This window comes from Streptococcus sp. 27098_8_91, assembly GCF_041432385.1.
Taxonomy (GTDB): domain Bacteria; phylum Bacillota; class Bacilli; order Lactobacillales; family Streptococcaceae; genus Streptococcus.
The window spans coordinates 1-52,045 of the sequence record NZ_JAPVZN010000011.1 but is presented as its reverse complement, the minus strand read 5'-3'; the positions used below and the strand labels follow the sequence as shown (position 1 = coordinate 52,045).

Sequence of the window (52,045 nt, the reverse complement as noted above, 5' to 3'; positions counted from 1 at the left end):
TTAAAAAGTAAGAACACTAGTTGTTCTTTTTTTAGTGCTCTTTTCTACCATTTGTCAAGTATATCAAGGGCCTTAAGTAAAAAAAGAGATAAGACAGTAGCTATTCTGAGGTTACTGTCTTATTTTTACCACTTATTGATCCATAAAAGGGCACGCTAAAAAACACCTCATCTGGTATTTTTTGAAACAAGGTGTTATAATAATACGGCATAGATGACCTTATCGATTTTGGGTCAAAGAGTAATCGTAAAGTTTGTTATGCGTAATGAGGTAATACATTGTTCGAATGAGACGATGTATAGAGGCAATCGCATGTGGCTTGGTTGAAGCTATTGTCGATTGTCTTTTTCGTTTCTCATAAAAGTCGGCGATATGGCAGGGATTGGTATGACTAGCTGAAGCGATGTTATGAATGCACTTGAACAAGATTTTTCTGGCATAGGGATTACCTCGTTTAGTAATGCGTTCCTTGGCGAGAAAGTTCCCAGATTCATAGTGTCTCAGGTCAATGCCAATAAAAGCGTTGATTTGATTGGTAGACTGAAAACGACGAATATCTCCCAATTCGCCAATGATAGATGTCGCTGTGGTTTCTGCGATGCCAGGAATTGATCGTAAGATGTCATACTCTGCTAAAGGCTGAGCTAGAGCTACCATGTCGTCTAAGACAATTTGTCTGTGCTCAGAAAGACGAAGCAATTCTTGAGCATAGTAACGAACCTCTTCAAGCATTGGGGAGATTTTCTTGACCGCACAAAAAGATTGTTTAGCGAGTTTTATAAGTTTATCAGTCAGGTAAGCAATACGCTTTTCAGAGATTCGTTTGGAGGTGGATTGACGGATAATCTTACACAATTCATTTTGAGATAGGTTTAATACAAACTCTTTGCATGGAAAAGCCATCACTAAATTCCAATATTGCTCTCCAGTTGGTGTGGATAAGAGATTTTCCAATTCAGGAAAGGTGACTTGTAAGACCTTGTGTAGACGGTTTTTAGCTCTAACAATGTCTTCTGTAAGATTTTGATAGAAACGGCTTAAATCACGCAGGTGTTGATAAACTTCTTCCTGCGCATAAGTTGGTTTACGATTGAGTATAAACTGAGAATGAGCCAACTTTTCAGCGTCAATTTTGTCTGTTTTACGAACTCGCAGACTGTCCAGTTGCTTCTTAGCTTCCAGAGGATTCAGCTGTGTATAAGCGTAGCCGTATTCTTCAAGAAAGGCTCGAAGACGCCGAGAATAGACACCAGTAGCTTCAAATATAATCTCAGGGTTATGAACAGTTTTCAAGTCATTCAAAAGACGATTGAAGCCAATGGCGTCATTGAGCATAGTGTATCCATGAATCTTTTCACCGTTGACTAAAATTGCCACCTCAGAACTTGCCTTACTCACATCAATCCCAAATACTGTACGCATGATATTACCTCTTTTGTCTTGAATAATTCCGTATTTTAGTGATTTTATTTTCAATACGCGACGTCTAGCGCCAAAGAGCCCTACGACTTTACAAGACACCTCTACTTTAACATAAAGAAAAAGTAGTGAGTACTCTCTCCCGTCGGAGATTTTCTCACTACTAATCTTAGTATGTTTGTCAACTGTAGTGAGTTGATGAAAAGCTAGAGTTCCACAACTGGGAATATCTAGCTTTTTTGTGGCTGAGAATTATTTTGTCGCAGACTCTTTTTAATTTTATAGGTAGAACTATCGGGCTATACAGAAAAAGCTTGATAAGTTTTATGAAACTAAGTATACTAGAAGGTAACAAGCGCTTTCAGCTAGTTGCTTTGGAGTTTATTTAGAAATTGAGAGGGAGTTATGGGGACTAGAAAATTTCGACTATTGATGTCCAAGTATGGTTTTAGCATTGCGATTATTCTGATAGAATTATTTGTAGTTTTTGCAGTCATTCTTTACATGAGCCAGATTGCTCCACTTGTTTGGGTTGCTCTTGTATTTCTTGTCAGCGTGGCGACTGTTTTAGCCATTGTCAATCGTTCTATGTCTCCTGAAAGCAAGGTGACGTGGTTGATTGTCACTTTTGTCCCTGTTTTTGGCCCCTTGCTTTATATCATGTTTGGTGAGCGTCGGTTATCAAAAAAGGAATTTAAACAATTACAGGAACTTCGTTCTATCACATCTCATGAAAAGCGCGAACATAGTCTTCATCAAGACATACAGAAAACTGATAAATCTGCCTACGGGATTATCAATGCCTTATTGCATATGGACAGTAATGCAGAAGTTTATGATCAGACAGACTCACAATTCTTTTCAAATGGTAAGGAAATGTGGCAGCAGATGCTGGAGGATTTGAAGAGGGCTGAAAAATTTATTTTTCTAGAATACTACATTGTCGAAGAAGGCTTGATGTGGGATAGTATGCTCGAAGTTCTAGAAGAAAAAGCTGCTCAGGGTGTTGAAGTTAAGATGCTCTACGACGATATCGGCTGTATGGTGACCCTGCCAGGTGATTATACAGTGCATCTCCGATCTCGAGGAATTGAGGCTCATAAGTTTAATAAGGTAATTCCTCGTATGACAGTGGCCTATAATAACCGAGATCACCGCAAAATTTTGGTCATTGATGGGCAGATTGCCTATACTGGTGGCGTCAATCTTGCGGATGAGTATATAAATCAGATTGAACGTTTTGGACATTGGAAAGATAGTGGGATTCGGATCGATGGTCCGGCGACTCAAGCCTTTACAAGACTATTTCTCATGAACTGGTACATCAACCGTGGAGAAATCAGTGATTTTGATCAGTATCATTTGGAAAATCAGACACGACTAGGTGGCGGGCTATGTATCCCATATGGAAGTGGACCAAAGCCTATCTATAGAATGAAGGTGGGTAAAATTGTCTATCAAAACCTGATTAATCAAGCGGAAGATTTTGTCTATATCACCACGCCTTATCTCATTATTGATTATGATTTGACAGAGGATATCAAAAATGCGGCTATGCGAGGCGTAGATGTGAGAATTATAACTCCATTTATCCCAGATAAAAAGCTCATACAGTTAGTAACTCGAGGTTCTTATCCTGATCTTTTGTCTGCTGGTGTACGTATCTACGAGTATACTCCTGGTTTTATCCATAGTAAGCAAATGATTGTTGATGATCGATTTGCGGTTGTTGGAACCATAAATCTTGATTATCGCAGCTTGGTTCACCACTATGAAAATGCAGTTTTATTATATGAAACACCATCGATTGTAGATATTCGTAAGGACTTTGAAGAAATTTTTGAAGAGTCGCAAGAAATTTTTCCTGGAACAATCAAGCCTACCTGGTATCAAACATTAATCAAAGAAGTAGTTCAATTATTCGCCCCTATGCTTTAATTGGAAGAATTAACTGAGAATAAATGATTAGAGGGAGAGGTGGAGAACCGCCTCTTTTTCTGTAAGCAGTTTCCTTGACATCTTGTTTATTTTGCGTTATCATATGTCCATATAATATATGGGAGTCTGTGTACAGTCTGAGAGGAAGTGTTAAACTTCGACCGCACCTGATCTGGGTAATGCCAGCGTAGGGAACGAATACTTGGCCTAATTTTGCACCTTTTTCATATATGAAAGAGGTTTTTCTTTTTTTACAAAGAAAAACTGTAACTTAGAAGGAGGTTTTTATGAAAGCAAGCATTGCTTTACAAGTCTTGCCCCTGTCACAAGGGATTGACCGCATAGCCCTTATTGATCAAGTTATTGCTTATCTGCAGGCTCAAGGAGTGTCCATGGTGGTGACACCTTTTGAAACAGTCCTAGAAGGAAACTTTGAGGAACTGATGCGTATTCTCAAAGAAGCTTTAGAAGTGGCAGGTCAAGGGGCAGATAATGTTTTTGCCAATGTCAAAATAAATGTAGGAGAGATTTTAAGTATTGATGAGAAACTTGAAAAGTATCATGAGACGGCATATTAGTCTGCTAGGATTTTTGGGTGTCTTATCTCTTTGGCAGGTGGCAGGTTTCTTAAAACTCCTACCAAAGTTTATCTTGCCGACACCACTTGAAATCCTCAAGTCTTTTGTTCGTGACAGAGAATTTCTTTGGTACCATAGTTGGGCAACCTTGAAAGTAGCCTTGTTAGGTCTAGTGTTAGGTGTCTTGATAGCCTGTATCATGGCCGTCCTTATGGATAGTCTGGGCTGGCTCAATGATCTGATTTATCCTATGATGGTGGTTGTCCAGACCATACCGACCATTGCCATAGCCCCTATCCTGGTTTTATGGTTAGGTTATGGAATCTTGCCCAAGATTGTCTTGATTATCTTGACGACAACCTTCCCTATTATCGTCAGTATTCTAGATGGATTTAGGCATTGTGACAAGGATATGCTGACCTTGTTTAGTCTGATGCGAGCCAATCCTTGGCAAATTCTCTGGCATTTTAAAATCCCTGTCAGCCTGCCTTACTTTTATGCAGGACTGAGGGTGAGTGTCTCCTACGCCTTTATCACAACAGTGGTATCTGAGTGGTTGGGAGGCTTTGAAGGACTAGGTGTCTACATGATTCAGTCTAAAAAACTGTTTCAGTATGATACCATGTTTGCGATTATTATTCTGGTATCGCTTATCAGCCTTCTGGGTATGAAGCTGGTCGATGTCAGTGAAAAATATGTGATTAAATGGAAACGTTCATAGAACAATAACGTTTGAGAAAAAGAAAAGAGGAAATAAAAATGAAGAAAACATGGAAAGTGTTTTTAACGATTGTAACAGCTCTTGTAGCTGTCGTGCTTGTGGCTTGTGGTCAAGGAACTGCTTCTAAGGACAATAAAGAAGCAGAACTCAAAAAAATTGATTTTATCCTAGACTGGACACCAAATACCAACCATACAGGGCTTTATGTAGCTAAAGAAAAAGGTTATTTCAAGGAAGCTGGAGTGGATGTTGATTTGAAATTGCCACCTGAAGAAAGCTCGTCAGACTTAGTTATCAATGGCAAGGCGCCATTTGCTATCTATTTCCAAGATTACATGGCTAAGAAATTGGAAAAAGGGGCAGGAATCACTGCCGTTGCCGCTATAGTTGAACACAATACATCAGGAATCATCTCTCGTAAGTCTGACAATGTTAGCAGTCCAAAAGACTTAGTTGGTAAGAAATACGGAACCTGGAATGACCCGACTGAGCTTGCTATGTTGAAAACCTTGGTAGAATCTCAAGGTGGAGACTTCGAGAAGGTTGAAAAAGTACCAAACAATGACTCAAACTCGATCACACCGATTGCCAACGGCGTTTTTGACTCTGCTTGGATTTATTATGGTTGGGATGGAATTCTTGCCAAATCTCAAGGTGTAGATGCCAACTTCATGTACTTAAAAGACTATGTAAAAGAGTTTGACTACTACTCACCAGTTATCATCGCTAACAACGATTATCTGAAAGACAATAAAGAAGAAGCTCGTAAAGTTATCCAAGCCATCAAAAAAGGCTACCAATATGCCATGGAGCACCCAGAAGAAGCTGCAGATATCCTCATCAAGAATGCACCTGAACTCAAGGATAAACGTGACTTTGTCATCGAATCTCAGAAATACTTGTCAAAAGAATACGCAAGCGACAAGGACAAATGGGGACAATTTGATGCTGACCGCTGGAATGCCTTCTACAAATGGGATAAAGAAAATGGTATCCTTAAAGAAGACTTGACAGACAAAGGCTTCACTAATGAATTTGTGAAATAATGACAGAAATTAGACTAGAACACGTCAGTTATGCCTATGGTCAGGAGAGGATTTTAGAGGATATCAATCTGAAAGTCACTTCAGGTGAAGTGGTTTCTATCCTAGGCCCAAGTGGTGTAGGAAAGACCACCCTCTTTAATCTGATCGCTGGGATTTTAGAAGTTCAGTCAGGGCGAATTGTCCTTGATGGTGAAGAAAATCCTAAGGGGCGCGTGAGTTATATGCTACAAAAGGATCTGCTCCTGGAGCACAAGACTGTGCTAGGAAATATCATCTTGCCCCTCTTGATCCAAAAGGTGGATAAGGCAGAAGCCATTGCCCGTGCAGATGAAATCCTTGCTACCTTTCAGTTGACGGCTGTACGGGACAAGTATCCTCATGAGCTTAGCGGCGGGATGCGCCAGCGTGTGGCCTTACTTCGCACTTACCTATTTGGGCATAAACTCTTTCTTCTCGACGAGGCCTTTAGTGCCTTGGATGAGATGACTAAGATGGAGCTTCATGACTGGTATCTTGATATTCATAAACAGCTAGGCCTGACGACACTCATCATTACGCATAGTATCGAGGAGGCCCTTAACCTTAGCGATCGTATCTATATCTTGAAAAATCGCCCTGGGCAGATTGTTTCAGAAATTAAACTAGATTGGTCTGAAGACGAGGACAAGGAAGTCCAAAAAATTGCTTATAAACGTCAAATCTTTGCAGAATTAGGCTTAGATAAGTAGAAAAATAGGGAGTTGGTGATGTTGAACTTTGCCAGCTCTTTTTTCTTTTAAAAATGAGAAAATTTCGGTATAATAGTCAAAGATAGTCAAGGTTTAAAGAGAGGTGGGTTTGTTATGAGACTTAAAAATACATCAGATCATATTGAGGCCTACATCAAGGCAATTTTAGATCAATCTGGTATTGTGGAGTTGCAACGGAGTCAGTTGGCAGATACTTTCCAGGTTGTTCCTAGTCAGATTAACTATGTGATTAAGACTCGTTTTACAGAAAGCAGGGGATACTTGGTTGAAAGTAAGCGTGGTGGTGGTGGCTACATTCGTATAGGACGGATCGAATTCTCCAACCACCATGAAATGCTCCGCGATTTACTGTATTCGGTGGGCGAAGAAGTCAGCCTAGTTATCTTTGAAGATGTTTTAAGACTCTTGTTTGAACAGGATTTAGTGACTCGTCAGGAGATGAATCTATTACTAGCGATGGCGACAGACCGGGTTTTAGGTGAGGATGCCAATCTTATCCGTGCCAATATGCTCCGACAGTTATTACAAGAGGTAGATAGAAAAGGAAAATAGAACTAAATGAAATATTCAAAAGCATTGAAAGAATGTATAGACAGTGCCTTTCTGGTCGCAAGTCATTTTGGAGCAGAATACCTAGAGTCTTGGCACCTATTGATTGCTATGGCCAATCATAGTTATAGTGTAGCTGGGGCAACTTTAAACGAATTTCCATATGAGATTGATCGTCTGGAGGAAGTTGCCGTAGAGCTGACTGAAACAAAGTATAGCGATAAGGAAAATTATCAGGAGTTGCCTTTTTCACACCGTTTGAAGGTATTGTTGTTGGAAGCAGAGCATGTAGCTTCTGTTGTGCATGCCAAGGTTTTAGGAACAGAGCACGTGCTTTATGCTATCTTACATGATGGCAATGCCTTGGCTACTCGTATTCTAGAAAAAGCGGGATTTTCTTACGAAGATCAGAAGGATCAGGTCAAGATTGCTGGACTTCGTCGTAGTCTTGAAGCGCGTGCTGGTTGGACTAGAGATGATTTGAAGGCCCTTCGTCAACGCCATCGTACGGTAGCGGACAAGCAAAATTCTATGGCTAATATGATGGGCATGCCTCAGACACCAAGTGGAGGTTTGGAAGATTATACGCATGATCTTACAGAGCAAGCTCGCTCAGGTAAATTGGAACCAGTCATCGGGCGTGACCAAGAAATCTCTCGTATGATTCAAATCTTGAGCCGTAAGACAAAAAATAATCCAGTCCTAGTTGGAGATGCAGGTGTCGGTAAAACAGCTCTAGCACTTGGTCTTGCGCAACGTATTGCCAACGGGGATGTACCTGATGAAATGGCTAAGATGCGAGTTTTAGAGCTTGATTTGATGAATGTGGTTGCGGGAACTCGTTTCCGTGGAGACTTTGAAGAACGTATGAACAATATCATCAAAGATATCGAGGAAGATGGCAAGGTCATCCTCTTTATCGATGAGCTTCATACCATTATGGGTTCAGGAAGTGGGATTGATTCGACCTTGGATGCAGCCAATATCCTGAAACCTGCCTTGGCACGTGGAACTCTGAGAACTGTCGGTGCGACTACTCAGGAAGAGTATCAAAAGCACATCGAAAAAGACGCAGCCCTTTCTCGTCGTTTTGCTAAAGTGATGATTGAGGAGCCAAGTTTAGCAGATAGTATGGCTATTTTGCAGGGCTTGAAAGCAACTTATGAGAAACACCACCATGTCCAAATTACAGACGATGCAGTCGAAACAGCTGTCAAAATGGCACATCGTTATTTGACGAGTCGTCATTTGCCAGACTCAGCAATCGATCTTTTGGATGAAGCGGCAGCAACAGTGCAAAATAAATCGAAACACGCTAAACAAGAAGAGTCAGGTTTAACACCAGCTGATAAGGCCTTGATGGATGGAAAATGGAAGCAAGCAGCTCAGCTCATTGCAAAAGAGCAGGAAGTACCTGTTTATAAAGATGTAGTAGAAGAATCTGATATTTTGACCACCTTGAGTCGCTTATCAGGAATTCCTGTGCAAAAATTAACCCAAACGGATGCCAAGAAGTATCTCAACCTTGAAGCTGAACTGCATAAACGTGTGATTGGACAGGAACAGGCTGTATCTAGTATCAGTCGTGCCATTCGCCGAAATCAATCAGGTATTCGCAATAACAAACGTCCAATTGGTTCCTTTATGTTCTTAGGGCCAACTGGTGTTGGTAAAACTGAATTGGCCAAGGCCTTGGCAGAAGTCCTCTTTGATGACGAATCTGCCCTTATTCGCTTTGATATGAGTGAGTACATGGAGAAATTTGCAGCTAGCCGTCTCAACGGAGCTCCTCCAGGTTATGTAGGTTACGAAGAAGGTGGAGAGTTGACCGAGAAGGTTCGCAATAAACCGTACTCAGTACTTCTCTTTGACGAGGTAGAAAAGGCGCACCCAGACATCTTTAATGTCCTCTTACAGGTTTTGGATGATGGTGTCTTGACGGACAGTAAAGGCCGTAAGGTTGATTTTTCAAATACCATTATCATCATGACGTCAAACCTTGGTGCGACAGCCCTTCGTGACGATAAGACAGTCGGCTTTGGAGCTAAGGACATTCGTTTTGACCAGGAAAATATGGAAAAACGTATGTTTGAAGAGCTGAAAAAGGCTTATCGTCCAGAGTTTATCAACCGTATTGATGAGAAGGTAGTCTTCCATAGCTTGTCAAGTCAAGATATGCAGGAAGTAGTTAAGATTATGGTCAAACCATTGATTGCAAGCCTGGCAGAAAAAGGAATTGACTTGAAACTCCAAGCATCTGCCCTTAAACTTCTAGCTCAGCAAGGCTATGATCCAGAGATGGGGGCTCGTCCACTTCGTAGAACCCTACAAACTGAAGTGGAAGACAAACTTGCAGAGCTTCTCCTTAAAGGTGAATTGGAAGCTGGTAAGACCCTGAAGATTGGTGTTAAAGCTGGTCAATTAAAATTTGAAATTGTTTAAAAATGTAAGGTTGGAACAGATTGTTTCAGCCTCTTTTTTTGGAAAGTTGTTACTCAAATAAGGATTTGGATTTTGCATTTAGTTTAAGGATTTCAAAACAGAATTCTCCTGATCAGGTTTTGCATATCAAGTAAAAAAATCTTATCATGTATCAACGTTTTTATAAAAAATAATAAAAAAGTGTTGACAAACAGAACAAGACATAGTATAATGCAAAATATAAAAAGTTATAAAAAGGTTGAAAAGACATGAAAAAAAAGATAGCGGTGGTTTTTGGAACCTTTGCTCCCTTGCATCAGGGGCATATTGATTTAATCCAAAGAGCAAAACGACAATGCGATGCTGTATGGGTGGTAGTTTCAGGCTATAAGGGAGATCGTGGTGAACAGGTTGGACTGACACTACAAAAGAGGTTTCGCTATATTCGTGAAGCATTTCGAGATGATGAGTTGACCTCTGTTTGTAAACTTGACGAAACTAATATCCCTCGCTATCCAATGGGCTGGCAGGAGTGGTTGGATCAGATGTTGCAGGCCATTTCCTATGACCAGACTAGTCAGGAGCTCATCTTTTTTGTAGGAGAGTCCGAATACCAACAAGAATTGTCAGAACGTGGTTTCGAGACTGTTTTGCAGGAAAGAAAATTTGGAATTTCGGCTAGCATGATTCGTGAAAATCCAAGCAAATATTGGAAATATATCGCTCAACCTTTCCGCCGTCAGTTTACGAAAAAAGTGTTGATTATGGGAAGTGCTAGTAATGGTAAAACAACTCTAGCCAAGGATTTAGCTCGCTTTTATGACGCGCCAGTCAGTCTGGAGTATGCTCGTGAGTATCAGATAAAAAATAATGTTCGAGATGATGAGCTTACTCCAAAAGACTATTATTACCTCCTTTTGGGCCAATATGACCAAACTTCCAAGTTAATCGATAGCAATGCCAATCGAGGCTTGGTCATTGCAGACACCAACTCATTGGTAACCAAGGGCTACTACGATTACTACATGGAAACTGAAGAGCAGGGGGACTTGTCCGTAGAAACATTTGATAATCTATTCGTTTCCATCTTAGCCAAGGAAAAGTGGGATTTAATCCTCTTTGTGCAACCTGTTGGCTCTTATGTTAATGATGGTTTTCGAGACATGACCATGGCAGAAGACCATATCCGTCATAGTTTTTCTCAGCATTTGGATATGATGAGGGAGCAATATCTGGCTACTATCCCTCATGTTTATCTAGCTGATGACTATCTAGGAAATTATGAAGCAGCAAAAGTAGCTATCGATGCCATTTACCAAGCAGATTAGGAGAAGAAAATGAAAAAAATAACTGAAAAAATCACTCGATTTATCGCAAACTTTAAAAATGTTCACGCAGAAGCTCGTAAAATTGGTTTTGAAGGAGTTATGCGTTTGCTTTGGAATGACCTCTTTGTGGGACGCAGTCTTTTCCAGTGGCTCTATTTGATTGCTTTATCAAGTGTCCCTCTTATTCTGGAGTTTACACAAAACACAGAAAGTCATGACTGGATTGGTCTCTTGGCCTCTTGGACAGGGATTGTCTGCGTTATCTTGGTAGCTGAAGGTCGGGCTAGCAACTATCTTTTTGGAGCTATTAACTCTGCAATCTATTTGGTCCTAGCTATGAATGCTACTTTCTACGGAGAAGTATTGACCACAGTTTATTTCTTTGTCATGCAGCCTATTGGTCTCTATACTTGGTTGTCTAATCGGATCAATGAGCAAGGAAGACCAGAGGAGTCTCACTTTGAAGCTAAGAAACTCGGTCTGATTGATTGGCTCAAGTACTTGGCCTTGACTGCTATCATCTGGATTGGCATGGGATTAGCCTACCAAAGTATCAGCAGTGCTCGTCCTTTCCGTGACAGTGTTACCGATGCGACCAATGGTGTTGGTCAGCTCTTGATGACACGTCTTTACCGTGAGCAATGGATTTTCTGGATTGCAACCAATCTCTTTAGTATTTACCTCTGGTGGGGTGAAAATATCCACATCCAAGGTATGTACTGGGTTTACACCATCAATAGTTTAGTCGGTTGGTACCAATGGACAAAAGCTGTCAGGGAGGGATAAGATGACTGAAACGATAATCTCGGCTGGAATGACAGAAAGAGAATATTTTGAGATTCATGCGACGGAGAAGGAATTTTTAGACTGGTACTGCAAACAGGATCTTCCTCAGTATGAAAAACCAAGCGTGACGGTGGATATGGTAGCTTATTGCTTTGTGGAAGGGAAAATCAAACTCTTGCTGATTCGTCGCAAGGCCCATCCTTATCAAAACTGTTTGGCTTTGGTCGGTGGTTTTATGGATAAGAGTGAAGATGCAAGGCATGCTTGCCAGCGTGAGGTGCGAGAGGAGGTTAACCTCGACCTTCCGTTGGAAAAAATCGAACAGTTGATGACAGTGTCTACCCCAGGTCGTGATCCGCGGGGCTGGACGGTTACTATCGCCCACTTGGTGTATCTACCTAGTCGAGCACTCGAACTCGTTCAAGCTGGAGATGATGCCAAGGATGTGGTTTTTGTCGATGTTGATTTTCAGACGGGCAAGTGTTTCCTAGAGGGACTAGAGTTGGAGGAGCATGCCTTCGCCTTTGACCATTATGCCATTATCCAAGAGTCTATTAAACGAATCCAAGGGCGTCTTGACTGGAATCCGACCTTCCTCTATCTACTAGAGGAGGAGTTCACTGTCTATGAAGGAACCGAATTAGTCAATCTCATCAACCCAGGACGACCAATCGTCAGCAATAACTTTCTCGTAAAATACGGTGAGTATGTAGAAGAAGTTGGGCTCAAACGAGTTCCTAAAAAGAAACCAAGAAAAACCTATCGATTGAAATAAAAAGCTTTAGGATAGAAATCGATAGACCAAGTCTCGATTTCCTAGTCTCAGTCCTGAGAAGTCTCAACAAATCCGATGGCTGGTTCATGTTTGAGAATAGAGAAAATAAAGTTTGTGTCAAAAGTCAATTCAACTATCGTGTCAAAGGTTTATTATTCATAAAAAATCGAGGTCGGGATTTTTCCCGGCCTCTTTTTGTTGTTATTTTTTGTTTAAGGATGTTTATCTTTTTTAGGATTACTCATAAAACGAATGAATAAATCTTTGTATTTATATTTTAAATAATGTTCATGTAAGTACAGTAGAGCTACGTAGACAATCATGAAAATGGCAGTTAGGTAGAACAAATCAAATGTTGTTTGAGCGTAATGAGTAGCTGCCCCATAAGAAACGAAAGCATCTAAAATCACCCAAGGAAGATACTTGTAATATTTGCTTAACATAAGTCTACACCTCCAATATCTATTTCAATTTTATTATAGCACTTTAAGAAAGAAATGCAAACGATTACAATTACAAAATATAGTATTCTCGTAGGAAAATTTTCCTTTTTTTTTAAATTCTTTGCGAATAAAAGATATAGGAGGAGTAAGAAAATAAATGTACTAAAAAATTTTAGATAAATAGTTGACAGATTTAGAAACAAATATTACAATTATGTTACAGATATATTTCTTAACATTTCAAAAACGTTACAAAAGGAGCATAACATGAAAACTAAAACTTCTATCAAATTAATGACCGCGACTGTACTCGCTTCAACATTACTATTGGGAGCTTGTGGTAATAAGAAAGAAAATACGACAAGTGATAGTTCTAGCAAGACAACACAAGCATCCTCTAGTTCTAAGACAAGTTCTTCAAGTAAAGAGAACAAGACTCAGAAATCCTCAAGTTCAACTTCATCAGAAAAAACTAAGGCAGCTTCTTCTGACCAGTCAGCAACCACTGCTAATCAATTGCAAGCAACACCAGCACAAGAAACAAGACAGAGCCAAGAAGCTTCTAACCAACAGGTATCTTCGCAAACTCCCTCAAATCAACAAGGTTCTCAAGTACAGACTAGCCAGTCAACTTATGATCCAACTACTGACCGCAAACTTCAAGATAAGCAAGCAGAACACAACAAACGTTACAAGGGTGTTCTAACCATGGTTGATGGAGATTTCTCTGCCGTAGCTGGCAACTGGAAGGGGGCTAATGGCGAGACTATCACGGTTTCATCAGGTGGTCAATTTACAGTAGAATCTGCTGATGGTAAGAAAGAAAACTACTCTATCCAAGGCTATGCCTATACTCTTGATGATGGTAAATATAATGCCAAAATTGGTGGTGGAAAAATCATCCAAATTACAACAGGTGCGGATGGCACTGTTTCAAGTGTTACTTTGATTAAGCCATAGACTTCAGTACAGAAATAATTTGTTTAAAAATAGTTCAGTTGATGAGTACCTACAGCATTTGAAGTTGATAAGACGTCATAAATGAACTTCAGAGATGAGACGAACTTAGGAGTATATGTAATCATATCTACCTGAACTGACCGTTTTTCACTTAGTTTCTTTCAGAGAAAGTGGTATAATGAAAAAATCAAAGGGAAACGAGTGATGAATCAATGCCAGATAAATTAATTTTACCTCAAAACACACGACTCATGGGAGTGTTCCTTGGCTTTATCGGTGGTTCTTTGGATGTGTTCTGTCATATCCAGTACCATAGTTTGGTGGCGACACAGACAGGGAACATTCTCCTACTGATATCAGATTGGCACGATTCACATGTCATCAATACTATGTTGAGATTCTGCTCGATTATATTCTTTTCCCTAGGCTTTCTTTTTGCCTTACACATGAAAGAATATCGCAAAACAGCCTATTGGCGAATTAAGATGCTACTTCCCTTATTTATCGGGACCCTTGTTCTTCCCTTCTTTTCTCGCTTTCCTTTATTAGAAGTTCCTTTTATTGCTTTTGGAACTGGAATGATGATGCTAACATTTACGGGTAGTTTGATTGAAGATCATCCCTATGTCATTTTTATGACCTCTGGAAATTACCGAAAAATGTTGACTGCTTTGTATCGTATCGTTAGAGGAGAAGGAGATGTTCAAGAATATCGTCGTCAAGCCTTGAACTATGGCATTGTTGTAGGCAGTTTCGTAGTGGGGGCCATTAGCTTGGCTGTATCTATGCATTTTCTCCATGAATGGTCTATCTGGATTGTCAGCTTCAATTTATTTTTGATCATGTCCTACTATATTGCTAGAGTGAAGCAGCTCGATTTGCAAGATGAAAATATATAAAAAGGCAAATCTCAATTTGAGGGATTTGCCGTTTTTGGTACGATGGACATGTCGTACATCTGAGGTGGAAGTCCTCTGTGGGACACTTACTACCAGTGAACTTTTGAGCAACTGAATTTGTCCATTAGGGGATGGATAAACTATTTCTCATTGGGAAATATGAAGCGCATAGTCACCAGCATAGATGAGCGCTTGCGTACTCGTCTACGAGTGATTATATGGAAGCAATGGAAGAAGAAATCTAAACGACTGTCGGGCCTACTTAAGTTAGGAATTCCTAAAAGGATAGCAGATAAGAATCTGGCTGGGATGACCACTATCAATTAGGGCTCAGAGGTCGGTACTTAAACGTGATATATCAAAACCAGTCCTCGAAAACGTGGACTGGTTTCGTGTTTGGATTAATACCTTGAACGACATGCGTTAAAAGTTAGTTGAACCGCCGTATGCCGAACGGCAGGTACCGTGGTGCGAGAGGGGTTAGTCTTAGCCACTACTCGATTTTATTTCACCAACTTCTTCATCTCATCAATACGTGCTACGGTCGCGTCGTATTTCGCTTGGTAGTCGGCTTGTTTGTCGCGTTCTTTTTGAACGACTTCTGGTTTGGCATTGGCTACGAAGCGTTCGTTAGAGAGCTTCTTGCCGACCATATCCAGTTCTTTTTGCCATTTAGCGAGTTCCTTGTCGAGACGAGCTAGTTCTTCTTCGACATTGAGGAGGTCTGCCAGTGGCAAGTAGATTTCTGCTCCTGTGATGACGCTTGACATAGCGAGTTCAGGTGCAGGGATGTTTGATGCGATTTCCAAGTGTTCTGGATTTGTGAAGCGTTTGATGTAGTTGACATTGCTGTTAAAGAAGGCTTCCAAATCGCTATCACTTGTCTTAACAAGAATCGTGATTGGCTTACTTGGTGCAACGTTTACTTCCGCACGCGCATTACGAACAGAACGGATCAAGTCTTTGAGGCTTTCGACACCAGTGTGGGCAGCAAGGTCTTCAAAGGCTGGGTTGACAGTTGGGTATTCCGCTGTAACGATAGAACCTTCTGAGATTTGACCAAAGATTTCCTCTGTCACGAACGGCATGATTGGGTGAAGGAGACGAAGGATCTTGTCCAAAGTGTAAAGGAGAACAGAACGTGTGATGACTTTCTCTTCTTCGTTATCGCTATAAAGGACTTCCTTGGTCAACTCGACGTACCAGTCCGCAAACTCGTCCCAGATGAAGTTGTAGAGGATGTGGCCAGCAACACCAAACTCAAACTTGTCAAAGTTTTCAGTAACTTTTCCGATGGTTTCATTGAGGTTGTGGAGAATCCAGCGGTCAGTAACGTTTCCAGCTTCCTTGTTAACAACTTTTTCCACATTAGTAGTTGCTTGCTCAAGGGTAAAACCTTCATTGTTCATGAGGATGTAGCGAGAGATGTTCCAAATCTTGTTAATGAAGTTCCAAGAAGCATCCATTTTCTCGTAAGAGAAGCGGACGTCTTGACCTGGTGCAGAACCGTTTGAAAGGAACCAACGAAGGGCATCGGCACCGTATTTCTCGATAACATCCATTGGGTCAATCCCGTTACCGAGAGATTTAGACATCTTGCGTCCTTGCTCATCACGAATGAGACCGTGGATAAGGACATTTTGGAATGGCTGACGGCCAGTGAATTCCAAAGATTGGAAGATCATACGAGATACCCAGAAGAAGATGATGTCGTAACCTGTTACCAAGGTTGACGTTGGGAAGTAACGTTTGAAGTCTTCTGAGTCGACATCAGGCCAGCCCATGGTTGAGAATGGCCAAAGGGCAGAACTGAACCAAGTATCTAAGACGTCTTCGTCCTGAGTCCATCCGTCACCTTCAGGAGCTTCTTCACCGACGTACATTTCACCCTCAGCATTGTACCAAGCAGGGATTTGGTGACCCCACCAGAGCTGACGAGAGATTACCCAGTCATGGACATTTTCCATCCATTGGAGGAAGGTATCGTTGAAACGTGGCGGGTAGAATTCTACCTTGTCTTCTGTGTCTTGGTTGGCAATAGCATTTTTGGCCAATTGATCCATCTTGACGAACCATTGCGTAGACAAGCGTGGCTCAACCACAACACCAGTACGCTCTGAGTGACCAACACTGTGGACACGTTTTTCGATTTTAACAAGGGCACCGATTTCTTCCAACTTGGCAACGACTGCCTTACGAGCTTCAAAACGGTCCATGCCTGCAAATTCAAAGGCCAAGTCATTCATAGTTCCGTCATCGTTCATAACATTGACTTGTGGCAAGTTGTGGCGTTGACCAACCAAGAAGTCGTTTGGATCGTGGGCAGGAGTGATTTTCACGACACCAGTACCAAACTCAGGATCAGCGTGCTCGTCTCCAACGATTGGAATTAATTTATTAGCGATTGGAAGTATGACGTTTTTACCGATCAAGTCCTTGTAGCGTGGGTCTTCTGGATTGACCGCAACGGCTACGTCCCCAAACATGGTCTCAGGACGAGTTGTCGCAACTTCAAGGGCGCGTGAGCCATCTTCCAGCATGTAGTTCATGTGGTAGAAGGCACCTTCGACATCCTTGTGGATAACTTCGATATCCGAAAGTGCAGTGCGAGCCGCTGGGTCCCAGTTGATGATAAATTCACCACGGTAGATCCAGCCTTTCTTGTAAAGGTCCACAAAGACCTTGCGAACGGCTTTTGACAAACCTTCGTCAAGCGTGAAACGCTCGCGAGAGTAGTCTACAGAGAGACCCATCTTGCCCCATTGTTCCTTGATAGTAGTGGCATATTCGTCTTTCCATTCCCAGACTTTCTCAAGGAATTTCTCACGACCGAGGTCATAACGGCTGATGCCTTCACCACGTAAGCGCTCCTCAACCTTAGCCTGAGTCGCAATCCCAGCGTGGTCCATACCAGGAAGCCAAAGCGTATCAAAGCCTTGCATGCGTTTTTGACGGATGATGATATCTTGAAGAGTTGTATCCCAAGCGTGACCAAGGTGGAGTTTCCCAGTTACGTTTGGTGGTGGAATGACGATAGAGTATGGCTTAGCCTTTTTATCGCCTGAAGGCTTGAAAACATCTTCGTCAAGCCATTTTTGGTAACGACCAGCCTCAACCTCGGCTGGATTGTATTTAGGTGAAAGTTCTTTAGACATGTGTGTGTCCTTTCTCTATTGTTTTCATTTTTTCTTGAATCTGCTTAGCAGCTTCTTCTGCAGATAGATTCGTATTATTTATCCTAAAGTAGTGGTGCAACTCATTCGGTTGATGTTGGGAATTTAATTGAAGTGTTTCAGCAGTCTCTAAAATCTCTCTTTCAGATACCTCAAAATACCGTTTCAAGGGTTTATACTTCAACCGATTCTCCGTCTGATTTCGACGTAAGCGCTCTTCAAGGCTTGTTTCCAATTCAACAAAAAGAATCTCTTGATGATAGTCATTCAACAAATCTTGAATGTCCTTCAAATACATCAGATGGTATTGATTTGAAAAATCAGTTACACCTGTTAAAATCACCGACCGATGATGCCTGGCGCTTGTTCCAAGAAAAGAAAAGTTAACGCTACGAACAAATTCCCACATTTCTTCCGTAAAGTCCTGATAGATTTCGAGTGCGAAATCAATTGGTTGATGGTTGAAAAAGAGAGTCGCACCGGTGAGTTTTGAAAGTTCCTGACCAATGGTCATTTTCCCTGAGGCTGGAGCTCCAATGATGAAAACATGCATCAATCCGCCTCCCACTCACTTCTCAGCAAACCGTATCTCAAATCATCACAGCGATTCCCTTGGGCATCTTTGCGGTCTCGGATTCTAGCTTCAAGGGTAAAGCCAAGCTTCTCAGCGACACGTTGACTTTGGATATTGTAGCCAAAGCAAGACAATTCTACCTTATGAAGCCCCAGTTCTTTAAAAGCTAAATCAATCAAGGCACGCGCTGCTTCAGGAACATAACCTCGGCCCCAATAATCTGGGTGCAAGGTATAGCCAATCTCCAAAACATCGTCTTCGTGGCGATGATTGAAATCAACAGATCCGATGATTGTATCAGTCCCTTTGACCACAATTCCATAGCCTGCTGGGAGATTGTCCTTTTGATTACGCTCGGGAAGGATATGTTCTAGGTAATAAATCTCATCTTCCAAGGTCTTGACAGGTGGAAAACCTGCTGGGTAAGAGACTTCTGGACGACTGGCATAGTCAAAGATATCCTCTGCATCCGCCACTGTTCGGACTCGCAGGACCAGTCGCTCTGTTTCGATTCGTTCTGGCAGTTCAGCTCTTGTCATTCTTCTTCCTCGCTTTCTTGATGAAGATTCCCATGGGATCGACTCGGTCATCTAGATAACGGTAAACGCGCTGATGGCCGTCCCCCATAAAGTAAGTCGGCGCAAAACGGTCATTTTTAAAATGGCCCTTGTCATCTAAGAGCTCTGGATCAGCCAGTCGCTCGAGAATCTTGGCAAAGATATGGCAGATGCCATCTTCCTCGATAATTCGATCTACCTGGCAATCCAAAACGACTGGACAAGCCTCTAAAATCGGTGCCTGAGTTCGTTCAGAAATCTCATAGTCAAGCCCCAGGTGTTTCAATTTCTCCCGATGACTGATAAAGCCAGCCTGCTCCATCTCAAGCATGAGGTTTTCGTCAGGGATGTTCACAGTGAACTTCTGGTAATGCTTAATCTGGTCTGCCGCATTTTCCTCAGCACCAACCCCGATGACTAGCCAATCGCCTAGACTATAGGAGGAACTGCAGGTCGTGATATTGTGCTCAAAGTTCTGGTCCTGATACCCCAAAATGAAGATTGGAAAACCAAAGTAGAGCTTACTTGTTTTAAAAGATTGTTTCATGACAACCTCCTTTTACTAGGTCGCAACAAAAAAATCGCCCCTGTCATTAATCTGACAGGGACGAATGTGTTAATCCGCGGTACCACCCAATTTCGGGCAGATGCCCGCATCTCTCGTCTTTTAAACAAAAAGACATTTATATTTCATTTTTTAATTTCATCCATTAGCAACCAGTTTTGACACATTTGTGGACTTCTCAGCACCGCCACTTTCTGTAAAATGTGGGACTCAAAACACCTCTAATGGCTATATTTTAACAAGTTTTTGACGGAAAAGCAAGGAACAAGAAAGATTACTTGAACTTAATGCCGTTTTCTTTTAATTTCTTGATAGTTGCTGGACCGATTCCTTTCAAGGCAAGGAGTTCTTTTTCTGTCCAGTTTTTGAAGTCAGCAGCAGACTTAATACCTTCATCGTAGAAAGTCTTAGCGCGGTCAACTGAAAGTCCACCTAGGTTTGTAGCGAAATCTTCCACAGAAGTAGCAACTTTTTGAGCTTGCTCTTTGGTTGCTTCTACAGTTTTTTCAACCTTTTTAGAGACAACTTTACCTGCATCGCTTGCTGCTTTTTCAGCATGTTTCACAACTTTTTTTGTTTCTTCGACAACCTTGTTTACAGTGTTTGAAAATGCACCTGAGCGACGTAGGCTGTTTCTCAATTGTTTTTTACGTTGGAGTGTCTTTGACATGATAAAATCCTTTCAATAAAAAATCCCTGTGGCTGAACAAGGATCGAATCTCTATGGTTTTATTGTATCAACTTTCTTTAGGAATTGCAAGGCTTGATATACTGGAAATATAGGAGATATATGGGAAATTTCGCCGTAGAATGATAGGCAATAATAGAAGAAAAGTGAAAAATATGGTATAATGAAACGATAGATTTTTGAATAGGAATACAATCATGTTTGGATTTTTAAAAAAAGATAAAGCAATAGAAACCCCTACAATGGTGCCAGATCACATCGGTGTGATCATGGATGGGAATGGCCGTTGGGCTAAAAAACGGATGCAGCCACGAGTCTTTGGCCATAAGGCTGGGATGGATGCTTTGAGAAAGGTAGCTATTGCTGCTAGTGATATGGGCGTCAAAGCCTTGACAGTCTATGCCTTTTCAACTGAAAACTGGACTCGTCCAGATCAGGAAGTCAAATTTATTATGAACCTGCCAGTTGAATTCTATGATAAGTTTGTTCCTGAATTGCATCAGAAGAACATGAAAATTCAAATGATTGGGGAGACTGATCGTTTGCCGAAGCAGACTTTTGATGCCTTGAAAAAGGCAGAGGAGCTGACTAAGTTAAATACAGGATTGATTCTCAATTTTGCCCTTAATTATGGTGGACGAGCTGAGATTACACAAGCGGTCAAGTTGATTGCACAGGATGTTTTAGATGCAAAGATCAATCCTGGTGATATCACAGAGGAATTGATTGGGGAATACCTCTTTACGGGTCATTTGCCAAAAGTCTTGCGTGATCCTGACTTGATTATTCGGACTAGTGGAGAACTTCGTTTGAGTAATTTCTTGCCATGGCAGGCTGCTTATAGCGAGCTCTATTTCACGGATGTCTTGTGGCCTGACTTTGATGAGGAAGCCTTGAAAGAAGCTATCATCGAGTACAATCGTCGCAACCGTCGTTTTGGAGGAGTTTAGGAGATATTATGATACAGGATTTACAAAAGAGAACCCTTTTTGCTATCTTGGCCTTGGCTATCTTTATCCCAATCTTGGCGATTGGTGGCTTATGGCTCCAGATTGCCATGGGGATTGTGGCTATGTTGGGAGTACATGAGTTGCTTCGCATGAAGGGGTTAAATACCATGACGCCTGAAGGTCTCTTGACTTTACTAGCGACTTTTGCTCTGACCGTACCTTTGGAAAACTACTGGAAGTTTTTACCTGTAGATGGGAATGTTGTAGCTTATAGTGTCGTGATACTGATTTTACTAGGGGCAACAGTCTTCAGCAAGAACTATACTATTGAGGATGCTGTTTTTCCGATTGCCATGAGTTTTTATGTTGGCTTTGGTTTTAATGCTTTGGTCGATGCTCGTATTGCAGGTTTGGATAAGGCGCTTTTGGGACTGTGTATGGTCTGGGCAACCGATAGTGGTGCTTATCTGGTAGGAATGAAGTTTGGTAAGAGAAAGCTAGCTCCGAGAGTTTCCCCTAACAAGACCATAGAGGGTGCTATGGGGGGTATCGTGGCTGCTATGCTAGTGACTTTGATTTTTATGCTAGTTGATAGTACCGTTGCTTTACCTTATGGAATTTACAAAATGATGGTCTTTGCTATTTTCTTTAGTATAGCTGGTCAGTTGGGCGATTTGATTGAAAGTGCTATGAAACGTCACTTTGGTGTCAAAGACTCAGGCAAGTTTATCCCAGGTCATGGTGGGGTATTGGATCGTTTTGATTGCATGCTGGCTGTCTTCCCTATTATGCACCTCTTTGGCTTATTTTAAGGAAAGGTAAATAGAAATTAAATGATAGGATTACTAACATTTATCCTGGTCTTTGGGATTATCGTAGTGGTTCACGAATTCGGACATTTTTACTTTGCTAAGAAATCTGGGATTTTAGTTCGTGAGTTTGCCATCGGTATGGGCCCCAAAATCTTTGCCCACATCGGAAAAGATGGAACTGCTTATACTATTCGTCTCCTGCCACTTGGTGGTTACGTTCGGATGGCAGGTTGGGGTGAAGATACGACAGAAATTAAGACTGGAACTCCTGCAAGCCTAACATTGGCAGCGGATGGTAAGGTCAAACGCATCAATCTCTCTGGTAAAAAGGTTGACCAGACAGCTCTGCCTATGCAGGTCACTCAGTTTGATTTTGAGGATAAACTCTTTATTAGAGGTTTGGTCTTAGAAGAGGAAAAGACTTTCTCAGTAGACCATGATGCGACCATTGTGGAAGCTGATGGAACGGAAGTTCGTATTGCTCCCTTAGACGTCCAATATCAGAATGCGACTGTCTGGGGCAAATTGATTACCAACTTTGCTGGTCCTATGAATAATTTTATCCTAGGAGTCGTCGTTTTCTGGATCTTGATTTTCATGCAAGGCGGTGTTCGTGATACGCAAACGAATAACTTCAGTATTATTCCAGATAGCGCTTTGGCTAGGGTTGGTGTTGAAAATACGGCCCAAATCACTAAAGTCGGCAGTTATGAGATTTCAAACTGGTCAGATTTGATTCAGGCGGTCGATGCAGAAACCAAGGACAAAACAGCGCCCGTTTTGGATGTGACGGTTTCTGAAAATGGCACTGAAAAACAAGTCAGTGTGACGCCTGAGGAGAGTCAAGGGCGTTATATCTTGGGTGTCCAGCCGAGACTCAAATCAGATATCTGGTCTATGTTTATGGGCGGATTTACAAGTGCAGCTGATTCAGCTTTGCGAATCCTCAATGCTTTGAAAAGCTTGATCTTCCAACCAGATTTGAATAAGCTGGGCGGTCCCGTTGCCATCTTTAAGGCAAGTAGTGATGCTGCTAAAAATGGTCTTGAGAATGTCTTGTTCTTCTTGGCTATAATTTCCATCAATATCGGAATTTTCAACTTGATTCCGATTCCTGCACTAGATGGTGGAAAAATCGTGCTCAACATCCTAGAAGCTATCCGTCGCAAACCACTAAAACAAGAAATTGAAACCTATGTCACTCTGGTCGGAGTTGTCATTATGGTCGTCTTGATGCTCGCCGTGACATGGAACGACATCATGCGTACCTTCTTTTAAGAAATAGAGGAGTCATTATGAAACAAAGTAAAATGCTTATCCCAACGCTTCGCGAAATGCCAAGCGATGCTCAAGTTATCAGTCACGCCCTTATGTTGCGTGCTGGTTATGTTCGTCAAGTATCAGCAGGTGTTTACTCTTATCTACCACTTGCTAACCGTGTTATCGAAAAAGCTAAGAAGATCATGCGTCAAGAATTTGACAAGATTGGTGCTGTTGAGATGTTGGCTCCAGCCCTTCTCAGTGCTGACCTTTGGCGTGAATCTGGTCGTTATGAAACTTACGGTGAGGACTTGTACAAATTGAAAAACCGTGAGAAGTCAGACTTTATCTTGGGTCCAACTCACGAAGAAACTTTCACAGCTATTGTCCGTGATTCTGTCAAGTCTTACAAGCAATTACCACTGAACTTGTACCAAATCCAGCCTAAGTATCGTGATGAAAAACGTCCACGTAATGGACTTCTTCGTACGCGTGAATTCATCATGAAAGATGGTTATAGCTTCCACGCTAACTACGATAGCTTGGATGTAACTTATGATGAGTACAAGGCAGCCTATGAGCGTATCTTCACTCGTAGTGGTTTGGACTTTAAAGCCATCATCGGTGACGGTGGAGCCATGGGTGGTAAGGATAGCCAAGAGTTTATGGCTATCACACCTGCTCGTACAGACCTGAATCGTTGGGTAGTCTTGGATAAATCTGTCGCGTCGTTTGATGAAATCCCTGATCAAGTGCAAGAAGAAATAAAGGAAGAATTGCTCAAATGGATGGTTTCTGGTGAAGATACCATTGCCTACTCAAGTGAATCAAGCTATGCAGCTAACTTGGAAATGGCAACCAACGAGTACAAACCAAGCAATCGTGTTGTGACTGAAGATCAAGTGGCTCGCGTGGAAACACCAGGTGTCAAATCGATTGATGAAGTCGCAGCCTTCTTGAATGTCTCTGAAGAGCAAACAATCAAGACCTTGGTTTATATCGCAGATGAGGAGCCAGTTGTGGCCCTACTCGTTGGCAATGACCAACTCAACGAAGTCAAATTGAAAAACTACCTTGGAGCAGATTTCTTGGAACCTGCAACTGAGGTAGAAGTGAAAGAATTGTTGGGAGCTGACTTTGGTTCACTTGGGCCAGTCGATCTTCCAGAAAATGTCAAGATTATCGCTGACCGCAAGGTACAAGATAGCCGCAATGCTGTTGTTGGTGCCAATGAAGATGGCTATCACTTGACTGGTGTCAACCCAGGTCGTGACTTTACTGCTGAGTATGTGGACATCCGTGAAGTCCGTGAGGGTGAGATTTCTCCAGACGGACAAGGTATTCTCAACTTTGCGCGTGGTATCGAAATCGGTCACATCTTTAAACTGGGAACTCGTTACTCAGCAAGTATGGGAGCAGATGTCTTGGATGAAAATGGTCGTGCTGTGCCAATCATCATGGGCTGCTACGGCATCGGTGTCAGCCGTCTCCTTTCAGCAGTTATGGAACAACACGCTCGCCTCTTTGTTAACAAAACTCCTAAAGGTGAATACCGTTACGCTTGGGGGATCAATTTCCCTAAAGAATTGGCACCATTTGATGTGCACTTGATTCCGGTCAATGTTAAGGACGAAGCAAGTCTTGAATTGACTAATCGTATCGAAGAAGCCTTAGTCAACAAAGGCTACGAAGTCTTGACAGATGACCGTAACGAACGTGTCGGTGTTAAATTCAGTGATAGCGACTTGATTGGTCTTCCAATCCGTATCACTGTTGGTAAGAAAGCAGCTGACGGTATCGTAGAAGTCAAGATTAAGGCGACAGGAGATACAATCGAAGTTCACGCAGATAACTTGCTTGAAACCCTTGAAATCCTAACAAATAAATAAAATCTATAATCAGAAGAAAAACAAGACAAAAATGTAACTAGTTTTTGCCTTGTTTTTTCTGTATAATGAGAGAAAGTAAGACTCAATGAAAATCAAAGAGCAAACTAGGAAACTAGCCGCAGGTTGCTCAAAACACCGTTTTGAGGTTGCAGATGGAAGTTGACGCGGTTTGAATTTGATTTTCGAAGAGTATAAACATTAAAAGCGTAAAAAGAGGTAGTACTATGCTAAAATTTCCAAAGGATTTTGTCTGGGGTTCCTCAACTTCTGGGCCGCAGACAGAAGGACGAGTACCTGGTGATGGTAAGGGAGATAATCTCTGGGATTATTGGTTTCAAGTAGAGCCAAATCGCTACTACAATGGTATTGGACCAGACAAAACGTCGACCTTTTATGAAAACTGGGAAAAGGATATCGAACTTTTGTTAGAAACTGGCCACACAGCCTTTCGAACTTCTATCCAGTGGTCTCGTATTTTCCCACAGGGACGTGGGGAAGTCAACCCTCAAGGTGTGGCTTTCTACCGCCAGGTATTTGAAGCTATTAAGGCTAAGGGAATTCGTCTTTTAGTCAATCTCTATCACTTTGACCTGCCTTTTGCCCTTCAAGAAGATGGGGATGGTTGGGAAAATAAGGCAACCATCAAGGCATATGAAGACTATGCTCGTTTCTGTTTTGAAACTTATGGAGACTTGGTTGACCAGTGGATTACCTTCAATGAGCCTATCGTTCCTGTAGAGTTCGGCTATTTCTATGATGCCCATTACCCTCATAAGGTAGATGCCAAAGCAGCGGTTAAGGTTGCCTATCATACCCAGCTAGCTAGCACTCTTGCGGTCAAAGCCTGCCATGAGGTCTTGCCTGGTTCTAAGATTGGGATCGTCCTCAACTTGACACCAGCCTATCCACGTAGCCAGCATCCTGCCGATGTCAAGGCTGCTCGTATTGCTGACCTTTTCCAAGCACAATCTTTCCTAGATCCGTCTGTTTTAGGAGCTTATCCGGAAGAGTTAGTGGAAATTTTGTCTGAGCATGACTTGTTACCAGAATACACAGCCGAAGAGTTGGAACTCATTCGCGAGCATACGGTTGACTTCCTAGGAGTGAATTACTACCAACCTTTGCGTGTCATGGCGCCGCGTTTTGCTAAGCATCCTGACAGCCCACTCTTACCAGAACATTTCTATGAACCTTACGTGATGCCAGGTCGTAAGATCAATCCGCACCGTGGCTGGGAAATCTACGAGCAAGGGATTTACCATATCGCTCAAAACATCAAGGAAAACTATGGAAATATCGAGTGGATGTTGACAGAGAATGGGATGGGCGTTGAAGGTGAAGATAAATTCCGCGAAAATGGAATGATTCAGGATGATTATCGTATTGACTTTGTCAAAGGTCACCTTCGTGAGCTTCATCGTGCTATCGAAGACGGTGCCAACTGTAAAGGCTACTTGATCTGGACCTTTATCGATTGCTGGTCATGGCTCAATAGCTATAAAAACCGTTATGGTTTAGTCGAGCTTGACCTTGAAACGCAAGAACGCCGTCTGAAAAAATCAGGCCACTGGTTCAAAGAACTCAGTGACAATAATGGCTTTTAAGCTACTTTTCAAATAGATTCAAAAAACCATTGGACCTCAACTCTTTTCGAGTTTTTCCAATGGTTTTTCTTGTTTTATAATAGTCCGATAAAAAGTAGTAGAGCTGATAAAGCAATAAAGGCTAGGGTTGCAAGACCACGTTGACCTGGGTTGTATATCTTTCGTTCGCCTCGAACGGGGAAAACAATAGCTAGTAAAGCACCGCCAACAGCTCCCCCCACATGTCCAGCAAGGCTGATGCCAGGTATTAAAATACTTCCTACTAGGTTGATGACTAAGAGGGAGAGGTAAGATTGACCAAGCTGTTGAAGATACGGGTTGCGTGAGGCATAACGGAGAACGACAATAGAGGCAAACATGCCGTAGAGCGCAGTTGAAGCACCTGCAGTAATGGCATTGGGACTAAAAACGAGGACAAAGAGATTTCCCATCATACCTGATAAAAGGTAGATAAAGAAAAACTGTTTGGAGCCAAAGATTTGCTCCATCTGACGTCCCAAGAAGTAAAGGGATAGCATATTGACTAAAAAGTGCTCCAAGCCAATGTGGACAAAGGTTGCTGAGAATAGGCGCCAGATTTGTTCAGGCATGGCCTTGATTGCTGGGGGATAAACAGCTCCGAATTTATACAAGGTAGCTGCGCTTGTGTAATTGAAACCACTGGTTAGAAACATGAGTATAAAAACTAGGGTGGTCACGAAAAGAAAGAAGCTCGTGACAGGATAACGACGATCAAAAATTTCTTTCATAGATGAGTACCTCCTCAACGGGAATATCGTGTGGATCAGGCTGGAAGTCCTGAATCTGACAAGGATAAAGTGTGCTGATGGTGTGACCAGTAAAATGCTCCAAGTAGCGGTCGTAGTAGCCACCACCATAGCCAACCCGATAGCCAGAAGGATTGAAAGCTAGACCAGGAACATGGATCAAGTCAATCTGAGAGGACTCAAAGACAATAGCTTCCCCCTGCGGTTCAAGAAGTCCAAAAGAATTTCTTTCGAGTTTCTCTGGTTCATAGAGCACCAAGTCCATTTTCCCTTGTGGATAAGTTTTGGGAATGAGAATCGTCTTCCCATCTTTTTGAGCTTGTTCGATGAGTTCAGCTGTCTGAAATTCATGAGGAAAAGACAGGTAAGTAGCGATGGTTTTTGCTTCCTTATAAAAAGGATGTTGAAAGAACTGCTCTGTAAGCCAATCGTTCATGCTCTGCTTTTCTTCCTTAGATAGAGACTTGAGTTCTTGTAAGACCTGCTTGCGTAAGCTTTTTTTCATAGTTTACTCCGCAGCTTTCTTTGCTAAAAAGCTTGATACAGCCTTAACTCCGATTGCTAGAGCTTCTTCCTTAGGACTCATCTTTGGATGGTGAAGAGCATAGGGACTATCAATCCCAAGCCAGAACATGACGCCAGAAACCTTTGAAAGAAGATACCCAAAGTCCTCCCCTGTCATGGCAGGTTCGATATCGATTAGTTCAATGCCCTCTTTTTCATCAAAGAAGGTCATCAATTCCCGGGCTAGTTCAGGGTTGTTTTCTACTGGTAAATAACCTCCCTGCTTGAGTTCGATCTCCACATCCATATCAAAAGCAGCTGCCACACCTTCAGCGATAGCTTTGACACGTTTTTGAACTAAGAGGCTCATACTGTGTGTGTGAGCACGAATGGTTCCATGTAAGAAGGCTGTATCAGCGATGACATTATTGGTTGTACCAGCTTGAAAAACACCGAAAGTGACGACAGCTCCCTCGATAGGATCAACATTACGGCTGACGACTGACTGAACTTGAGTCACAAAATAGCTCGCAGCAACCAGAGCGTCGTTGGCTTCATGTGGAAATGCAGCGTGACCGCCTTTACCCTTAAAACGAATCTTAACTTCACATGTTCCTGCAAAGAGTGTATGGGTATTGGTCGCAATCTGTCCAACTTTTAAGTCAGGACGGACATGAAGTCCATAGAATTGGTCAGGCAACCAGTCGCCAAAAGCATCATCTTCATACATGAGCATACCACCTGCTTCGTTTTCTTCTGCAGGTTGGAAGAGAAAGAGGAGATTGTTTTTTGGTTGCTTTTCTAGAGCACGTTCGAGGCTTCCAAGTGCAATGGTCATGTGAAAGTCGTGCCCACAAGCATGCATACGGTCTTGGTGTTGAGAGGCAAAAGGAAGGCCTGTTTGTTCAACAATTGGGAGTCCGTCGATGTCTGTTCGCCAACCAATGGTACGTTCTGGCTGACTTCCCTGCAAGTAAACTAAAATACCGGTTCGCCAGGTACGAATCTGAACAAAATCCTTGTCAGCTGTCAATTTCTCAATGACATTGAGTAAATAAGCGTGAGTCTTGAATTCTTCTAAACCAATCTCAGGAATTTGGTGAAGATCGCGTCGAATTTGAATCAAATCTAACATATCTAATTTCCTTCTATGTGAAACGATAAAGAGGCTGGAAACATTTCCGCCTCTGTTACTAATTACAAGGTGCGAAGCGCATCTTCTAGCGCTGTTTTTTGTTGGGTTTTGCTATCGATTTCTTTGATAACACGAGCTGGGACACCAGCTACCACAACATTTTCTGGAACATCTTGAGTGACGATGGCTCCTGCTGCAACAACAGAACCGCTACCGATTTGAACACCTTCGATAACCACAGCGTTAGCACCGATGAGAACATTGTCACCGACACGAACAGGCTCAGCACTAGCTGGCTCAATAACACCTGCAAGGACTGCGCCTGCACCCACGTGGCTATTTTTACCGACAATAGCGCGTCCACCAAGGATAGCTCCCATATCAATCATAGTGCCAGCACCGATTTCAGCACCGATGTTGATAACAGCCCCCATCATGATAACAGCGTTGTCGCCAATCTCAACCTGGTCACGGATGATAGCACCTGGCTCGATACGCGCATTGATATCACGTTTATCAAGGAGAGGCACAGCAGAGTTGCGAGCGTCTTGTTCAACAACATAGTCCTTGTTTTCTGTCAATCCTTCAAGAAGTGGAGCGATATCTTTCCAGTCTCCAAAGAGAACATTCCCAAGCTTGATAACAGAAGCAGGGATAGCTCCAGCAAGTTGCCCTTCAAAGGTCACTTTTACACTGGTCTTTTTCTCAGCATTTGCGATAAATTGGATAATTTCTTGTGCATTCATTTTTGTAGCAGTCATAGGTGTCTCCTCACTCTTTGTAATGCTTACTATTCTACCAAAAAAGGCTTCAATTTTGAAGCCTTAAGTGTTAAAAGAAGGTGTTTAATTCTTGGATTTAGATTCTTCGATGGACAAGAAAATCATAGGAACGATAATCAAAATCATGGCCAGTACCAAGAAACCATCCAGAACCATGCCAAGGAAAAGAACGCTTAGAATAGCAGAGGATAGAGGTTCGCTTGCGCTAACGACCGACACCACCAATGGGGAAACGAGAGAGACAGCCTTCATCGATAGGAAAAAGGCAAAAGCAGTTCCCAAAAAGGCAATGGTCAAACAAATACAGATACTGATGGCATCAACCTGGAAGCTAATCTTATAAACAGGGTAGAGAAAATTACTAAAAAGTCCAGCGATAATCATTCCCCAACCAACAGTTGGCACAAAACCGTATTTTTTAGCAAAGCGTTGGGGTAAGATGACATTGAACATGACGCCTAGGGCACTGAGAAGTCCAGTCAGTAAAGCAAGAGGAGTGATGGATAGCTTAGACAAATCGCCTTTGGTAGCCATCAAAAAGACCCCAAGCATAGCAGTCAGAACATAGAAGATCGCTTTTTTAGAAGCTTTTTTCTTGTAGATAATACGGTTGTAGAGAAGAATGAAAACAGGGCTGATAAATTGTAGGATAGTTGCCGTTGTTGCATTAGAGTATTCTACACAGAGATAGAAGAAATACTGAACGGAGAAGATCCCTAAGATGGCATAGGCGAGAAAAGGAAGGTAATTGTTTCGATTTTTCCAGATCTCGAAGAGCTGGGACCGGAGTTTTATACTAGATAAGACGATTACGAAACCACCTGCGACGAGTAGACGCATAGAAGTAATCCACCCTGAAGATACTTGATAATGTGAAAAAAAGTACTCTCCTAAGATTCCACAGATTCCCCAGATCAAGCCAGATAGGAGAGAATAAATGGTTCCCTTAAAAATATTCTTTTGATATTTATTCATGTTGCTATTGTACCATGAAATGAAAAAAGAAAAAAGAGAGTGGAGAAAAATCATTTCTTTCAGAAATTTTCTTTCCCACTCTCAATGATTGTGCTAGTTAGCGCTGTTGATTGCTGCTTCTATTATTGGAACTAGAGCCACTATTACTGTTCACGTTACTATTAGAAGTATTATTACGATTATTATTGTTATTACTGTTACTGCTATTGCTATTGTTTGATGAGGAAGAGGATGCTTTAGGCAGACTTCCTAAAATGGTGTTCCAAGCATTTTGGTAGTCTGCATCGCTTCCACCAATAGCGAATCTATAAGTAGTAGTCGGAGCACCAGCTTGGTTAGCCCAGTAACTTGTCACCATTTCACCAGTCACATTAATTTCTTTACCGTTGATGGTAACCTTACCTGGTTTTTGACCAGTTGATTTGAGGACTTGAGATGAAGTGACACTTGAATCAAGGTTGAATCGTTCTGTCCCCCAAACAGAAGGGGCTGCTTGTTGAATGGCATTTACCAGATGAGCCATATATTTTGCATTGCGGTAGTGTCCTGCACCTTTACCGAGTGGTCGGTTATCATCGTGACCAAGCCAACCACCAAGGGTTAATCTTGGAGTTGAAAGCATGAGCCACATATCGCCATCTTCATTGGTCGTACCAGTTTTACCAATCCAGTCAGCACCCGCCAAACTTGGGTTGATAGCGGCAAGATCGCTCTGGAAGCTTGAAGTCACTTGGGAAGAAATAACATCTCTTAGTAAGCTCTGCATAATGGTTGCAGTTGCTTTAGAGTAGACTTGTACAGGTTCGTCTTTGTGCTCATAGATAACCTCGCCGCTGGTCTTCTCGATTTTTGAAATCATGTATTTCTTATGGTAAACACCATTGTTAGCCAAGGTTTGGTAGCCATTTGTATGTTGGGCTACAGTGACATCGATTCCTCCCCCCATAGGAAGACTTTCAATGCCATATTCTGGAATCTCGTAGCCCATTTTTTCCATGTAGGAACGAACATCGACTCCCTTTTCACGGAGCGTACGATAGGTCCAGTAAGCAGGAATGTTCCATGAATAATTGAGAGCTTCTTTCAGACTCATCATGGCAGTACCAGAACTATTGACATACATGATCGGATTTCCGTTAGAGAAGTTAGTTGGATAGTTAGATAGGACACTTGCGCTTCCCATCAAGCCTTGGTCAATGGCAATACTGTAGGCTAGGATTGGTTTAGTAGTTGAAGCAGGGGAACGTTTAGTATTAAAGGCGTGGTTGTTTTGGTTGCTTTGGTAATCACGACCGCCGACAAATCCTAAGATAGCACCGGTTTGGTTATCCATCAGGACATTTCCGACTTCAGGTTGACCAGTATTATCGTCGACTAGATAGCCATAGTTTGCGACTGCATCTTGCATGGCCGTGTGAATAGCCTTATCAATAGTAGTTGTAATACTATAGCCGCCGTTTTGAATTTCTTTTTTGGCTAATTCACGATAAGATTTCTGGATAGATTCGTTCTTTAGTTCTGGTGCAGAGACGTTATCTTTTTTGATTAGATAATCATACATGAGGTTCGTCGCTTCATCGAGGGCAGAGAAGTAGAGGAAACCTTTAGCAGTTACGTTGACATTTTCTGCTGGCAAGAAGTCTTTCTTAATATCGTACGCTTTATAGGTTTCGTAATCTTCTTGGCTAAGGACTCCAGTTCTGTACATATTGTAGAGAACATCTTTTGAGCGCTTGATTCCAAGTTCAATATCTTCTTCGCTCTTCATCTCACCAGTAGACTCATAAGGTGAGTAGGAAATAGGGCTTTGTGGTAAACCTGCTAGGAAAGCTGCTTGAGGAATGGTTAGTTTGCTAGCATCCACTCCGAAAATCCCAGTTGCAGCCTGCTGAGCACCTGCGATATTTTGCCCCTTGTTATTGCGACCAAAAGGTGCAACATTTAGATAGGTAGTCAGGATTTCATCCTTATTCATAGCACGTTCTAGGGCTAGAGCATCTACGATTTCACTAGCTTTACGAGCAAGCGTAGGAGCATCACCAACTACTTGTTGTTTGATGAGCTGTTGTGTTAGGGTAGAACCACCACTCGAAGAACCAAGGCCGATAAAGTTTCCTAGACTGGCACGAATGACAGCTTTAGGAACGACACCATTGTGCTCTGCAAAGTGTTCGTCCTCGGTTGCAACGATAGCTTGCTTGAGATTCTCTGAGATGGCATCGGATGCGACAGATGTTCGCAAAAGATCGCTCTCGATAGCCCCAATCATAGAACCATCTGCATAGCGAATCTCAGAAATAGATGAAATATTGTTGACCTGTTTAACCAAATCCTCCGTTTGAGGGACACTAACTTGATCAAAGAGAGAAACAGCATACCCCAAAACAACCCCAGTCCCGAGGAGACCGCCAATAAAAGCTAGGATGAAAAGTGTGTTAAAAGTTGCTTTTATTCCAAGTAAAATCTTGGCCCCAATAGTCCAAATGGTTAGTTTTGTTTTGACTTTCTTATTTTTATCTGGATTTTTTTTGGAAGTTGTTAATTTTAGAGACCGAAGTAAGGCCAGTCCTTTTTGTTTGATTCTTGTTACATGTTTGTTCATAGAATTCCTCACTCTTTATTATTATACCATAAAAGCATCTCTTGCAAGAAATTAGGCTTAGAATGGGGGTTAGATAGGGATTGGTTCTTGGGATTTAGACATCAAAAAAGCCAGATTTAAACTAAATCTGACTGTTTGGTAAATTGTTTATTTGTCTCCTGAAAGTTCTTTTCCAAGATCAATCAAGTAGTCCTTCAAGTGCTCTTTGACTTGTGGATGTTTGAGAGCGTATTCGATGGAAGTCTTCATAAATCCAAACTTATCTCCAACATCGTAACGTGAGCCTTTAAACTCGCGAGCAAATACTCGTTGGGTTTTGTTTAGGGTATCGATAGCATCTGTTAGCTGGATTTCATTTCCTGCTCCTGGTGTTTGATTTTCAAGAATACCGAAAATCTCTGGTGTGAGGAGGTAACGGCCAATAATGGCTAGATCACTTGGTGCATCTTCAGGTGCTGGTTTTTCAACGAAGGTTTCAACACTGTAAAGTCCATCTTTGCCTTCTCCTTGAGGAGCGATGACACCATAGGCTGAGACTTCTTCATGTGGGACAGGCATTACAGCGATGGTAGAAGCATGAGTTTTTTCATAGTCATTGATAAGCTGTTTTGTCAATGGGGTAGCCTTGTCATCATTGATATCCATGAGGTCATCCCCAAGCATAACTACAAAAGGTTCATTCCCAACAAAGGCTTTGGCTTGCAAAACGGCATCTCCGAGTCCACGTGGGTGAGTTTGACGGATGAAGTGGAGGCGCATGCCAGTTGTTTCGTCAACAAGTTTCAAGAGATCATTCTTTCCTTTTTCTTTGAGGTTGTATTCTAGCTCAAAGTTTGAGTCAAAATGGTCTTCGATTGAGCGTTTTGACTTCCCTGTGACAACAAGAATATCCTCAATACCAGACTTAAGAGCTTCTTCAACGATAAATTGAATGGTTGGTTTATCTACGATTGGTAGCATTTCCTTAGCCAAGGCTTTGGTAGCAGGAAGGAAGCGAGTTCCAAGTCCTGCGGCAGGGATAACGGCTTTTCTAACTTTTTGCATCATGAGATTCCTTTCTAACTGTGGTTTAAGACCACTCGTTTTCTGCCTTGAACTCATTGTTCATAAGTTCAGAAACAGCATCTTTAATATTTACATTTTCATAAATAACTTGGTAGATAGCTTGGGTAATAGGCATATAGACTCCAAGCTCTTGTGCCAACTCGTAGGCCGCTTTGGTCGTTGAAATCCCTTCAATCACCATTCCCATGTTAGCTTCGATATCTGCCAAGGCTTCCCCACGCCCCAGAGCATCACCAGCTCGCCAGTTACGTGAGTGGATAGAAGTTCCGGTAACAATCAAATCACCAACACCTGAAAGACCACTGTAAGTTAATGGGTTTGCTCCAAGTTTAACCCCCAGACGGGTAATTTCTGCAAGGCCACGCGTGATAATAGCAGCTTTAGCATTGTCTCCAAATCCAAGTCCATGAAGGGCACCAGCTCCCACTGCGATGATATTTTTAAGCGCGCCAGCTGTTTCTACTCCGATGACATCTGTATTGGTATAAAGACGGAAGTAGTGGTTGCTAAAGAGTTCTTGAACATACTGGGCTGTCTCTAAATCCTTAGATGCGGCGGTAATCAAGGTAATGTCGCGTACGATGGTTTCTTCGGCATGGCTAGGCCCCGATACGACGACGATCTCGCTTCTAAGTTCTTCAGGGATTTCTTCTTCAAGAATGGTTGAAAGACGTTTGTGACTATTCGGTTCAAGACCTTTTGATGCGTGCATGACGACCACTTTATGATCAAGAACGGCAGCCACTTGTTGGGCAACTAGTCGTGTAACCTTGGTTGGGACGACAAATAAAACAGCATCTACATCCTTCAAAGCTACTTCTAGGTCTTGGTAGGCTACAATTTTTTCATCTAAGACAATATCTTTAAAATAGTGTTTGTTAGTATGATGTGTATTGATTTCGTTGATTTGCTCGGGAATGTTTCCCCAAATACGTACCTCATGACCATTGTCATTTAGGACTTGTGATAGGGCAGTTCCCCAAGAACCAGGTCCTAAAACTGCGATGGTTTGTTTGTTCATCTTTTCCTCCTTCTGAGAAAGCTCTTTCCTACATTCTACCACAAAAAGCACTATCTTGCATCTATAGAATTCATTAAGAAATTTTTGTCAGACTATTTATGTATCTGAGAAAGAAATTGAAAAAATGACAGTAGAATAATAGGGTGTTCATGGGTCAAAACAATAAAATCACGAAAAGAGAAACAATATTCCCCCTAAAAATGGTATAATAGGAGCATCACGAAAATTGGAGAGACGCTATGAGTTTTTACAATCATAAAGAAATCGAGCCTAAGTGGCAAAAATACTGGGCTGACCATCACACTTTTAAGACGGGGACAGATGCTTCAAAACCTAAGTTTTATGCGCTTGATATGTTCCCTTACCCATCTGGAGCGGGTCTGCACGTAGGACACCCAGAAGGCTACACAGCGACTGATATCCTCAGCCGTTTTAAACGCGCCCAAGGCTACAACGTCCTTCACCCAATGGGATGGGATGCCTTTGGTTTGCCTGCAGAGCAATACGCTATGGATACAGGAAATGACCCAGCGGAATTCACAGCAGAAAACATTGCCAACTTCAAACGCCAAATCAATGCGCTTGGATTCTCTTACGACTGGGATCGTGAAGTCAACACAACGGATCCAAACTACTACAAGTGGACGCAATGGATTTTCACTAAGCTTTACGAAAAAGGTTTGGCTTATGAAGCTGAAGTGCCAGTAAACTGGGTTGAAGAATTGGGAACAGCCATCGCCAACGAAGAAGTGCTTCCAGATGGAACATCTGAGCGTGGTGGCTATCCGGTTGTCCGTAAACCAATGCGCCAATGGATGCTTAAAATCACTGCCTATGCGGAGCGCTTGCTCAATGACTTGGATGAGCTTGATTGGCCAGAGTCTATCAAAGATATGCAGCGCAACTGGATCGGTAAATCAACTGGTGCCAATGTCACTTTCAAAGTAAAAGGAACAGACAAGGAATTCACCGTCTTTACCACTCGCCCAGATACACTTTTTGGTGCAACCTTCACTGTTTTGGCTCCTGAACATGAACTAGTAGATGCCATCACAAGCCCAGAGCAAGCAGAGGCTGTAGCAGACTATAAACACCAAGCTAGTCTGAAATCAGACTTGGCTCGTACAGACCTTGCCAAGGAAAAAACAGGAGTTTGGACCGGTGCTTATGCCATCAACCCTGTCAACGGCAAGGAAATTCCAATCTGGATTGCGGACTATGTTCTTGCTAGTTATGGAACAGGTGCGGTAATGGCTGTACCTGCTCATGACCAACGTGACTGGGAATTTGCCAAACAATTTGACCTTCCAATCGTAGAGGTGCTGGAAGGTGGAAATGTAGCAGAAGCTGCCTACACAGAAGATGGACTTCATGTTAATTCTGACTTCCTAGATGGATTGAATAAAGAAGACGCCATTGCTAAAATTGTGGCTTGGTTGGAAGAAAAAGGCTTTGGCCAAGAAAAGGTTACCTACCGCCTCCGCGACTGGCTCTTTAGCCGTCAACGTTACTGGGGTGAACCAATCCCAATCATTCATTGGGAAGATGGAACTTCAACAGCTGTCCCTGAAAGTGAATTGCCACTTGTCTTGCCTGTAACCAAGGATATCCGTCCCTCAGGTACTGGTGAAAGTCCACTAGCTAACTTGACAGATTGGCTTGAAGTGACTCGTGAAGATGGTGTTAAAGGTCGTCGTGAAACCAACACTATGCCACAATGGGCAGGTTCAAGCTGGTACTACCTCCGCTATATCGATCCACACAACACTGAGAAATTAGCCGATGAGGACCTTCTCAAACAATGGTTGCCAGTAGATATCTATGTGGGTGGTGCAGAACACGCCGTTCTTCACTTGCTTTACGCTCGTTTCTGGCATAAATTCCTCTATGACCTTGGTGTTGTACCGACTAAGGAGCCATTCCAAAAACTCTTTAACCAAGGAATGATCTTGGGAACTAGCTACCGTGACCACCGTGGCGCACTTGTGGCAACTGACAAGGTTGAAAAACGTGACGGTTCCTTCTTCCATGTGGAAACAGGGGAAGAGTTGGAGCAAGCACCAGCCAAGATGTCTAAATCCCTCAAGAACGTTGTCAACCCAGATGATGTGGTGGAACAATACGGTGCGGATACCCTTCGCGTCTATGAAATGTTCATGGGGCCACTTGATGCTTCCATCGCTTGGTCTGAAGAAGGTTTGGAAGGAAGCCGTAAATTCCTTGACCGTGTTTACCGTTTGATTACAAGTAAAGAAATCGTTGCGGAAAACAATGGCGCTCTTGACAAGGTTTACAACGAAACCGTTAAATCTGTTACAGAGCAAATCGAGTCTATGAAATTCAACACAGCCATTGCCCAACTCATGGTCTTTGTCAATGCGGCTAATAAGGAAGACAAACTCTATGTGGATTACGCCAAAGGCTTTATCCAATTGATCGCCCCATTTGCGCCTCACTTGGCAGAAGAACTTTGGCAAACAGTCGCAGCAACAGGTGAGTCTATCTCTTACGTGGCTTGGCCAACATGGGACGAAAGCAAATTGGTTGAAGACGAAGTCGAAATCGTCGTTCAAATCAAAGGTAAAGTCCGTGCTAAATTGATGGTTGCGAAGGACCTTTCACGTGAAGAATTGCAAGAAGTGGCTCTGGCTAACGAAAAAGTTAAGGCAGAGATCGATGGCAAAGAAATTGTGAAGGTGATTAGTGTCCCTAACAAGCTTGTGAATATTGTTGTGAAATAAAAATGAATCCTTCAGAGTAGAATCTGGAGGATTTTTATTTGACAAGAAGTTTCTATTTTGTTAATATAATTAACAAAGAAAAGAGAGATTATGGATAAAAAAGAATTTATTACATTTAATAATCGTTTCAATAGATTTATTTTAGCGTTTGAACAGTTAAAAAAAACACAACATAAAATTAGTATTGACAAATCCATTACGTTGAATGAGGTACATTTGATTGTTGTGATTGGGAAAAATCAGCCCTTAAATCTAGTGAAATTATCTGAATTATTAAAAGTTTCGAGAAGTGCAATAACTCAAAGTGTTAGGAGATTAATTCAAAAAAATTTAGTTGTTTTTGATTTTGCTCCGAATAATGGGAAAAATAAATATTTGAGATTATCTGAAAAAGGTATCGAAGTTTTTAAAATCCATAAGGAGCAACAAGCATATATTGAAGAATCGGTCTTTTCAGTTTTAAACAACTATAGCGAGGAGGAGCTTCAAACAGTTGTGAAATTGATGGATGATGTTGAAAAGGTATGGCGAGAATTACCGTGGTAAAAATCACGGTAATTTTAAAACTATATTGTTAATCATATTAACAAAAAGAGGAAGATATGAATATAAAAATTGAACTGATTTCAGAGTCTGATTTAGCAGACGAATCTTTTAATATTTTCATCGATGGCTTAAAACCAAGAGAAACCTATCGAGTCGAAATGTTTCTATCCGATTATTATTGTATCAATGCTCCCATGCTATTAGCTCATGATGTCTTATGGAAATCAACAGCGACTTTTGTATCAGATAAGAATGGTATTATTGATATTTCACAAACTCCATCTTGTTCTGGCTCTGATGAAGATATTGCAACAAAGGGGTTATTCTTTAATGCCAAGCCCTTGACCAATAAGAAAAAGAAACTGTCAAACTCTCTTTCTAAAATTCCCTTATTAGATCATTTTTTTGTGGAAGTCAAAATTATGCAAGGAAGTACTGTCATTGCAGAGAGAACTTTCACAAGACATTACATGAGTTCGCAAATTAGCCATCAAGATATTTACGGGCAACATTTTCAAGGGAGACTCTTTTATGATAAAAAGGCAATAAAAGCACCAGCATTGATTATTGTGAGCGGTAGTGAAGGAAGGATTGAAAAGGCACAGAATATAGCTCAGCTTCTATCTTCTAGAGGTTATATTTGCCTAGCAGTTGCCTACTTTGGTTTAGAGGGGTTGCCAAAACATTTGGAACGTATTCCTTTAGAGTGCCTTGTGGAAGCAAAGGATTATCTACGTCAGCATCATCAAGTAGATAGTGAAAGAATTGGAATCTATGGACGGTCTAAGGGAGCAGAGTTAGTTTTAGCTGAGGAGAGCATTTTTAATGACGTTCAATGTTTGGTACTAAATTCACCCTCTGATGTGGTGTATGAAGGGATAAAAGGGAAATGGAACTCCCATACTTCTTCTTGGACGTATTTGCAAAGAGAACTTCCCTATCAAAAGTTTCGACTTAGAGATTATCTATTCAGCAAACTTTTTAGAAAAAGCTTCCCTAAAGATCGTACTGCTAAGATAGATATTGGTCAAATGCATTCACCAATCTTATTGCTCGGAAGTACTGTTGATGAAATATGGGATGCCTCGTCAGCAATTGATGATATTGTCTCAGATTATAAAGGACACCACATTACATTTAAAAAATATCATGAAACAGGTCACATGTTGACAGTGGCTTATCAACCAAATCACCGTTATCGAAAAGATTGGCGTTTATTGATGAAAGAGAGTAAGGATTCTTGGTTGGCTACGATTCATTTTTTTGATAGGTATTTGAAGAAGCAATAACATAAGATTATAAATATGCTATAATAGTCCCAACTAAGATAAAAACACAGTTCTGGTTGGTAGTCCAGACGTAGGCAAGCCTATCAGTAACCTTCCTCCTTGGTAGTCCATTCTTAGGGATAGATTTAAGGAGGTGCTGTCGTGGAAACAATTTCAATTGGATTGACAGTTTATTTTGAAGATGGATTTTGGCATGGTTTGTTTGAACAAGTGTATCGAGAAACTTATCAAGTTTGTCGTGTGACATTTGGTCAGGAGCCAAAAGATGATGAAATTCTAGAGATTTTACAGACTCAGTTTACTCAATTATCTTTTAGTCCAGAAACTACAATTAAGCAACATGTAAAAATCAAGAATCCTAAACGATTACAACGAATGGTGAGGAAACAAGTAAATCAAAAAGTTTCTTCCACGTCGAAAGAACTATTGCAGTTGCAGTATGAGGAAAGGAAAAAGATTTCAAAACATCAATCTAGTGTCCAAAAGCAATTGCTCAAACAAGAGAAATTCGAACGCAAACAGCAAAAACGTAGAGAGAAGCACAGGGGGCATTAACTCACTCGTTCCCATATTTGATCAATCCTCCATAAACTGGAGGATTTTTTGAATATTATGTGTGAGATGTGATATACTATTCACATCTTTAAACTTATAAGTGTGAGACAAGGAGAAAGCTATGCCAGTAAATGAATATGGCCAGATGATTGGTGAACCTGTAGACGACACACCTGGAGTTTTACCGTCACTTGTACGGATAGAAGGACAGTATACGATTCTAGAAGCTCTTTCAGTGGAAAAGCATGCGGAGGATTTGCTGGCTGTTTATGGTCCAGAATCACCTCAAGAGATGTGGACCTATCTCTTTCAACCACCAGTAGAAAATCTTGAAGAATTAATTGTTGCTATGAAGCAGATGATTGAGCGCAAGGATCGCTTCTATTATGCGATTATCGATAAAGTGACTGGAAGGGCGCTGGGGACTTTTTCTCTCATGCGTATTGACCAAGCTAATCGCGTGATTGAAGTTGGCGCGGTGACCTTTTCTCCGGCTCTCAAACAGACAAGGATGGGAACAGAGGCCCACTATTTGCTAGCTCGTTATGTCTTTGAAGAGCTTAACTATCGCCGTTATGAGTGGAAATGTGATGCGCTAAATCTACCTTCTAGAAAAGCAGCAGAACGTTTGGGCTTTATCTACGAGGGAACCTTCCGTCAAGCTGTTATTTATAAAGGGCGTACTAGAGATACGGATTGGTTGTCTATGATTGATAAGGACTGGCCAAGGGTTAAAGCGCGTTTTGAATCGTGGTTGAGTCCAGATAATTTTGATGAAAATGGGCAACAGTTGAAATCCCTTAGAGAATGTTAGAAAGGTTTGCTATGATTAAGATTACAAAAGAAACATCTGTTTCACTTGATGATGTTTTGCATCTCTACCAGGCAGTTGGTTGGACAAATTATACAAATCAGCTCCAAATGTTGGCCCAGGCTCTGACTCATTCACTGGCCATTTATCTAGCGCGTGATGGTGAGAAAATTGTTGGTCTAGTTCGCTTGATAGGAGACGGTTTTTCTTCAGTTTTTGTTCAGGATTTGATTGTCTTGCCTACCTATCAGCGTCAAGGAATTGGCAGCACCTTGATAAAGCAGGCTTTATCCGATTATAAGGATGCCTATCAAGTCCAACTAGTGACAGAAGAGTCTGAAAAGACTCTTGGATTCTATCGTTCTCTGGGGTTTGAAGACTTATCTAGTTTCCAGTGTACGGGCATGATTTGGGTGGACCGAAAAAAATTAAAATAATCTTTTTCACTTAAGCTAACTTTAAGTCTGCTTGTGTATCATGTAATCATTAAATAAAGACCTCCTAACTTTATTTAATAGAAATCCTAAACTTTTTTTCATCATAATCTCCTAATAAAGTCACCCAATTCGGTGGCTTTTTTGTTATGTGACTTTCAGCGATATTTCATTTGTATTCGTTGTTTTGAACAAAATTAAAAGTTCGTGTCAAGGAAAACGCGGATATCCATATAATACAAAGATCGTCTTATATTCTTCCTAGTATTGAACATATTGATGCCTTTAAAATTAGTGTTATTAAACTTTTTAATGACCTACTTGAGATCCTGATAAAAAGTATCTGATTTATCGTGATTTTATCAAAAGGTATCGAAATATGAAAGAATTAAATTTTTCAAAAAGAAGATTGTCGTGGAAATCTCGTGTAACAATATAGTATTTTGTGAGGAAGTAAGACTATGGAAAAATACTTTTTCTTGATGAAAATCTATATCTAGTATATAATCAATCTATAACGTATAGATTGGAGATATATCATGGCTATAAGCATATCGAAACAATACAATTTTAAACTGAATGAAGCTACTATGGAACAAGCTCGAAATATTATCAAGGAAAAGGGCATGACAATGACAGATGCTATTTCTTTATTTATGGAGCAAATAGTTCTAGAGCAAGATTTGCCTATTAAGACGGCCGAAGATTTGCATAGAGAGCAGTTAATTGCTGAACTACAAGCCCAATCTGAACGTGCCTTGAGAGAATATGAGGCAGGTGAAGGAACTTCCCTAGACAATGTGAGGGCACGCTATGGCTTATAAAGTGATTCTTTCAAAAGAAGTTGAACAAGCTATCGACAATATACACGAATATATAGCTACGGTACTTTTAGCCCCTCAATCTGCGAAAAATACTGTAGTAAAAATTTTAGATGGCTTAAAAAGTCTAGAAATCTTTCCTGAGGCTGGTTTTGATGCAGATGAGAAAATCGGTGTAAAGATTAATAGTAAGCATCCTACACGAGGAAAAATTATAGATCAATACGTTTTGCTTTACTTTATTGATCAGACACAAAAGACTGTTTTTCTCTCCCATTTATTTCATACCAAGAGTGACTATGTTACCTTACTACAAAAAGACAATAAAAAAAGTTCAAAATCTTAAGCTAACTTTAAGTCTTATCCTGTATCATGTGACCATTAAATAAAGACCTCCTAACTTTATTTAATAGAAATCCTAAAACTTTTTTCATCATAATCTCCTAATAAAGTCACCCAATTCGGTGGCTTTTTTCTTGTTTGCTTTTAGCAATTTTTAATTAGTATTTATTATTTTTGAACAAAAGTAAAAACTAGAAAATCTTAAGTTAATTTTAAGTCTTCTCTTGTATCATACAGTTATTAAGTAAAGACCTCCTAACTTTATTTAATAAAATCCTAAACTTTTCTTTTTCATAATAATCTCCCTAATGAAGCCACCAAATTCGGTGGCTTTTTTGTTTGTAGGCTGGATTTTTGCTATAATAGGAACATGAGTAGAATTTTAGATAATGAAATCATGGGTGATGAGGAGTTGGTGGAGCGTACCCTCCGTCCCCAATATTTACGTGAATATATCGGTCAGGACAAGGTCAAGGATCAGCTTCAAATCTTTATTGAAGCTGCAAAAATGCGTGATGAGGCGCTGGACCATGTTCTTTTGTTTGGCCCTCCAGGTCTCGGGAAAACAACCATGGCTTTTGTCATTGCCAATGAACTGGGAGTCAATCTCAAGCAAACGTCTGGTCCTGTTATCGAAAAAGCCGGTGATTTAGTTGCGATTTTGAATGATTTGGAGCCAGGAGATGTTCTTTTTATTGATGAGATTCATCGCTTGCCCATGTCGGTGGAAGAGGTGCTTTACAGTGCTATGGAAGACTTCTACATCGACATCATGATTGGTGCGGGGGAAGGTAGTCGCAGTGTCCATCTAGAATTACCACCTTTTACCTTGATTGGTGCGACGACACGAGCAGGGATGCTGTCGAATCCTCTTCGTGCACGTTTTGGAATTACTGGTCACATGGAGTATTATGCCCATGATGACTTGACAGAGATTGTCGAGCGGACGGCAGATATTTTTGAGATGGAAATTACTCATGAGGCAGCTTCTGAGTTGGCCCTCCGTAGCCGTGGAACTCCTCGTATCGCCAATCGTCTCCTCAAGCGCGTTCGCGACTTTGCGCAGATTATGGGCGATGGCTTGATTGATGATGGGATTACGGACAAGGCTTTGACCATGCTGGATGTAGACCATGAAGGCTTGGACTATGTGGACCAGAAAATTCTCCGCACCATGATTGAGATGTACGGTGGAGGTCCTGTCGGTCTAGGAACACTTTCTGTTAATATCGCTGAAGAGCGTGAGACGGTAGAAGATATGTATGAACCTTACCTGATCCAGAAAGGCTTTATCATGCGAACTCGTTCAGGACGGGTCGCGACAGCTAAGGCATATGAACATTTGGGGTATGAATACATTGAAAAATAAGGCTGAAATCTTAGACTCTTTTAGAGAAAATCCTGACATGATGGCTATTCTGACCATCATCCGTGACTTGGAGTTGAAAGATTCTTGGTTGGCAGCTGGTTCGGTCCGAAATTTTATCTGGAATCTCTTGTCAGATAAGCCACCCTTTGACCGTGAAACGGATGTGGATGTGATTTTCTTTGACCCAGAGGTGAGTTACGAAGAAACGCTGACTATAGAAAGCCAGTTGAGAGAGGACTTTCCCCAGTATCAGTGGGAGCTGAAAAATCAAGTCTATATGCATCAGCATAGTCCCCATACGGAACCGTATAGAAATTCCTGCGATGCCATGAGTAAGTATCCTGAACGTTGTACGGCAGTAGGGCTTCGCTTGCAAGCTGACGCAACTTTAGAGCTCTTTACCCCTTATGGTTTGGAGGATATTTTGAACTTTCAGGTTTCTCCAACTCCCCATTTCTTAGAAAATCAAGATCGAATGAAGCTCTATCAAAAGCGTTTATCCAAGAAAAATTGGCAAGAAAAAAGGAAAAATCTCACAGCTAAAAATACTTAAGGAAACTTTAAGATAGGAGCTGTATACTTATCTCATAAGTTAAAAAGACCTTAACTTATACTCCTAAAACTTTTTCATAATAATCTCCCTATAAAAAATTAAGTCGCCCAATCAGGCGGCTTTTTTTGATGGATCAATGATTCGACATATAGTAGATTGAACCTAGAATAGTACGCTACGGATTTTAAAATATTTTTAGAAATTGATCTGACTCTTCTTTCTGGTCAATTTGTTTATATTTTATTTCATCTTACTGATTTTTTACAATAATATTTGATTTTTTAAAGGTAAACAGATGATTATTGGACAAAAAAGAATCTTACAATCAGGGAAAATCTACAAAAAGTTCAAGGCGTTTGTGTTAATCTATTTTCAACTTAATCTTTGGACAAAGAAGCCTATAGTGTGCTATAATAAAGTGTTATAGATTGAGCTCTATATCAAAAATTTTTTAAGACTACACCATTGCTTGTCAGGGTGAAAAAAGAGAAAATATCCATGTAACGTGGCTGTGTATCTTAAGGATGTTTTGGTATTTAGTTTTTTATAAAAAATAAACTCAAGGAGAAAAAACATGTTTTTTAGACGTCAGGAAGGACGATATAGAGAAACAGACCGAGTAACGAGGTATAAATTGATCAAGTCAGGGAAACACTGGCTTCGAGCATCTACCTCTCTTTTTGGTTTGTTCAAGGTTCTTCGTGGTGGTGTTGATACTGCTCAGGTGACAACTGAAGTTGTGGAAGATCGTGTCTCAACTTCTTTAACTGGGATAGATGTCCTCAAGGGGATAGTTGCCGCGGGGGCCGTTGTTGGTGGTGGAGTTGCCACTCATACGCAAGTCCATGCCAATGAACAGCTGGCTGTAGAGAAAGTCGTGGATGGTACTGACAATCTAGTGAATTCTGATCAGGTTGTTTTGGGAACTGTCAATAAAGATGAGGAGCAGCAAACGTCTGTTTCAACATCTACCTCTGTTAGTGAGAGTGTCTCAATCTCTGCTTCTACAAGTGCCTCTATTTCGGCCTCAACAAGTGCATCCGAGTCCGTAAGTGCCTCAACATCAGCTAGCACTAGTGCCAGTGTTTCATCTTCAACTTCAGCTAGTATCTCATCTTCATTGAACGATTCTGCCTCAACATCAGATAGTGCTTCGACTGTTGCAAGCAGTTCCCTCTCTGAGGTTTCGCATGTAGAAGGTTCACAGACGGCTCCTAGCGAAGATGCTATCAGTAATGACGGAACATCCAGAGCCACAGTTAAGGCTAGCGATATTAAGGTCAATCCTGATCTTTCTAGTTCTCTTTCAACTGCAGAAAACTTCACAAGTCAAAATGCGAGTCTGACAGCAACCACAACAGCGACTCTTGCTGCGACAACGACTGCAGAAGTGAGCGCTAAAAAGCAAGCAGAAGACCGTAAGAAACTGGCAGCACTTTCAGCAGAAATGGGAGAATACCTAGCTAAAGCCGTGGACCTTCCAGATACAAGCTCAGCCATTCTTAAGGTGAAATCTGCTATTGCTGAGATTGAATCTGCTCTCAAGGACCCAAACGCTGACCTAGGAACAGCTGTCAAGACAGCTACTTCAGCTCGCAACTCTATCGCCAATGCGGTTTCACGTGCAACCTCTGGCCAACGTGATAGCCGTAATGGACAACCAATGGCAACGGGAGAAAATCTCCGAGGAATTTCTCCGATTGCGGTAAACAATCACACCACAGCTCAACTTAGCCAAGGTAGTTATTCAAGTTCCAATCGTGAGGTTGTCTGGACAATCAAAATGCACTCGCAGAGTCCGCTTAATTACGCAGGTCTGATCGCGCAAGTGGATAGAAACACAACCATCACTCGTGTTCTTTTTAATGGAGAACCAATGGAGAAACGTGGTGGATCTGGCAATGAATATGTATTCAACAAGCGCCATGATTTGAATAGAAACCTTGAAGCGACAATATTGGTGTATGCGACGGTGAACAATAGTTCAAGTGCAGCTACTTTGAATGCTCAAGTGGCGACAAGTAGTCAACCGTTTACAAGCGCTAACGCTTCTGGGAATTATAGTAGCTCAATGAGCTCAACCGTTACGACTGGGGAAACAGGTCAGAGCCGTGCGGCATCTCAGCGACCTACGATTAGTTTGCCTGCAGATGTTACCTATTATAATGACGATTCTATTTCCACAATCAGCATGACAATGCGTGATGACAGGGGGTTGAAAACATTAGCTGCAGGACCTAATAATACAATTATTACAGGCTTGAATGCCCCTAATTATCCAAGGAGTAAACAGGGAGTCCTTGGTGATTTTGGTGTGTATCAACTGGGACGGCTTCTCTATTATCCAAAGCTTTATACGGTAAATATACAAGGTACCATTGGTCGAGACAATGGAACATGGAAGCCGTTTGCTACTGGCGCGCATATTCTTGAATATGTTGTAACAGATAGTGACAATCAAACAACTACAGCACGTATGACTGTCAATATCAAAGGGTTCAATGAGCGACAAAATCCTGTGAGTGGTGACACTGTTACAGTTAATGATAAAACAAATTTAAGTCCAACGGAAAAAGAGCAAGTGTTGGCTAATTTTAAAACAGCCAATGCTAGTCTTCTTTCAGGTACAGGATCAGGTGTAGGCTCAACTGACTATAAAAAAGGGACTGAAGAAGGTTCCTTAAGTGTGGCCAATAATGGCGTTGTAACCATTACTTATCGAGATGGTACTCAGGATACAGTCAATTCAAAACTAAAATATGGTGTTGAAAAGGTGACTGATACATTCTACGCGGTAAGTAGTGAGTCTGTGTCTGATATAAATCTAAGTAGTCTTGTACGTCCAGTTGGTGGAGCTTCTAGTTTACCTCAAGGGACCACATTTGCTTGGAAAAACGGACAAGCTCCTACGATGGCAGTAGGTAGTCGAACAGCAATTTTAACGGTAACTCACCCAGATAAAACTACTACGGATTTAACATATAATTACACAGTTTACCAAAAGATTGAAACCAAAACCAATAATGGAGTTACTGGTCAATTTTATGCCTTTAAAGCAGTTCCAGGTAAAGATGTAACTGTTGGAGGAAGCTATGCCAATAATATTGGTGGAGATTCATATCTTTATCTCAATAACGATTCCCTTCCTTCAGGAGCGACATTTTCTTATGAGTATCAACTGAATAACAATGCAAGTGCGCAAGTAAGTAGACAGGATGGCTCACCTAGATTTAGCGATGTCTGGCATACAACAGATGCTAACCCTGTGTCTCACCGTACAACTTATACAGTGAGAGCTACCTATCCAAAAGGGCGACTTGGTGATGTAACAACTTCAAATCCTGCGTTAACAAGTACAGTGAAGTTTAATTATACAGTCGTTGATCCAGTAGCTAATCAAGAGTATACTACAAAAGTTGGGGATACAACTCCGCTAAATGGCATTATTTCAAATCCGGGTAATGCAATTAAAAATTCTGATACTAGTGTAGCAATTCCGACTGGTACAGATTATAGTTGGGTATCAACACCAGATGCTGCAACTCCGGGTATCTTTAAGAAAGAAGTTACAGTTACTTTACCGCAAGGTTCAACAACTCAATCAAGGAATGCTACAAATGTTCCTGTAGCCATCAAAGTCAGACCGAACCCACCGCAAATTTCATCTGATCAATTGACAAATACAGGTGGTCTGCCAAATAAAGGAATCACCGTTACAGATGTTGTTCCAGGTGCGACGGTAACCTTGACAATTGGTGGTAAGACTCTTACTAAGACAGCTGGTGCTAATGTAACGAGCTTGACTTTCACTCCAGCCGAAGTCGCAGATAGTAATGGATTGCTTCCAACAGGAAACGTAACAGTTAAACAAAGTAAGGTATTTAATAATCCTGTAACGAATGCGAATGAAACTTTGGAATCAGATGTAAGAACAGTTGCTATTACACCTGAAACAGAAAAACCACAAGTTATTGATACGGTAGTCAAAGTAAAGAATGACGATAACACATGGTCAGCTGCTCCTAAAGAAATGAATAATGGTACTCCTGAATACACGTTCTACTCTGGAGATTCATTAGAATTTACAGCTAAGTTCAAAGATAATAGTGGTGTCGTCCAAAATACAGAAGTTCGTGGTGGAGACCCAGGAACTCCTGCAATTAACAATCTTTTCCATAATGATACATGGGGAACAACTGTTATCAATAAAGTCACAGCTAAGACTACAGCTACTGCTAACCAACCAGCTGTGACAACTGTTACAGGTACTATTAATTCTGACTTGAGCTATGATTCCAGAAATAAAATTACACGCTCTATAACTGCAGATGATTTTTCAAATCTCCGATCAGACGGAACTACCTTTGTTTTGAAACAGGGTCAGTTGAAAGATAGATTGGGTGAAATGAAGATTCCTCCAATAACAGTTCGAGATATCAGCAATTTAACTGATACAGATAAAAAGACTATCAAAACTGCGGTTGAAAAGGCATATCCACAGGCTAAACATCGAATCAAAACCTATACTCAACAGAGTAATGGGGATGTGTTGATTACCTATAAAGATGGAACAACAAGAACAGTTACCCCTACACTAGAGCAAAATTATAAAACAAGAACAGAAACACCATTTTACGCAGTTGCTGGAGAGAATCCTGCGGCTTTGACAGCTCGTGACTTTATTCGCTCAGCTGATGGCACAGAATTACCTTCAAATACAAGTGTGGTTTGGAAACAAGGAACTCTAGATTTATCAACACCTGGTGATAAAACAGCTACTTTGACGGTTACCGATTCTAAAGGTGTATCTAAAAATATTGCTTATAAATATACTGTTTATCCAAAAGTAGAAGCTAAAACTTACAATGGTGTGACAGGTAAGTTCTATGCCTTTAAAGGAACGAAAGAAGCTAACCTTAGTAAAGTTGATGGAGGAAATTGGGCTAATAATATTGGTAGAGATTCTTATTTGTATACCAATGTTAATGAACTTCCAACAGGAACCAAATGGTCTTATAAATATAAGTTAAATAACACAGGGGCTGAGCAAACAACTGCTGTTGGAACCCCGACTTTTGGTGAAGTATGGTATACGACTAAAGAGGTTGTGAATCTGGAACCTGTCAGTCACCATACAACCTATACGCTAATTGCCACTTATCCAAAAGGACGTTTTGGGGATGTTTCAACAAGCAATCCAGCCTTGACAAGTCAGACAAGCTTTGATTATACAGTTGTTGATCCTGTAGCTAAACAGGAGTATGTTACAACTGTGGGAAATAAGGCTCCATTAGCAGAGATTATTAAAAATCCAGGAGAGGCGCTTAAAAATTCGAATACAAGTGTATCCTTCCCAACAGGAACAACATTTAGTTGGGTCCAGGCTCCTGATGACGCTATGCTGGCAAACCCTGGGGTTTATACGAAAAAAGTTACAGTCACTCTTCCGCAAGGTTCCTATAGTGGAGCTGCTAATAGTAGAACAGTAGATGTGACTATTAAGGTAAACCCACAAGCGCCAGTTATCTCAGTTAATTCTACCAACGAAACGGGTGGTTTGCCAAATCGTTCAATTGTTGTGACCAATGTCACACCTGGAGCAGTTGTTACGCTCACATTAGCAGGTCATACATTTACCAAGACAGCTAAAGATAACGAATCAAGTGTTACCTTTGAACCTGCAGAACTACAAAAAGCTTACGATGGCAACAATGGTCTCCTTCCGACTAGAGATGTGACAGCTAAGCAAGAAAAAACAGTAACACTTCCAAGTGGTGGAACTGAAACCTTGAGTTCGTCTACAACGACTGCAACGATTACTCCTGAACGTGTGAAACCAACAATTACCTATACTGTAACAGTAAATGGTCAAGAGCCTAAGAAAGATAGCAATGGTCGTTATCTGTTCTATGCTGGGGACAAGATCCAGATTACTTATACAGGTAAAGATAATAGTGGTAAATTAGTCACACTGAAGGTCTCTGGTAATAGAACAGACTTGACGGACTTCTTCGAAAACAGACCTGAGTGGGGAACTGGTCCTATCACAAATATTATCAATACCTTGACCAATGATGACCAAACCACCTTCACAATTAATGCGGTTGCCAATAAAGATCTTGCGTGGAGCTCAGGGAATCACTGGGGACGTTGGCTAATTGCTACAGATCCTAGTGGAAACAGTGTTGCTGTAGGAGAAATTAGTATTCAACAAGATCAGTTGCAGAATTTGTTTAAAAAACCTGCGATTGACTTGACTGAAGTCAAGGATAAAAATCATTTATCAGAATCTGATAAGGACAAAGTTCGCGAAGAAATCAGAAAAGCTCATGATAAAGTGACTCCGAACGGTCGTGATCGTATTTCTAGCATCGATGTAAGTGACAGCGGTGTTGCAACGGTTTATTATAAAGATAACGCTAAAGTAACATCTGGTAATCAACCATATGCACCAACGGTTTATAGTCAAGATGAAACTGTTTCAGACAAGAAATATCGTTCTGAGTCAGCGTCAACCAGTGCATCAGTGTCAGCGTCAACAAGCGCATCAGTGAGTGCAATGACTAGTGCCAGTACATCAGCGTCAACCAGTGCAAGCCAATCAGCAAGCACATCGGCCTCTGAATCAGCGTCAACAAGTGCGAGCCAATCAGCAAGCACATCAGCTAGCCAGTCAGCGTCAACCAGTGCAAGCCAATCAGCAAGCACGTCTGCAAGCCAAAGTGCTTCAACAAGCGCAAGTCAATCAGCAAGCACATCAGCTAGTCAGTCAGCATCGACAAGTGCGAGCCAATCAGCAAGCACGTCTGCAAGCCAAAGTGCTTCAACAAGCGCAAGTCAATCAGCCAGCACCTCAGCTAGCCAGTCGGCGTCGACAAGTGCGAGCCAATCAGCAAGCACATCAGCTAGCCAGTCAGCGTCAACCAGTGCGAGCCAATCAGCAAGCACATCAGCTAGTCAGTCAGCATCGACAAGTGCGAGCCAATCCGCAAGCACATCGGCATCTGAATCAGCGTCAACCAGTGCGAGCCAATCAGCCAGCACGTCAG

The 52,045-nt window shown here is 41.4% G+C and carries 43 protein-coding genes, 1 pseudogene and 1 riboswitch; of the genes and pseudogenes, 29 read left to right on the top strand and 15 right to left on the bottom strand.

Going from position 1 to position 52,045, the window contains the following annotated elements; genetic code table 11:
• Positions 1-219 precede the first annotated feature (219 nt).
• Entirely contained in the window at positions 220-1,422 is a 1,203-nt protein-coding gene (locus tag O3611_RS08925) for an IS110 family transposase (RefSeq protein ID WP_371608418.1), read from the bottom strand.
• Between the two features lie 402 nt (positions 1,423-1,824).
• On the opposite strand from O3611_RS08925, the gene cls reads away from it, so the two are divergent.
• From cls to O3611_RS08875, 10 genes are all read left to right on the top strand, one after another.
• Positions 1,825-3,357: a cardiolipin synthase gene (gene cls / locus O3611_RS08920; protein WP_153225250.1), complete on the top strand. Its 1,533-nt coding sequence runs from the start codon at positions 1,825-1,827 to the stop codon at positions 3,355-3,357.
• Positions 3,358-3,465: 108 nt separating this feature from the next.
• Positions 3,466-3,568: riboswitch (TPP riboswitch) on the top strand.
• Positions 3,569-3,644: 76 nt separating this feature from the next.
• The gene (locus tag O3611_RS08915) at positions 3,645-3,935 is read left to right on the top strand and encodes a thiamine-binding protein (RefSeq protein WP_153225251.1); all 291 of its coding nucleotides are present in this window, start codon (positions 3,645-3,647) and stop codon (positions 3,933-3,935) included.
• Positions 3,898-4,656 (top strand): ABC transporter permease, encoded by a 759-nt coding sequence (locus tag O3611_RS08910; RefSeq protein WP_194251833.1) that lies wholly within the window; start codon positions 3,898-3,900, stop codon positions 4,654-4,656. Before O3611_RS08915 ends, O3611_RS08910 begins: the two co-directional genes overlap by 38 nt.
• Positions 4,657-4,694: 38 nt before the next feature.
• Positions 4,695-5,702 (top strand): ABC transporter substrate-binding protein, encoded by a 1,008-nt coding sequence (locus O3611_RS08905; RefSeq protein ID WP_153225253.1) that lies wholly within the window; start codon positions 4,695-4,697, stop codon positions 5,700-5,702.
• Complete coding sequence (locus O3611_RS08900; protein WP_153225254.1) at positions 5,702-6,430, top strand: ABC transporter ATP-binding protein; 729 nt, start codon at positions 5,702-5,704, stop codon at positions 6,428-6,430. The genes O3611_RS08905 and O3611_RS08900 overlap by 1 nt, the downstream gene beginning before the upstream one ends.
• A 114-nt stretch (positions 6,431-6,544) precedes the next feature.
• Positions 6,545-7,003, top strand: coding sequence for a CtsR family transcriptional regulator (locus O3611_RS08895; protein ID WP_001237459.1), 459 nt, complete (start codon positions 6,545-6,547; stop codon positions 7,001-7,003).
• A 6-nt stretch (positions 7,004-7,009) separates the two neighbouring features.
• Positions 7,010-9,442 (top strand): ATP-dependent Clp protease ATP-binding subunit, encoded by a 2,433-nt coding sequence (locus O3611_RS08890; RefSeq protein ID WP_371608417.1) that lies wholly within the window; start codon positions 7,010-7,012, stop codon positions 9,440-9,442.
• A 248-nt stretch (positions 9,443-9,690) separates the two neighbouring features.
• Complete coding sequence (locus tag O3611_RS08885; RefSeq protein ID WP_371608416.1) at positions 9,691-10,749, top strand: AAA family ATPase; 1,059 nt, start codon at positions 9,691-9,693, stop codon at positions 10,747-10,749.
• Between the two features lie 9 nt (positions 10,750-10,758).
• Complete coding sequence (pnuC, locus tag O3611_RS08880) at positions 10,759-11,535, top strand: nicotinamide riboside transporter PnuC (RefSeq protein ID WP_153225257.1); 777 nt, start codon at positions 10,759-10,761, stop codon at positions 11,533-11,535.
• A 1-nt stretch (position 11,536) separates the two neighbouring features.
• Positions 11,537-12,310, top strand: coding sequence for an NUDIX hydrolase (locus O3611_RS08875; protein WP_153225258.1), 774 nt, complete (start codon positions 11,537-11,539; stop codon positions 12,308-12,310).
• A gap of 212 nt (positions 12,311-12,522) precedes the next feature.
• Here the strand turns inward: O3611_RS08875 and O3611_RS08870 are convergent, their stop codons facing one another.
• The gene (locus tag O3611_RS08870; protein WP_371608415.1) at positions 12,523-12,753 is read right to left on the bottom strand and encodes a hypothetical protein; all 231 of its coding nucleotides are present in this window, start codon (positions 12,751-12,753) and stop codon (positions 12,523-12,525) included.
• 267 nt (positions 12,754-13,020) lie between these two features.
• Here O3611_RS08870 and O3611_RS08865 point away from each other — a divergent pair, with 267 nt between their 5' ends.
• The 3 genes and pseudogenes from O3611_RS08865 to O3611_RS08855 form a co-directional block, all read left to right on the top strand.
• Positions 13,021-13,713 (top strand): hypothetical protein, encoded by a 693-nt coding sequence (locus tag O3611_RS08865; RefSeq protein WP_371608414.1) that lies wholly within the window; start codon positions 13,021-13,023, stop codon positions 13,711-13,713.
• 212 nt (positions 13,714-13,925) lie between these two features.
• Positions 13,926-14,612: a YoaK family protein gene (locus O3611_RS08860; protein WP_371608413.1), complete on the top strand. Its 687-nt coding sequence runs from the start codon at positions 13,926-13,928 to the stop codon at positions 14,610-14,612.
• A gap of 105 nt (positions 14,613-14,717) precedes the next feature.
• Positions 14,718-15,017: pseudogene (locus O3611_RS08855) on the top strand (group II intron maturase-specific domain-containing protein); the annotation flags it as partial.
• 98 nt (positions 15,018-15,115) lie between these two features.
• Here the strand turns inward: O3611_RS08855 and O3611_RS08850 are convergent.
• The 5 genes from O3611_RS08850 to O3611_RS08830 all read right to left on the bottom strand — a co-directional run bounded on the left by O3611_RS08850 (position 15,116) and on the right by O3611_RS08830 (position 20,151).
• On the bottom strand, positions 15,116-17,767 hold the full coding sequence (locus O3611_RS08850) for a valine--tRNA ligase (protein ID WP_371608412.1): 2,652 nt from the start codon (positions 17,765-17,767) through the stop codon (positions 15,116-15,118).
• Positions 17,760-18,338: an AAA family ATPase gene (locus O3611_RS08845; protein ID WP_371608411.1), complete on the bottom strand. Its 579-nt coding sequence runs from the start codon at positions 18,336-18,338 to the stop codon at positions 17,760-17,762. The genes O3611_RS08850 and O3611_RS08845 overlap by 8 nt, the downstream gene beginning before the upstream one ends.
• Positions 18,338-18,898: a GNAT family N-acetyltransferase gene (locus O3611_RS08840; RefSeq protein WP_371608410.1), complete on the bottom strand. Its 561-nt coding sequence runs from the start codon at positions 18,896-18,898 to the stop codon at positions 18,338-18,340. The genes O3611_RS08845 and O3611_RS08840 overlap by 1 nt, the downstream gene beginning before the upstream one ends.
• A complete protein-coding gene (locus O3611_RS08835) occupies positions 18,885-19,463 on the bottom strand; it encodes a flavin reductase family protein (protein ID WP_248034971.1) in 579 nt (192 codons plus the stop codon). The genes O3611_RS08840 and O3611_RS08835 overlap by 14 nt, the downstream gene beginning before the upstream one ends.
• Positions 19,464-19,755: 292 nt before the next feature.
• On the bottom strand, positions 19,756-20,151 hold the full coding sequence (locus O3611_RS08830; RefSeq protein ID WP_371608409.1) for a helix-hairpin-helix domain-containing protein: 396 nt from the start codon (positions 20,149-20,151) through the stop codon (positions 19,756-19,758).
• Between the two features lie 215 nt (positions 20,152-20,366).
• On the opposite strand from O3611_RS08830, the gene O3611_RS08825 reads away from it, so the two are divergent.
• The 5 genes from O3611_RS08825 (at position 20,367) to O3611_RS08805 (ending at position 26,684) form a co-directional block, all read left to right on the top strand.
• Positions 20,367-21,119, top strand: a complete 753-nt coding sequence (locus tag O3611_RS08825) for an isoprenyl transferase (RefSeq protein ID WP_371608408.1) — start codon at positions 20,367-20,369, stop codon at positions 21,117-21,119.
• A gap of 8 nt (positions 21,120-21,127) precedes the next feature.
• Positions 21,128-21,931 carry a phosphatidate cytidylyltransferase gene (locus O3611_RS08820; protein ID WP_049529872.1) on the top strand — a complete coding sequence of 268 codons (804 nt, stop codon included), beginning with the start codon at positions 21,128-21,130 and terminating at the stop codon, positions 21,929-21,931.
• A 21-nt stretch (positions 21,932-21,952) separates the two neighbouring features.
• Positions 21,953-23,209 carry an RIP metalloprotease RseP gene (gene rseP, locus O3611_RS08815; protein ID WP_371608407.1) on the top strand — a complete coding sequence of 419 codons (1,257 nt, stop codon included), beginning with the start codon at positions 21,953-21,955 and terminating at the stop codon, positions 23,207-23,209.
• Between the two features lie 17 nt (positions 23,210-23,226).
• Positions 23,227-25,080, top strand: a complete 1,854-nt coding sequence (locus tag O3611_RS08810) for a proline--tRNA ligase (RefSeq protein ID WP_371608406.1) — start codon at positions 23,227-23,229, stop codon at positions 25,078-25,080.
• A gap of 224 nt (positions 25,081-25,304) precedes the next feature.
• Positions 25,305-26,684, top strand: a complete 1,380-nt coding sequence (locus tag O3611_RS08805; RefSeq protein WP_371608405.1) for a glycoside hydrolase family 1 protein — start codon at positions 25,305-25,307, stop codon at positions 26,682-26,684.
• 74 nt (positions 26,685-26,758) lie between these two features.
• On the opposite strand, the gene O3611_RS08800 is transcribed toward O3611_RS08805, so the two are convergent.
• The 8 genes from O3611_RS08800 to O3611_RS08765 form a co-directional block, all read right to left on the bottom strand.
• Positions 26,759-27,433 (bottom strand): rhomboid family intramembrane serine protease, encoded by a 675-nt coding sequence (locus O3611_RS08800; protein ID WP_371608404.1) that lies wholly within the window; start codon positions 27,431-27,433, stop codon positions 26,759-26,761.
• Positions 27,417-27,956 (bottom strand): 5-formyltetrahydrofolate cyclo-ligase, encoded by a 540-nt coding sequence (locus O3611_RS08795; RefSeq protein WP_371608403.1) that lies wholly within the window; start codon positions 27,954-27,956, stop codon positions 27,417-27,419. The genes O3611_RS08800 and O3611_RS08795 overlap by 17 nt, the downstream gene beginning before the upstream one ends.
• Positions 27,957-27,959: 3 nt before the next feature.
• Positions 27,960-29,090, bottom strand: coding sequence for an N-acetyldiaminopimelate deacetylase (locus O3611_RS08790; RefSeq protein ID WP_371608402.1), 1,131 nt, complete (start codon positions 29,088-29,090; stop codon positions 27,960-27,962).
• A gap of 62 nt (positions 29,091-29,152) precedes the next feature.
• On the bottom strand, positions 29,153-29,851 hold the full coding sequence (dapD, locus tag O3611_RS08785; protein ID WP_371608401.1) for a 2,3,4,5-tetrahydropyridine-2,6-dicarboxylate N-acetyltransferase: 699 nt from the start codon (positions 29,849-29,851) through the stop codon (positions 29,153-29,155).
• Between the two features lie 84 nt (positions 29,852-29,935).
• On the bottom strand, positions 29,936-30,847 hold the full coding sequence (locus O3611_RS08780) for a DMT family transporter (protein ID WP_371608400.1): 912 nt from the start codon (positions 30,845-30,847) through the stop codon (positions 29,936-29,938).
• Between the two features lie 97 nt (positions 30,848-30,944).
• Positions 30,945-33,449, bottom strand: coding sequence for a penicillin-binding protein PBP1B (gene pbp1b, locus O3611_RS08775; RefSeq protein ID WP_371608399.1), 2,505 nt, complete (start codon positions 33,447-33,449; stop codon positions 30,945-30,947).
• A 147-nt stretch (positions 33,450-33,596) separates the two neighbouring features.
• Positions 33,597-34,493: a UTP--glucose-1-phosphate uridylyltransferase GalU gene (gene galU / locus O3611_RS08770; RefSeq protein ID WP_371608398.1), complete on the bottom strand. Its 897-nt coding sequence runs from the start codon at positions 34,491-34,493 to the stop codon at positions 33,597-33,599.
• A gap of 25 nt (positions 34,494-34,518) precedes the next feature.
• On the bottom strand, positions 34,519-35,535 hold the full coding sequence (locus tag O3611_RS08765; protein WP_075229583.1) for an NAD(P)H-dependent glycerol-3-phosphate dehydrogenase: 1,017 nt from the start codon (positions 35,533-35,535) through the stop codon (positions 34,519-34,521).
• 239 nt (positions 35,536-35,774) lie between these two features.
• Here O3611_RS08765 and leuS point away from each other — a divergent pair, with 239 nt between their 5' ends.
• The 11 genes from leuS to O3611_RS08710 all read left to right on the top strand — a co-directional run.
• Positions 35,775-38,276 carry a leucine--tRNA ligase gene (gene leuS, locus O3611_RS08760; RefSeq protein ID WP_371608397.1) on the top strand — a complete coding sequence of 834 codons (2,502 nt, stop codon included), beginning with the start codon at positions 35,775-35,777 and terminating at the stop codon, positions 38,274-38,276.
• Between the two features lie 90 nt (positions 38,277-38,366).
• Positions 38,367-38,822 (top strand): MarR family transcriptional regulator, encoded by a 456-nt coding sequence (locus O3611_RS08755; RefSeq protein WP_315640039.1) that lies wholly within the window; start codon positions 38,367-38,369, stop codon positions 38,820-38,822.
• Between the two features lie 56 nt (positions 38,823-38,878).
• Complete coding sequence (locus O3611_RS08750) at positions 38,879-40,111, top strand: acyl-CoA thioesterase/BAAT N-terminal domain-containing protein (RefSeq protein WP_315640037.1); 1,233 nt, start codon at positions 38,879-38,881, stop codon at positions 40,109-40,111.
• A 141-nt stretch (positions 40,112-40,252) separates the two neighbouring features.
• Positions 40,253-40,666, top strand: coding sequence for a YjdF family protein (locus O3611_RS08745; RefSeq protein WP_371608396.1), 414 nt, complete (start codon positions 40,253-40,255; stop codon positions 40,664-40,666).
• A gap of 121 nt (positions 40,667-40,787) precedes the next feature.
• Positions 40,788-41,480 carry a GNAT family N-acetyltransferase gene (locus tag O3611_RS08740; protein WP_371608395.1) on the top strand — a complete coding sequence of 231 codons (693 nt, stop codon included), beginning with the start codon at positions 40,788-40,790 and terminating at the stop codon, positions 41,478-41,480.
• Positions 41,481-41,491: 11 nt separating this feature from the next.
• The gene (locus tag O3611_RS08735; protein WP_371608394.1) at positions 41,492-41,914 is read left to right on the top strand and encodes a GNAT family N-acetyltransferase; all 423 of its coding nucleotides are present in this window, start codon (positions 41,492-41,494) and stop codon (positions 41,912-41,914) included.
• A 536-nt stretch (positions 41,915-42,450) separates the two neighbouring features.
• The gene (locus O3611_RS08730) at positions 42,451-42,735 is read left to right on the top strand and encodes a type II toxin-antitoxin system RelB/DinJ family antitoxin (protein WP_371608393.1); all 285 of its coding nucleotides are present in this window, start codon (positions 42,451-42,453) and stop codon (positions 42,733-42,735) included.
• Positions 42,725-43,078: a type II toxin-antitoxin system RelE/ParE family toxin gene (locus tag O3611_RS08725; RefSeq protein ID WP_371608392.1), complete on the top strand. Its 354-nt coding sequence runs from the start codon at positions 42,725-42,727 to the stop codon at positions 43,076-43,078. The genes O3611_RS08730 and O3611_RS08725 overlap by 11 nt, the downstream gene beginning before the upstream one ends.
• A gap of 366 nt (positions 43,079-43,444) precedes the next feature.
• Positions 43,445-44,443: a Holliday junction branch migration DNA helicase RuvB gene (gene ruvB / locus O3611_RS08720; protein WP_080979360.1), complete on the top strand. Its 999-nt coding sequence runs from the start codon at positions 43,445-43,447 to the stop codon at positions 44,441-44,443.
• Positions 44,424-44,996 carry a nucleotidyltransferase family protein gene (locus O3611_RS08715; protein WP_371608391.1) on the top strand — a complete coding sequence of 191 codons (573 nt, stop codon included), beginning with the start codon at positions 44,424-44,426 and terminating at the stop codon, positions 44,994-44,996. Before ruvB ends, O3611_RS08715 begins: the two co-directional genes overlap by 20 nt.
• Before the next feature lie 574 nt (positions 44,997-45,570).
• The coding region (locus O3611_RS08710; RefSeq protein WP_371608390.1) for an accessory Sec-dependent serine-rich glycoprotein adhesin at positions 45,571-52,045 on the top strand (6,475 nt) is incomplete at its 3' end.

What these genes read in the sequence shown, in the direction of transcription:
- O3611_RS08925 (WP_371608418.1), bottom strand. Translation starts at nt 1,422, where the DNA reads ATGCGTACAGTATTTGGGATTGATGTGAGTAAGGCAAGTTCTGAGGTG.
- cls (WP_153225250.1), top strand. Translation starts at nt 1,825, where the DNA reads ATGGGGACTAGAAAATTTCGACTATTGATGTCCAAGTATGGTTTTAGC.
- O3611_RS08915 (WP_153225251.1), top strand. Translation starts at nt 3,645, where the DNA reads ATGAAAGCAAGCATTGCTTTACAAGTCTTGCCCCTGTCACAAGGGATT.
- O3611_RS08910 (WP_194251833.1), top strand. Translation starts at nt 3,898, where the DNA reads ATGAGAAACTTGAAAAGTATCATGAGACGGCATATTAGTCTGCTAGGA.
- O3611_RS08905 (WP_153225253.1), top strand. Translation starts at nt 4,695, where the DNA reads ATGAAGAAAACATGGAAAGTGTTTTTAACGATTGTAACAGCTCTTGTA.
- O3611_RS08900 (WP_153225254.1), top strand. Translation starts at nt 5,702, where the DNA reads ATGACAGAAATTAGACTAGAACACGTCAGTTATGCCTATGGTCAGGAG.
- O3611_RS08895 (WP_001237459.1), top strand. Translation starts at nt 6,545, where the DNA reads ATGAGACTTAAAAATACATCAGATCATATTGAGGCCTACATCAAGGCA.
- O3611_RS08890 (WP_371608417.1), top strand. Translation starts at nt 7,010, where the DNA reads ATGAAATATTCAAAAGCATTGAAAGAATGTATAGACAGTGCCTTTCTG.
- O3611_RS08885 (WP_371608416.1), top strand. Translation starts at nt 9,691, where the DNA reads ATGAAAAAAAAGATAGCGGTGGTTTTTGGAACCTTTGCTCCCTTGCAT.
- pnuC (WP_153225257.1), top strand. Translation starts at nt 10,759, where the DNA reads ATGAAAAAAATAACTGAAAAAATCACTCGATTTATCGCAAACTTTAAA.
- O3611_RS08875 (WP_153225258.1), top strand. Translation starts at nt 11,537, where the DNA reads ATGACTGAAACGATAATCTCGGCTGGAATGACAGAAAGAGAATATTTT.
- O3611_RS08870 (WP_371608415.1), bottom strand. Translation starts at nt 12,753, where the DNA reads ATGTTAAGCAAATATTACAAGTATCTTCCTTGGGTGATTTTAGATGCT.
- O3611_RS08865 (WP_371608414.1), top strand. Translation starts at nt 13,021, where the DNA reads ATGAAAACTAAAACTTCTATCAAATTAATGACCGCGACTGTACTCGCT.
- O3611_RS08860 (WP_371608413.1), top strand. Translation starts at nt 13,926, where the DNA reads ATGCCAGATAAATTAATTTTACCTCAAAACACACGACTCATGGGAGTG.
- O3611_RS08850 (WP_371608412.1), bottom strand. Translation starts at nt 17,767, where the DNA reads ATGTCTAAAGAACTTTCACCTAAATACAATCCAGCCGAGGTTGAGGCT.
- O3611_RS08845 (WP_371608411.1), bottom strand. Translation starts at nt 18,338, where the DNA reads ATGCATGTTTTCATCATTGGAGCTCCAGCCTCAGGGAAAATGACCATT.
- O3611_RS08840 (WP_371608410.1), bottom strand. Translation starts at nt 18,898, where the DNA reads ATGACAAGAGCTGAACTGCCAGAACGAATCGAAACAGAGCGACTGGTC.
- O3611_RS08835 (WP_248034971.1), bottom strand. Translation starts at nt 19,463, where the DNA reads ATGAAACAATCTTTTAAAACAAGTAAGCTCTACTTTGGTTTTCCAATC.
- O3611_RS08830 (WP_371608409.1), bottom strand. Translation starts at nt 20,151, where the DNA reads ATGTCAAAGACACTCCAACGTAAAAAACAATTGAGAAACAGCCTACGT.
- O3611_RS08825 (WP_371608408.1), top strand. Translation starts at nt 20,367, where the DNA reads ATGTTTGGATTTTTAAAAAAAGATAAAGCAATAGAAACCCCTACAATG.
- O3611_RS08820 (WP_049529872.1), top strand. Translation starts at nt 21,128, where the DNA reads ATGATACAGGATTTACAAAAGAGAACCCTTTTTGCTATCTTGGCCTTG.
- rseP (WP_371608407.1), top strand. Translation starts at nt 21,953, where the DNA reads ATGATAGGATTACTAACATTTATCCTGGTCTTTGGGATTATCGTAGTG.
- O3611_RS08810 (WP_371608406.1), top strand. Translation starts at nt 23,227, where the DNA reads ATGAAACAAAGTAAAATGCTTATCCCAACGCTTCGCGAAATGCCAAGC.
- O3611_RS08805 (WP_371608405.1), top strand. Translation starts at nt 25,305, where the DNA reads ATGCTAAAATTTCCAAAGGATTTTGTCTGGGGTTCCTCAACTTCTGGG.
- O3611_RS08800 (WP_371608404.1), bottom strand. Translation starts at nt 27,433, where the DNA reads ATGAAAGAAATTTTTGATCGTCGTTATCCTGTCACGAGCTTCTTTCTT.
- O3611_RS08795 (WP_371608403.1), bottom strand. Translation starts at nt 27,956, where the DNA reads ATGAAAAAAAGCTTACGCAAGCAGGTCTTACAAGAACTCAAGTCTCTA.
- O3611_RS08790 (WP_371608402.1), bottom strand. Translation starts at nt 29,090, where the DNA reads ATGTTAGATTTGATTCAAATTCGACGCGATCTTCACCAAATTCCTGAG.
- dapD (WP_371608401.1), bottom strand. Translation starts at nt 29,851, where the DNA reads ATGACTGCTACAAAAATGAATGCACAAGAAATTATCCAATTTATCGCA.
- O3611_RS08780 (WP_371608400.1), bottom strand. Translation starts at nt 30,847, where the DNA reads ATGAATAAATATCAAAAGAATATTTTTAAGGGAACCATTTATTCTCTC.
- pbp1b (WP_371608399.1), bottom strand. Translation starts at nt 33,449, where the DNA reads ATGAACAAACATGTAACAAGAATCAAACAAAAAGGACTGGCCTTACTT.
- galU (WP_371608398.1), bottom strand. Translation starts at nt 34,493, where the DNA reads ATGCAAAAAGTTAGAAAAGCCGTTATCCCTGCCGCAGGACTTGGAACT.
- O3611_RS08765 (WP_075229583.1), bottom strand. Translation starts at nt 35,535, where the DNA reads ATGAACAAACAAACCATCGCAGTTTTAGGACCTGGTTCTTGGGGAACT.
- leuS (WP_371608397.1), top strand. Translation starts at nt 35,775, where the DNA reads ATGAGTTTTTACAATCATAAAGAAATCGAGCCTAAGTGGCAAAAATAC.
- O3611_RS08755 (WP_315640039.1), top strand. Translation starts at nt 38,367, where the DNA reads ATGGATAAAAAAGAATTTATTACATTTAATAATCGTTTCAATAGATTT.
- O3611_RS08750 (WP_315640037.1), top strand. Translation starts at nt 38,879, where the DNA reads ATGAATATAAAAATTGAACTGATTTCAGAGTCTGATTTAGCAGACGAA.
- O3611_RS08740 (WP_371608395.1), top strand. Translation starts at nt 40,788, where the DNA reads ATGCCAGTAAATGAATATGGCCAGATGATTGGTGAACCTGTAGACGAC.
- O3611_RS08735 (WP_371608394.1), top strand. Translation starts at nt 41,492, where the DNA reads ATGATTAAGATTACAAAAGAAACATCTGTTTCACTTGATGATGTTTTG.
- O3611_RS08730 (WP_371608393.1), top strand. Translation starts at nt 42,451, where the DNA reads ATGGCTATAAGCATATCGAAACAATACAATTTTAAACTGAATGAAGCT.
- O3611_RS08725 (WP_371608392.1), top strand. Translation starts at nt 42,725, where the DNA reads ATGGCTTATAAAGTGATTCTTTCAAAAGAAGTTGAACAAGCTATCGAC.
- ruvB (WP_080979360.1), top strand. Translation starts at nt 43,445, where the DNA reads ATGAGTAGAATTTTAGATAATGAAATCATGGGTGATGAGGAGTTGGTG.
- O3611_RS08715 (WP_371608391.1), top strand. Translation starts at nt 44,424, where the DNA reads ATGAATACATTGAAAAATAAGGCTGAAATCTTAGACTCTTTTAGAGAA.